At 44.0% G+C, this 57,671-nt stretch carries 48 protein-coding genes (1 of these 48 running past the window's edge); 15 read left to right on the top strand and 33 right to left on the bottom strand.

Features of this window, described 5'->3' with window-relative positions:
• From KOD92_RS12895 to KOD92_RS12885, 3 genes are all read right to left on the bottom strand, one after another.
• On the bottom strand, positions 1-543 hold the start of the coding sequence (locus KOD92_RS12895) for a glycoside hydrolase family protein (RefSeq protein WP_215233981.1). 1,653 nt of this gene lie to the left of the window's left edge; 543 of the gene's 2,196 nt are visible here — the first part of the coding sequence; its start codon is at positions 541-543; its stop codon lies beyond the left edge, outside the window.
• A 304-nt stretch (positions 544-847) separates the two neighbouring features.
• On the bottom strand, positions 848-1,954 hold the full coding sequence (locus KOD92_RS12890) for a glycosyltransferase family 4 protein (protein ID WP_215233980.1): 1,107 nt from the start codon (positions 1,952-1,954) through the stop codon (positions 848-850).
• Positions 1,954-3,162 carry a hypothetical protein gene (locus tag KOD92_RS12885; RefSeq protein ID WP_215233979.1) on the bottom strand — a complete coding sequence of 403 codons (1,209 nt, stop codon included), beginning with the start codon at positions 3,160-3,162 and terminating at the stop codon, positions 1,954-1,956. The genes KOD92_RS12890 and KOD92_RS12885 overlap by 1 nt, the downstream gene beginning before the upstream one ends.
• 144 nt (positions 3,163-3,306) lie before the next feature.
• On the opposite strand from KOD92_RS12885, the gene KOD92_RS12880 reads away from it, so the two are divergent.
• Together KOD92_RS12880 and KOD92_RS12875 are read left to right on the top strand one after the other, a co-directional pair.
• On the top strand, positions 3,307-4,440 hold the full coding sequence (locus KOD92_RS12880; protein ID WP_215233978.1) for a glycosyltransferase family 4 protein: 1,134 nt from the start codon (positions 3,307-3,309) through the stop codon (positions 4,438-4,440).
• 32 nt (positions 4,441-4,472) lie between these two features.
• Positions 4,473-5,252: an FkbM family methyltransferase gene (locus KOD92_RS12875; RefSeq protein ID WP_215233977.1), complete on the top strand. Its 780-nt coding sequence runs from the start codon at positions 4,473-4,475 to the stop codon at positions 5,250-5,252.
• On the opposite strand, the gene KOD92_RS12870 is transcribed toward KOD92_RS12875, so the two are convergent.
• From KOD92_RS12870 to aspS, 13 genes are all read right to left on the bottom strand, one after another.
• A complete protein-coding gene (locus tag KOD92_RS12870) occupies positions 5,245-6,384 on the bottom strand; it encodes a hypothetical protein (RefSeq protein WP_215233976.1) in 1,140 nt (379 codons plus the stop codon). The genes KOD92_RS12875 and KOD92_RS12870 overlap by 8 nt on opposite strands.
• Positions 6,385-6,390: 6 nt before the next feature.
• On the bottom strand, positions 6,391-7,464 hold the full coding sequence (locus tag KOD92_RS12865) for an EpsG family protein (RefSeq protein WP_215233975.1): 1,074 nt from the start codon (positions 7,462-7,464) through the stop codon (positions 6,391-6,393).
• A 46-nt stretch (positions 7,465-7,510) separates the two neighbouring features.
• The gene (locus KOD92_RS12860; RefSeq protein ID WP_215233974.1) at positions 7,511-8,317 is read right to left on the bottom strand and encodes a glycosyltransferase family 2 protein; all 807 of its coding nucleotides are present in this window, start codon (positions 8,315-8,317) and stop codon (positions 7,511-7,513) included.
• Complete coding sequence (locus tag KOD92_RS12855; protein ID WP_229254676.1) at positions 8,318-9,487, bottom strand: glycosyltransferase family 4 protein; 1,170 nt, start codon at positions 9,485-9,487, stop codon at positions 8,318-8,320.
• Between the two features lie 15 nt (positions 9,488-9,502).
• Complete coding sequence (locus tag KOD92_RS12850) at positions 9,503-10,213, bottom strand: class I SAM-dependent methyltransferase (protein ID WP_215233972.1); 711 nt, start codon at positions 10,211-10,213, stop codon at positions 9,503-9,505.
• 41 nt (positions 10,214-10,254) lie between these two features.
• Positions 10,255-11,700: a lipopolysaccharide biosynthesis protein gene (locus KOD92_RS12845; RefSeq protein ID WP_215233971.1), complete on the bottom strand. Its 1,446-nt coding sequence runs from the start codon at positions 11,698-11,700 to the stop codon at positions 10,255-10,257.
• Positions 11,700-12,629, bottom strand: a complete 930-nt coding sequence (locus KOD92_RS12840; protein ID WP_215233970.1) for a glycosyltransferase family 2 protein — start codon at positions 12,627-12,629, stop codon at positions 11,700-11,702. The genes KOD92_RS12845 and KOD92_RS12840 overlap by 1 nt, the downstream gene beginning before the upstream one ends.
• 52 nt (positions 12,630-12,681) lie before the next feature.
• Positions 12,682-13,572, bottom strand: coding sequence for an NAD-dependent epimerase/dehydratase family protein (locus KOD92_RS12835; RefSeq protein WP_215233969.1), 891 nt, complete (start codon positions 13,570-13,572; stop codon positions 12,682-12,684).
• The gene (gene rfbG / locus KOD92_RS12830) at positions 13,562-14,641 is read right to left on the bottom strand and encodes a CDP-glucose 4,6-dehydratase (RefSeq protein ID WP_215233968.1); all 1,080 of its coding nucleotides are present in this window, start codon (positions 14,639-14,641) and stop codon (positions 13,562-13,564) included. Before rfbG ends, KOD92_RS12835 begins: the two co-directional genes overlap by 11 nt.
• 8 nt (positions 14,642-14,649) lie before the next feature.
• Positions 14,650-15,423 carry a glucose-1-phosphate cytidylyltransferase gene (rfbF, locus tag KOD92_RS12825; protein ID WP_215233967.1) on the bottom strand — a complete coding sequence of 258 codons (774 nt, stop codon included), beginning with the start codon at positions 15,421-15,423 and terminating at the stop codon, positions 14,650-14,652.
• Between the two features lie 68 nt (positions 15,424-15,491).
• Positions 15,492-16,541: a Wzz/FepE/Etk N-terminal domain-containing protein gene (locus tag KOD92_RS12820; protein WP_215233966.1), complete on the bottom strand. Its 1,050-nt coding sequence runs from the start codon at positions 16,539-16,541 to the stop codon at positions 15,492-15,494.
• A gap of 2 nt (positions 16,542-16,543) precedes the next feature.
• Positions 16,544-18,946, bottom strand: coding sequence for an SLBB domain-containing protein (locus KOD92_RS12815; protein ID WP_215233965.1), 2,403 nt, complete (start codon positions 18,944-18,946; stop codon positions 16,544-16,546).
• A gap of 126 nt (positions 18,947-19,072) precedes the next feature.
• Entirely contained in the window at positions 19,073-20,833 is a 1,761-nt protein-coding gene (aspS, locus tag KOD92_RS12810) for an aspartate--tRNA ligase (RefSeq protein ID WP_215233964.1), read from the bottom strand.
• A gap of 93 nt (positions 20,834-20,926) precedes the next feature.
• Between aspS and KOD92_RS12805 the strand changes: the two genes are divergently transcribed.
• From KOD92_RS12805 to KOD92_RS12795, 3 genes are read left to right on the top strand one after another with little or no spacing between them, the layout of a single operon-like run.
• Positions 20,927-21,841 carry a PE-PGRS family protein gene (locus KOD92_RS12805; protein WP_215233963.1) on the top strand — a complete coding sequence of 305 codons (915 nt, stop codon included), beginning with the start codon at positions 20,927-20,929 and terminating at the stop codon, positions 21,839-21,841.
• Between the two features lie 10 nt (positions 21,842-21,851).
• A complete protein-coding gene (locus KOD92_RS12800) occupies positions 21,852-23,738 on the top strand; it encodes a CocE/NonD family hydrolase (protein WP_215233962.1) in 1,887 nt (628 codons plus the stop codon).
• Between the two features lie 36 nt (positions 23,739-23,774).
• The gene (locus tag KOD92_RS12795; RefSeq protein WP_229254655.1) at positions 23,775-25,865 is read left to right on the top strand and encodes a prolyl oligopeptidase family serine peptidase; all 2,091 of its coding nucleotides are present in this window, start codon (positions 23,775-23,777) and stop codon (positions 25,863-25,865) included.
• A 2-nt stretch (positions 25,866-25,867) separates the two neighbouring features.
• Here the strand turns inward: KOD92_RS12795 and KOD92_RS12790 are convergent, their stop codons facing one another.
• Together KOD92_RS12790 and KOD92_RS12785 are read right to left on the bottom strand one after the other, a co-directional pair.
• Positions 25,868-26,812, bottom strand: a complete 945-nt coding sequence (locus KOD92_RS12790; protein ID WP_215233960.1) for a hypothetical protein — start codon at positions 26,810-26,812, stop codon at positions 25,868-25,870.
• A gap of 5 nt (positions 26,813-26,817) precedes the next feature.
• Positions 26,818-28,254: an MBOAT family O-acyltransferase gene (locus KOD92_RS12785; RefSeq protein ID WP_215233959.1), complete on the bottom strand. Its 1,437-nt coding sequence runs from the start codon at positions 28,252-28,254 to the stop codon at positions 26,818-26,820.
• Positions 28,255-28,400: 146 nt separating this feature from the next.
• On the opposite strand from KOD92_RS12785, the gene KOD92_RS12780 reads away from it, so the two are divergent.
• The 3 genes from KOD92_RS12780 to KOD92_RS12770 all read left to right on the top strand — a co-directional run bounded on the left by KOD92_RS12780 (position 28,401) and on the right by KOD92_RS12770 (position 33,971).
• The gene (locus KOD92_RS12780) at positions 28,401-30,251 is read left to right on the top strand and encodes a T9SS type A sorting domain-containing protein (protein ID WP_215233958.1); all 1,851 of its coding nucleotides are present in this window, start codon (positions 28,401-28,403) and stop codon (positions 30,249-30,251) included.
• A gap of 243 nt (positions 30,252-30,494) precedes the next feature.
• Positions 30,495-32,618 carry a bifunctional aldolase/short-chain dehydrogenase gene (locus KOD92_RS12775; protein WP_215233957.1) on the top strand — a complete coding sequence of 708 codons (2,124 nt, stop codon included), beginning with the start codon at positions 30,495-30,497 and terminating at the stop codon, positions 32,616-32,618.
• 69 nt (positions 32,619-32,687) lie between these two features.
• A complete protein-coding gene (locus KOD92_RS12770; protein WP_215233956.1) occupies positions 32,688-33,971 on the top strand; it encodes a TIM barrel protein in 1,284 nt (427 codons plus the stop codon).
• Positions 33,972-34,013: 42 nt separating this feature from the next.
• On the opposite strand, the gene KOD92_RS12765 is transcribed toward KOD92_RS12770, so the two are convergent.
• Positions 34,014-35,033, bottom strand: coding sequence for a GntR family transcriptional regulator (locus KOD92_RS12765; RefSeq protein WP_215233955.1), 1,020 nt, complete (start codon positions 35,031-35,033; stop codon positions 34,014-34,016).
• A gap of 110 nt (positions 35,034-35,143) precedes the next feature.
• On the bottom strand, positions 35,144-36,469 hold the full coding sequence (locus KOD92_RS12760) for a DUF6600 domain-containing protein (protein ID WP_215233954.1): 1,326 nt from the start codon (positions 36,467-36,469) through the stop codon (positions 35,144-35,146).
• Between the two features lie 305 nt (positions 36,470-36,774).
• On the opposite strand from KOD92_RS12760, the gene arfB reads away from it, so the two are divergent.
• Together arfB and KOD92_RS12750 are read left to right on the top strand one after the other, a co-directional pair.
• Complete coding sequence (arfB, locus tag KOD92_RS12755) at positions 36,775-37,182, top strand: alternative ribosome rescue aminoacyl-tRNA hydrolase ArfB (RefSeq protein WP_215233953.1); 408 nt, start codon at positions 36,775-36,777, stop codon at positions 37,180-37,182.
• A 24-nt stretch (positions 37,183-37,206) separates the two neighbouring features.
• Complete coding sequence (locus tag KOD92_RS12750; protein ID WP_215233952.1) at positions 37,207-38,448, top strand: MFS transporter; 1,242 nt, start codon at positions 37,207-37,209, stop codon at positions 38,446-38,448.
• A gap of 5 nt (positions 38,449-38,453) precedes the next feature.
• Here the strand turns inward: KOD92_RS12750 and KOD92_RS12745 are convergent, their stop codons facing one another.
• The 4 genes from KOD92_RS12745 to KOD92_RS12730 all read right to left on the bottom strand — a co-directional run bounded on the left by KOD92_RS12745 (position 38,454) and on the right by KOD92_RS12730 (position 44,051).
• A complete protein-coding gene (locus KOD92_RS12745) occupies positions 38,454-38,798 on the bottom strand; it encodes a DUF6984 family protein (protein WP_215233951.1) in 345 nt (114 codons plus the stop codon).
• The gene (locus KOD92_RS12740) at positions 38,795-39,829 is read right to left on the bottom strand and encodes a hypothetical protein (RefSeq protein ID WP_215233950.1); all 1,035 of its coding nucleotides are present in this window, start codon (positions 39,827-39,829) and stop codon (positions 38,795-38,797) included. The genes KOD92_RS12745 and KOD92_RS12740 overlap by 4 nt, the downstream gene beginning before the upstream one ends.
• A 98-nt stretch (positions 39,830-39,927) precedes the next feature.
• Positions 39,928-43,371, bottom strand: a complete 3,444-nt coding sequence (locus KOD92_RS12735) for a DUF7133 domain-containing protein (protein WP_215233949.1) — start codon at positions 43,369-43,371, stop codon at positions 39,928-39,930.
• A 119-nt stretch (positions 43,372-43,490) separates the two neighbouring features.
• Positions 43,491-44,051, bottom strand: coding sequence for a Uma2 family endonuclease (locus tag KOD92_RS12730; RefSeq protein WP_215233948.1), 561 nt, complete (start codon positions 44,049-44,051; stop codon positions 43,491-43,493).
• 193 nt (positions 44,052-44,244) lie between these two features.
• Between KOD92_RS12730 and KOD92_RS12725 the strand changes: the two genes are divergently transcribed.
• Positions 44,245-45,549, top strand: a complete 1,305-nt coding sequence (locus KOD92_RS12725; RefSeq protein WP_215233947.1) for a hemolysin family protein — start codon at positions 44,245-44,247, stop codon at positions 45,547-45,549.
• A gap of 41 nt (positions 45,550-45,590) precedes the next feature.
• On the opposite strand, the gene KOD92_RS12720 is transcribed toward KOD92_RS12725, so the two are convergent.
• From KOD92_RS12720 to atpA, 7 genes are all read right to left on the bottom strand, one after another.
• A complete protein-coding gene (locus tag KOD92_RS12720) occupies positions 45,591-46,280 on the bottom strand; it encodes an SDR family NAD(P)-dependent oxidoreductase (RefSeq protein ID WP_215233946.1) in 690 nt (229 codons plus the stop codon).
• Positions 46,281-46,300: 20 nt separating this feature from the next.
• Entirely contained in the window at positions 46,301-47,164 is an 864-nt protein-coding gene (galU, locus tag KOD92_RS12715; RefSeq protein ID WP_215233945.1) for a UTP--glucose-1-phosphate uridylyltransferase GalU, read from the bottom strand.
• Between the two features lie 182 nt (positions 47,165-47,346).
• Entirely contained in the window at positions 47,347-48,342 is a 996-nt protein-coding gene (locus KOD92_RS12710; protein ID WP_215233944.1) for a mevalonate kinase family protein, read from the bottom strand.
• A gap of 180 nt (positions 48,343-48,522) precedes the next feature.
• Positions 48,523-49,050 (bottom strand): YceI family protein, encoded by a 528-nt coding sequence (locus KOD92_RS12705; protein WP_215233943.1) that lies wholly within the window; start codon positions 49,048-49,050, stop codon positions 48,523-48,525.
• Positions 49,051-49,177: 127 nt separating this feature from the next.
• Positions 49,178-49,909 (bottom strand): outer membrane lipoprotein-sorting protein, encoded by a 732-nt coding sequence (locus KOD92_RS12700; RefSeq protein WP_215233942.1) that lies wholly within the window; start codon positions 49,907-49,909, stop codon positions 49,178-49,180.
• Positions 49,910-50,002: 93 nt separating this feature from the next.
• On the bottom strand, positions 50,003-50,887 hold the full coding sequence (atpG, locus tag KOD92_RS12695; protein WP_215233941.1) for an ATP synthase F1 subunit gamma: 885 nt from the start codon (positions 50,885-50,887) through the stop codon (positions 50,003-50,005).
• A gap of 87 nt (positions 50,888-50,974) precedes the next feature.
• A complete protein-coding gene (atpA, locus tag KOD92_RS12690) occupies positions 50,975-52,552 on the bottom strand; it encodes a F0F1 ATP synthase subunit alpha (protein ID WP_215233940.1) in 1,578 nt (525 codons plus the stop codon).
• A 302-nt stretch (positions 52,553-52,854) separates the two neighbouring features.
• On the opposite strand from atpA, the gene KOD92_RS12685 reads away from it, so the two are divergent.
• Positions 52,855-53,613 (top strand): FKBP-type peptidyl-prolyl cis-trans isomerase, encoded by a 759-nt coding sequence (locus KOD92_RS12685; RefSeq protein WP_215233939.1) that lies wholly within the window; start codon positions 52,855-52,857, stop codon positions 53,611-53,613.
• Positions 53,614-53,626: 13 nt separating this feature from the next.
• Positions 53,627-55,756, top strand: coding sequence for a carboxy terminal-processing peptidase (locus KOD92_RS12680; protein WP_215233938.1), 2,130 nt, complete (start codon positions 53,627-53,629; stop codon positions 55,754-55,756).
• Between the two features lie 52 nt (positions 55,757-55,808).
• On the opposite strand, the gene KOD92_RS12675 is transcribed toward KOD92_RS12680, so the two are convergent.
• Both KOD92_RS12675 and KOD92_RS12670 read right to left on the bottom strand, forming a co-directional pair.
• Positions 55,809-56,201, bottom strand: coding sequence for a hypothetical protein (locus KOD92_RS12675; protein ID WP_215233937.1), 393 nt, complete (start codon positions 56,199-56,201; stop codon positions 55,809-55,811).
• Positions 56,202-56,330: 129 nt separating this feature from the next.
• Entirely contained in the window at positions 56,331-56,555 is a 225-nt protein-coding gene (locus tag KOD92_RS12670; RefSeq protein ID WP_255567388.1) for a helix-turn-helix domain-containing protein, read from the bottom strand.
• Positions 56,556-56,866: 311 nt separating this feature from the next.
• On the opposite strand from KOD92_RS12670, the gene KOD92_RS12665 reads away from it, so the two are divergent.
• Positions 56,867-57,340, top strand: coding sequence for a hypothetical protein (locus KOD92_RS12665; RefSeq protein ID WP_215233935.1), 474 nt, complete (start codon positions 56,867-56,869; stop codon positions 57,338-57,340).
• A complete protein-coding gene (locus KOD92_RS27720; RefSeq protein ID WP_215233934.1) occupies positions 57,291-57,590 on the top strand; it encodes a DsbA family protein in 300 nt (99 codons plus the stop codon). The genes KOD92_RS12665 and KOD92_RS27720 overlap by 50 nt, the downstream gene beginning before the upstream one ends.
• Positions 57,591-57,671 lie beyond the last annotated feature (81 nt).

Raw genomic sequence — 57,671 nt, 5'->3', positions numbered from 1 at the left:
CCGCAGTTGTGCAATCGTAAGGTAAGGAATGTAGCTCAGCGTTGCATTGGTTGCAGCCACCCGTGCAGAAGAATCTTCCATTGCCAACTCCTGACCTTCGTCAGGATGGAATTTCAATTGGGACACTGCAATGTAGGTACTTTGATTGTCCGCCTTCCGATGACTTCTAAGCAGCTGGAATATCCCATCACCTGAATTACGCGTGAACTTCCCTTTCACCGTGTAGGATACATAAGGTTTCGTTGAAGAAAGTTCGGCTCCACTGAAATCAGAGAATGAGCCACCGGTCTGCTCGAAACCATCAGGAAGTATAAGTTTCAAACGGAAGGCATTAGAGCCTTCGAAGACAAACACGGTACTGGCTGGTATGTACATGTAGCTTGCCTGAATATCGATTTGAAATTCTTCGTTTAATCCTACATGTGTAGCTTTTGTACTGATCGTGAACTTGATCGGATCAATTACGTGCTTAGCATGGGTGCTAAATGCAATTGCCAACAGGAGGAGGGTAGAAGCAATTTTACCTATAATAGAATTTCTCACGAGCGTATGTTTAGAATGTTCTTGAAATATAGCTACAAAAATATCAAGAGATTCTACATATACAAAATCGTATACCAAAACTAGTTCTACAATAATCAGTTAAGTGTCAGCAGGTTTACTACGAAATGTGGCAATGAGGGGCTTATTCGCCACTTAAAGCCAACAATTAGTACTACATTTTTTCTTAATAAAATTTACGGTAAATAAAAAATCAATGATACGGTCTGGAAGTCAAGTTTGTAACCATCTGCTATTTTGATGAACTAGCTGGAACTACAATTGCCCGGGAATGGGTGAGAAAGAATTACAACTCAATCTGCTCTATGAGTGAGTCGGAGTATAACCTTTGAGAAAGGAAGTGCGCATGTGCATTCTGCGAAAGCATTTCGAATATTTTTGGGTCAGTGACCACTCGGAGTACTTTTTCAAACTGATCGTCGCGCCTGTCCGCACCATTCGCGTCAACAAAAACGGCAGATTGCATATCGCTAGCGTAATTAGGAATCTCACCTACTGGTGAAACGATGCACACCAACCCATTTTGCATAGCCTCGGTTACGCTCATCGCCATTCCTTCGGCAAAGCTTAGTTGAACGTAAAGATGATATGGCCGGAAAACATTCCATTTGTCGGCACCTGTCACTTCGCCTTTGAAACGGATTATCTGACCGAGGCCATTTGCGGCAACATATTGTTTAAGAATATCTTCGGTGCCATCGTCATTCCGACCGAAAATATCGAGGGTCGCATTGATAGATTTTTTTTGTAAATACTGGATCAGGTCAATGGCGGCAGGTAGATTCTTCACTTTGTTGATCCGCCCTAAAAATATAAATCTTACTTCCTCGCCGGCAATTGGCAAATCTTTGCTACGTTTTATAGGTGTAGGTCTCGTCAAAAAAGACACAACTCTGACGGGTGCTTTTGGAGTGAACTTCGCTTCAACATACACCTTAGTGGCGACGCTATCGGTAAGAACTACGTCCGCTGCCTTGGCTGCTCTTTCGTTGAAGTACCTGGCGGGAAGATGTGGAAAAGCAGTGTTATGGACAAATGCATAAAATCGGATATGACGTCGGACATACTTAGCTAATGTACCAAGTAAAGCGCTGCGCCACAGCGAACAGATCAAGATATCCGGCTTTGATTTTAAGATTTTTCCTACTAAAAAGAAAAGTCTGAAAGGATAAGTTGATAGTGGGAAATCCAGTGACTTGAAAACACTTTTCTCATTATCGTTAAGATGAGCAATCATTCTGGCATCGATCTTTCCAAGTACTATAATAGTCAGTGAATATTGCGCCATCAACGCGGGTATTGCAGAAATCAGTGCGACTTCCACTCCTCCTATTGCAATATCATGAAGCACATAGGTGACCCTTTTCTTGCTATTCAACTCTCCGTGTGTCACTAATTGATTAATACTTTATTGCTTGCGTTGGCCTGATTGATCATATTCTTGATCTTCTCATTACTTGCACGATTCTTAAGCGTAAATTCCTTACCCTGATGTACCAGTTTGAGGTTGGTCAATGTATATTTTACACCGCCTTTTCTGCTTTCATTTGTTCCCTGAAAGAAGTAATAATTAGGCTTTTCAGTGTTTTTGATAATGGTCGGATTGATGATCTTGAAAGTCCCGGAAATGTCTTTGGTATCGTAAGGTGTCATATCGCCACTCCCTATCGCGAAAGATGCGCCGTAAGCCATAGGATGATCAGTATAGTCGGTCCATTTGTTGATCAGGATATCAATCTTGTTAACTCCACAAGTATTTTTCGTAAAAATATTGTAGAAGTTGGTTGTAGCAAGCACCGGACCAAGATTGTTTTTAGTTTGCAGATTGTAAAACTTACAATTCACGTATCGGCTGGTGCAGTCGTTCGGCTCGAAACTTAGCCCGGTTTGAGGTTTTACGACCTTAGCTTTATCTTCCTCGCCAGTTCCATCAATGGTAATATCCCGGAATGTCCCATTGATAATACCTGTTACCAGCATTCCAACGCGGGTTGCGTCTGTAACGGTAAGTTTATTGATGGTAATGTCCCTACTTTGCTTTTTCCATTGAACCCGGACAGTTACACCATCACCAGAGCTTTTAGTGACCGTCGCATTGGAAACCAGCACATTAACTGGTGCATACATCGCAATTCCTGCGCCGTATTCAGATGTTTTGTAATCCGGATTTGCCTTACTACCCACAAGATTGATCCCGTCTATGAATACATTTTTAACATCCCAGGCAATGAAACACATATAACCATTCGTCTTCAAGGTAGTCGGACATACCAGCGAACTGCCTTTTGGAAAGTATAGTCGGTTGCCCGACGAAACCGAAATGTGCCGTTTGTAACCTTCGAAAGAATCGTCTGTTCCAATAGAAATAGGATAAGGAGGAAACTTGACATACTTGTTTTCTTTCAGGAATTTATTAATATAAGGCGAGTAATTGAAGTCCTTCACGATCTTCCCTCCACTGGCTTTTTTGAGATAAGGCTCGATTTCGACACCATATTTCATCGTACTATCCCTAAGCATTTTCTCACGTGTCTGGGCAGAAAGATTTTGTTGACAAACAACAGCGGCAGCGATGAGGATAAAACAAACAGCTTTTTTCATGATATTGTTTTAAGGTGATAGATGTGTGGCACCGTTACTTTGTGTGTTTCTATAAAATCTTGCCACAGATTCGCTTCTAACTTACCGGGCCATTTTTGCAGAAAAGATGTTAGATTTGCGAATTACACACATATTTTCTTTCGAATGAAAATATCTTACGTTACAACTTACAACGCATCTGATATTCACAATTGGTCTGGGTTGGGGTACATGATTGCAAAAGCTCTTGATAACCAGGGTAATAAGCTTGACTTTATCGGAGATCTTCAATCTTCTCCAAGTCTTGAAATGTACTTCAAAAAACTGTACTATAAAATTTTAGGGAAGGATTTTGACTTTGGACGCGAGGTGCATACTGCCAGACAATATGCAAAACAAGTGAAATTCAGGTTGAAGGAAGATACTGATGTAGTCCTATCACCGGGCACGTTACCCATTTCCATGCTTGAAACGTCAAAGCCGAAGGTTTTCTATACAGATGCTACTTTCGCAGGAATGATCGGGTTCTACGAATACTTATCCAATCTTTCTCCTGATACAATAAAAAGCGGCAATATCATTGAACAAAGTGCACTAGATTCCTGTCAACTGGCCATTTATTCCTCAGAATGGGCAGCTGAAACCGCTATTCAGCACTATGGAGCAGACCCTGCTAAAATAAGGATTGTTCCCTTCGGATCAAATATGGAGTCGGGGAGAAGCCTGAATGAGATCAAGAATATCGTTTCATATAGAAGCAAGACTGAATGCCACCTCCTCTTTCTGGGAGTTGACTGGTTAAGAAAAGGAGGCGATCTTGCATTAGAAATAGTGAATCTCCTTAATGAGCGCGGTTTAAAAGCGACATTACATATTGCGGGTGTCAAAAACTTTCCGTTTAAGCAAACTCCGCCGAACGTCATCAATTACGGATTCATTAGCAAGGCGAAGTCCGAAGGCAAGCAGTTGATGGATAAGCTATTGACAGAAAGTCACTTCCTATTATTGCCGACCCGCGCAGATTGCACGCCGGTGGTCTTTTCAGAGGCAAATTCATTCGGCTTGCCATGCATTACGACGCAGGTAGGGGGCATTCCAACGATTTTGAAGAATGATGTGAATGGCAGAACATTTTCACTGGATTCAGATGCAGATTTATATGTATCTTATATAGAGTCAGTATATAGGAATACGACTAGGTATAATGAGTTGTGCCTGTCTTCTTTTAATGAATATGAAAGCAGGCTGAACTGGGATGTGGCTGGTAAAGCTATAACAAAACTGATATCAGACATTTGATGAATTAAATCTTCACTTTATAACTATACACGATGCTGAAAAAAATTCAAAAGCTGCTCCCTTACTTTATCAACTTAGGTGTAATTAAAGGATTTTCGTATTTGATAGGCCGAAAGCTTAAGTCCAACAAGGTTGTTCACCTGCCGAATATTAAAGCGCCTGTTCACCTGCGGCCCGGTACTTCCGATTCAGGAGTTTTCGGACAAATTTTTCTGAAACATGAATATGACCTTAACCTGGGTTTCGAGCCAAAGGTCATCATTGATGGCGGGGCCAATATCGGGTTGTCCAGTGTGTATTTCAAAAATAAATATCCGAATGCCAAAATCATTGCCATTGAGCCTGATGAGGACAATTTTGAAATGCTGAGGAAGAATACTGCTACATACTCAGACATTCATATCAAGAAAGCCGGATTATGGTCAAAGAATCAACGGAGCAGAATGGTGGACAAGTATGGCCTGGGAAAATGGGGAATGGTTGCTGAGGAGATCAGCGACACGAACGAAGTCTCTGGTGAATTCCAGACTATAACTATCAGTGACCTTCTTAATGAGTTCAATATTGAATACATTGATCTTCTTAAACTTGACATTGAAACCGCGGAAAAACAGTTATTCGAAGAAAACTTTGCGGAGTGGCTTCCCAGGGTTAAGGTTATTGTAATAGAACTCCATGATTGGATGCTGGAAGGCTGTTCAAGACCCTTTTTTACAGCAATCAACAGCTCTTTTAATAAATATAGTTTTGGTCAGATGGGTGAAAATACAATTATCGTCAACAGAGATCTGCTTCCTAAACAGGCTAAATAACATTCCCTTTAAGCTGGCGGGATAGCCTGTCCATCGCCATATATTCGTATTTAAGTGACCGGATATTTGCTATAAACTGTTTATAGGAAGATCCGGTCAAAATACTTTTATCAACTTTGTTCAGAATATATTCATTGAGGTCTTCCGGATTCTCGAATGAAATTCCCAGTGGTCCGACCAGTGATGAATAATAGTCGAAATAATCGTTGCGTACATATAGCATCGGAATTTCTGCATTAACGGCATCCCAGAACGAGCCGCTGGAACACAGCGAGTAGTCTGAATTTTCGTAATAAAATACCGTAACGTGTGATTCCGCAGTCTTTTTATCCAACTCTTCCCGCGTTAGTGAGCCAAAGTCCTTTTTGTAACTAACGTAGTTATTCAGAAAACCGTCCATGTTTTTGTAAACTCTGCCGCATATATTAAACCTGTGGTCCAATCCTCGTTTTGTAGCAGCTTCGGCAAGTTGGAAAAAATAGTGTGTATTCTTCGCCTTCGTTGCCACTCCTAATGTTGAAAACACAATAGGAGACAGCTGTTTATCAATATTAGCTTGGTCCGAAAAAGGATACGGGTGATCAAGTACAACTACTTTTTGCGAAAGAAATGAAGGTAATACTTTAATAAGGTTCTGATAAATACTCTTGCCTAATATAATGTAAGAAGTATTCGTGCTTTTAACCGTCAATGCAATTTTTTGAAAGAAGCCCCATATTTTATTGAGGAAATGTTTGTTGAATTTAAGAGATTCAAGTTCTCCATGCATGACGATGGTCACTGGCACCCCCTTTATACCAAAAAGCTTGAAAAGAAAATGGGCAAAAGGATGAATAAGCAGCACATAAAAGCGTACATCATCACCAGTATCAATTGATCGAATGATTTTGTTCAGCTCTTTAAATTGACTGTATGCCCTGACAAACTCTTTAAATCCGCCGCGTTTGCTATAAACAAAAATCTGCTGATAATCGGCATCAGTCGTGTCAGACTTCACGTTTTCTATATGCCTTACTTCACCCATAAACCGGATTTTCTCCGTTGGATATGTAAAGCGCAAAAGCTTCAAAAAGGACTTATTGAATTGCTCGTGCTGTACATCAACGGATGCTATGTCGGCTACGTATATCATCAACTGTTAGTTTGTGTAGATAGTTTTATAAGGAACCAATATTCCGGGATCGTTTCTGATGATTGACTGGAACTTATATATTGAGAATGTAAAAATGATCATAATCAATGCCAGCTTAAAAAATCGGTTCGTAATATAATATGCATACGGAATAGCTAATATCTGAAAGATATCGTACGACCGCGCAATCCTGCTAAATACAGGACTAATAGGGGTAAAGATCGTGTAGAGGATAATTCCAAAAACATATAAATTAAATATTCCGTTAAACTCTTTGCTACCTCCTTCAGAATAATTTACGAAGGGAGCTAGTATAAATAAAAACAGAAGTCTGCCCGATAATCCCTTCATTAATGAGGTATAAGGATCTTCAAGAGCCTCCTGTCCCAATTCCATGTAGAATTCGGTTTTCTGTTCAGATACCATAGTACCCAAAGTTTGGATAAGATAGCTGGACATATAGAAACTCAATGCCAGCACAAATAGAAAGAAGAGTGCAGTCAACACATTCCATTTCAGTTTATATAAATAGTAAGCAGGGAAGAATACAATTGCCGAATTATGGAGTAGCGACGCAATGAAAACAATGGCAGCAAACCGATAAAACGAACGCTTCTCAATAAAAATAAAAGAGAGTAGCGTGAGAGAAATAGATAGGTCTTGTCGCACACCAAAGCTACTTCCTGTAACGCTGTACGATAGTAGCAGGAATAATGAAAATATAGGATAGGGACTTACCTTGTAAACGGTATAATAAGTGAGTGAAATGAGAAAAGTTGCGCAGATAAAAAGAAAGCCAGTGTATTTCGCGCCGAAAAGGAATTTAAATGAACGAACTAAGGATTCGTACCCTATTTCCATGGTGGATCTTCCATAATCCACTTTCTCTACAGTATTGAAATAGCGAAAGTAGTTTGGCCAGTCAGTTCCTGTTTCCCAGCGCAAGCCTGCAAGGACAATCATCGTAACTCCTAAAAGAATTAGCGGTACCAATAGAGGCTTTTTGCGTTCACGCGAGATGAAAAGATCACCAAGTGTGAAAACGAAAAACACAAAATAAAGTACAAAATAAATCGTCATAGATGGGCTTGATAAGCGAAAGTCAGGATTTCTTTATTACATTTAATTACGTGGTTTTATAACCTAACCATTTCTTAACTCTGTCTTTTCCATGAACACCAATTTTTCGGATTACGAAATCAATGACAATAAGTTTTAGTGCAGACTTCATCCACGCAGCGGAAGGAAAGTTTTTATATATTTTATTTTTAAGCTGGGCTTTTCTGGTGTCTTTCAATAGAGCAATCTTACTCACTGAATAGCTCAATCCGCCTGTACGCATTACTGCTATTGTTACCGGGAAATATGTTGCGTCATGATCCTTCAAATGACTGAGCAGAAAGTCATAATCACCTGCTATTTTATAAGAAGTATCAAATAACCGCTCTTGAAACAGACTCTTCGAATGAAAAGTAGCCTGATGCGCCAAATACATAGCCACCTCCCGAAAACGTTTTTTCAATACCGGCCACTCCACGCCGTATTTTTTCTCTCTTCCATCGGGATATCTGTATATAATATCTCCGTAAGCAATTTTATGAGTTGTACTTTGAAGATAGGGCAATGACGTTTCAATGGAAGTTTTGTCGGCTAAAAAGTCGTCTGCATTAACAAATAAGAGCCAGTCACCTGTCGACGCTTTGACACCTTTGTTCATTGCATCGTAGATTCCTGCGTCTTTTTCACTTATCCAAAAATGAAGCTTGTCAGCGTATTTCCTAATGATATCAACCGTCCCGTCCGTGGAATTGCCATCGATAATCACATATTCGATATTGTCATAGGTTTGATCAAGAACACTTGTTATGGTATTCTCTATATACTGTTCGCCGTTTCGAACTACGGTTATGATTGAGATTTTAGGAGAATGCATTCAGCTCAGGTTAAGTGCGATGTTTACTTCTCGGACAAATTTATCAGCATAGTTTTTAATCGTAAAATGTTCCAAAACGTGATCAATTGCGTTTCTTGAAATTGCTTCATATAGCGCCGGATCTGACAACAATTGAATCACTTTATCGGACAAATCTTCTTCTTGCCCCTCATACAGTAAACCTGTTTTTCCATCCTCAATAATTTCACCTGACCCTGCTGATGCAAAAGCAATAACAGGTACCCCATGCATCATACTTTCGATGGTAACCCGACCGAATGCTTCCATTCGGGAACACATTAATGTGATATGTGAATCTGCTAATACCGTACCGATCTCTTTAACGAATCCCAGAAACTCAATGTTAGCATGTAAATTCTCTTTCTGAATGTAAGCCGTCAATTCCTCATAGTATTCCGGATCATTAATATCCCCCACAATCCTGAGGATGACCTTCTTTCCTTGTTTTACCAACAAATTAATCGCCTTGATTGCAGTCAACTGATCCTTCGCACGGTTGATAACTCCTATAATAGCGAAAACAGTTTGGCCCTGGCTGGCTTTTCGAGGTAAGATTGCGATCTGAGCATCAACCAATCCATTGTAAATTAGGACGTTATTAGCTCTGATCCCGCCTTGCGCTATCCTGACTTCCTGAATACTTTTTGAGATACAAATGATCGTTGCTGCTTTTTTCGCCCAGTACCTCAAAAACCCTTTTCCAAGGTTGTACTTTGAATTATAATCTTCGTAGACAAACTCCCTAAAATGCCACAAATGTTTTTTTTTCGAAAACTGAGCTGCCATCGCTCCAATCAGTATAACTGAGGAATTGGAATGCACAATGTCAATTTTTTCCGATGCGATCAGTGAAGATAGCTTTTGAGCAGTAGCAATATTTGAGGATAATTTAAGCAGCCCACGCAGTATCGGGGCTCTATTTGGCCCATTATAGACGTCAACTTTGTATGTGACTATGCGAAAGTTAATATGGTTTGTTCTCAACTCCTCCGCAAAGGGACCATCCTGCCGGCATATTACCAGCCAATCCAATCGCTCACGTGACGCTAGTATTAATGTCAGAAGTGACCTATTTGCGCCGTATAGCTGACCATAGTGGCTGAATGACAGGACTTTTGGTTTTTTGATCTCACCTTGTAACTTATTCATCAAATGTTGCGGCAATTAGGCGACTTTTTTCTTCGCGACTAATATGAAAGTACAGGCGTCGCGGTCCTTCGTTCCCTGCGAAGTTATTTTATCAAACAAAATGATCAAGGGCTGCATAACCAGTGCAAGCACGGGACGTAAAAATTTCGGTATAACGAATGTGATACCGTCCTGAAAGAGTTGTAACCCCATCGCTGAGCGACCGATGATGCCTCTGAAATATACCACCTCAAACCCAGCATCCTCAACAATTTTCCGCAAGCCGGTTGAAGTCCAGCGCCAAAAGTCGGTGGGGTCAGGATGAAACATCCAGTATCCGTGCGTACTCAGAATAAGCTGTCCTGAATTTTTCAAAACACGGTGCGCTTCTGTAAGATAAAACGCCGGATTTACTACGTGCTCTAAAACTTGCGTAGACAATACTACGTCAAGGGTCTCACCTTCTAGTGCAATCGTGCCTTCCGGTTTAATGTGAATGTCTGCAATCTTATTAGCGGGCAAATCCACTCCAATGTATTTTTCAACAAAAGGAGCGACCAGGGATTCGTAAGGCTTATTGCCGCAGCCGTAATCGGCTAAAACGAGTTTCACGGGGCTGTTTGCGACGTAATTTTTGATCACTGTTTCAATAGCCTGTCGCAATTGGCGAAGATAATAATAGCGTGTTGCCATTCTTCCAAATATAGAAGGGTAAAGTCTGTCAATACCGGGCTCTCTTTCGTACATAATTTTTTGTGATGTGTAAATGAATATTTAGTAATCGATTTCTAAGTGGTAGTCTTTCTAAATCTCTTTAAGATAGCTAGGAACTGACTAAAATGAAATAACAAGAATGCGATTCCGACGATGATGACTTTTACTGCCAGTGAAAGGATATTTGGCTGACCTAGATTTGTTATAATGTACCTTTCAGTGATACTCAGCGATACGATTAATACAATAGCCAAAATCAGCTGTGAGGAAATAATTCTTAGGAACGCTCCGAAATTTTCCCTCAGGAGATTGGAAACCAGAATGTAAAAAACAACCAGGAAATTTACCGCAAAGGCAATAGACAGGGAAACAGCCGTTGCATTGAGCGAATTAAAATAAATCACTCCGGTAAAGATAGAAAGCACGATTGTAGCCGCACTGAAAAGGCCTAGCTTAAATAAAATATCTGTTCGTCCTACCGCCTGGAATATGGCGCCTGCGCTGGAAGTAATCATTTGCAGCCAGATAGTCACACTAAATATTCTTAAAATAGGAACCACTCCTGCCCATTTACTGCCAAGCAAAATGTAGATGATCTCATCAGCCGCGAAGAAAATCAATATGGAGATCGGAACACCAAGCATTGACAGTACATTAACTACTTTCAGATATTCCTCAAAAATTACTTTTGGCTGATCTTTAAATTTCGCAAGAACTGGGTGTAAAACCGGGGTAATTACATGTGTCAGGTTTGAAACCGGGTACATCATCAATTGGTAGGACTGATTGTAAATACCCAGGCTTTGATTACCCATGAACTTTCCTATTAATATATTATCGAGATTCCTTGAAAAGTAGTTGATGAAATTGAATGCAAACTGAAAAAAGGAATACCTCGCGATTTTCCGGAAGCCGTCCAAACTGAAACCTTTGAAGACGATCAGCTTCGAAAAATACACATGCAGAAAGAAAATAATGATGCTTGAAAGAATTGAGCGCCAGACAATTGAATAATAACTCCATCCCCGGCTGGCTAAGAAGATAGCGCAGCCGCCAGTGCATACCGCTACAATGACCTCAATAGTTCCAATCAGCCTGAATGAGCGAGATTTTGACAGCAGACTTTTAGGTACAACCGTCATAGAACTAAAAAACACACTGATTGCAAGCAACTGCCCAATCGGAATATAAACATCGCTTTCGTAATACCAGGCAATCGCCGACGATAGCAATGCAAATGAAATGGCGAGTACGAGACTAAGGAAAATGCTGATCTTGAAAATATCAGAAGTGTCTTTCTGTGTCAGAGTTTGATCCTGAATAATTGCAACGCCAATTCCAATATCGCTGAGAATGTAAAAGAATGAAATAAAAACAGTCACAATACCCAGAATGCCGTATTCGCCAGGAGAAAGAAGGCGTGCCAGCACTGAGTTAATTCCCAAACCGATTAGGATATTACTGTACTTCGATATAAAAATCGCAATCGTTCCGCGCCTGATCTCCCCTTGAATATGCATTATGCTTCAAATTTTCTTCTAAGCTTGATCAATACCAGCATGAACGGGAAAAATAAGGTAAACCAGATACTCGCATTTTTCGCAAAAGCAATATTCCACGCTGCTTTCCAAAATGCTTTTTGGCCATGAACGCTATACATAGTCAGGCGCCAGTACTGGGTGAACATTAACGAAGCCTCCGACTTGAAGCGAAGACCTGACGAGATAGGAAGCTTTCTATAATTATCAAAAAGGTCATTAATCAGCCCGTCCTTTCCGTATCCCCAATCTTTCTTCTTTATCGGCTGTACTACCCTAACAGGAAATTCGCTTACCTGATAAGTTGTTCCTCGCAGCGCGCACATTCCTGCGAAAAATACGTATGGATATAGATTATCAACTTTATACTTGTTGTATTCATCGAATAGTCCCTGCGTTTTGAAAATAAGACCACTCATCTGATGCGCTTTCCAGGCATATTTGAGAATCGCTTTTTGACCTGCTGCCATCATTTTTACAGGTCCGACAGGCTCCCGTGAATCAGAAACAATTTTGTCTTCGATCGATACCGGAACGTAGTTTGGGACTATATATGATGTTTCGGGATCGTTCCTCAAAATGAGCATACATGCTGCGAGGTATTCGTAGCTAATGTAATCGTCATCGCCAAGGAACATGACATATTCAGCCTTTGCTTTACCAAGAACAAACAATACATTCGCTTTCAAGCCAATATTTTCAGTTTGGCGAAACAACTCTATTTGCAGTTGAGAGTGTCCCTTGTACGCAGTTACGAGTTTAAAAGTGTCATCCGGCGAACAATTTTCTGAAACGATGATTGAGATTTCATCCGTAAACTTCCCGCGAACTATTATTTCCTCGAGTATTTCAAGATTCCTGATTAAAAAATCTGCTCGGTTATATGTTGGTATAACGATATTGAGTTTCATATTCCTGTAGTGAGTGACAATGCTTGACATGCCATTCACATTATTTAAGTACTCAGTCGAGGTATTCCTCGATACTGTCTAAAATGGAAATGGTTGGTTGCCACGCCGGAAACTGGTTTTTCATTTTGGTAAAATCTAGTTCCAGGTATTTCATGGTTTCATCATACCGCTGCAAGCTTTCAGGTGCCAGCGATTCATCTGCGCTGAGCGCCGAATAAATGCTTGCGACAATATCCTTGACAAACCGCGTTTCATAACTTGGCACATTATAGATTCCTGCTGGCACATTAACCGATTGCAGCAGCGCCTTTAAAAGCGACGCTATATCCTTAGAATGAATATATTGTCTTTTCTGATGCCCTCCGGTAAGCTTTGGTCTTTGTTTACTTGTTAACGAAGAAACGAGGTAGGGAATAAGCCGCATCGAATTTTCACCTTTTCCGTAAATGGTCGGCAGAATGAGGTGAAAAAACCGGATAGATAAATTTGCACTGTCAAAAAACCGGGATAACAGGCGCTTTGAAACACAGTAATTATTAGGCACCGGGAGTTTCGAAAGCAACAAATCATCCTCAGTATAGGAACGGTCCTCCGAGTTATTCCCGATCTCGGCATAAGACCCAAAAGTGATATATTTCCCTTCGAAGTTATGCTTGTTTAGGAACAATGCGATTTCAATCGGAAGATAGGTATTGAGTTCATACAAATAGTCTTCACCTTTGCCCGCTTGAATGCCACTTCCCGCACAATAGACAATATGATCGAAACTCAGTAGCGATTGAAGATCAATTTTTCTATCCGGAAAAGCGAAGACAATGTGCTCTCCGAGCTGCTGGTTGTTGTTTCGGCTGAACCCAGTAATATCATATTCAGGTAGGAGTGACTTCACCAGATCAATGGAAAGAAAAGAGTCGCTACCGATAACTGCAACTTTATTTCGCATAAGCTAGAATTGTCTCCTTCGTTTGCGCCGCTATTTCAGTGGGTGCATTTGTAAAGGTTTTATACCATTCCAAAGTTTTCGCAATTGCAGTTCGCGCATCGTATTTTGGTTTCCAATGCAACTCATTCATTGCGAGACTGATGTCTAGTTTAAGAAGGCCGGCCTCATGTGGCTGCTCGGTCAGCACGGGTGTTTCGTACCTGCCGCTTCCCCAATAAGCAATCGCCTGTTCAGCTAGTTCTTGCACAGTCAGGTTATCTTCTGCAAAAGGTCCGAAATTATAACTCCTGCTATATTTGACCGGATTATCAATAAGCTTTGCACCTAAATGCAGATAGCCGCTCAGCGGTTCAAGTACATGCTGCCACGGTCTTACCGACTTAGGATTTCGGACTGTGATCACATCGTCGCTTTGCAATGCTCTCACAATATCAGGTATGATCCTATCCTTCGCCCAATCACCACCGCCAATTACATTTCCGGCTCTCGCACTTGCTATTGCTTTTTGGTGGGAATCATAAGCTGCCGGATTAAAGAAAGAATTCCTGTATGAACCAATTAGTAGCTCGGCGCAAGCTTTACTGGCACTATAAGGGTCATAACCCCCCAGCTGATCAACTTCCCGGTAGGGAAAATGCCACTCTTTGTTCTCGTAAACTTTGTCGGTTGTAATCAGTACCGTAGCACATGGATTTGGCAAAAGTCTGACTGCATCAAGTACATGCGCCGTTCCAACCGCATTGACTGCAAAGGTCTCAGAAGGGATCTCGTAAGAAAGCCTAACGAGTGGCTGGGCTGCAAGATGGAAAATGAAGTCTGGTTGAAAAGATGTTATCTCCTTCGCAAGGCGTTCCCGGTCCATGATATTGGCGATAACGGAGGAGCAAAGCGAACCGCCGTTTATGCAATTATATAGGTCGTTTTCATGAACTGGGGCCAGCGCGTAACCTTTTACCTCCGCACCCAGTAAATGGAGCCAGTAGAGAAGCCAGCTACCCTTGAAGCCCGTATGTCCAGTAAGAAATACTTTTTTCCCTCTGTAGTATTGAGACAGATGTTCGTAATTCATAAGAGAACTTACCAATTTTTCCACGGCGCCTGCCCAGAATTCCACAAATTTTCCAATTCTTGTTTGTCGCGGAGGGTATCCATAGGTTTCCAAAAACCATTGTGCCTATGAGCAACCATTTGACCGTCGGCAGCAATGTTTTCAAGCGGATCTTTTTCAAAGACTGTACTGTCAGCAGATATATAATTCAATACCTCCGGTTCGCAAACAAAAAAGCCTCCGTTGATCCATGCGCCATCACCTTTTGGTTTTTCCATAAATGATAAAACGCTGTCGTCGTTCTCGGAAATATTCAGTGCTCCGAATCGGCCAGATGGCTGTACGGCGGTAACTGTCAGCAGCTTCTTATTTTTTTGATGAAAATTTACAAGTTGCTTAATATCGACACTTCCCACTCCATCACCATACGTTAATAGAAATGGCTGGTTATCGAGATATTTCTGCACTCTTTTTACTCGGCCGCCTGTCATTGTTTCCAGCCCGGTGTCTACTAGTGTAACACGCCAGGGTTCTGCCTGCGAATTATGAATTTCCATCCGGTTCTCCTTCATATCGAAAGTGACATCGGATTGGTGAAGGAAGTAGTTTGCGAAATACTCTTTGATTACATATCCCTTGTAGCCCAGACAAACAACGAAGTCGTTGAAGCCATGTGAAGCATATATCTTCATGATATGCCACAAAATAGGGCTTCCACCTATTTCAACCATTGGTTTAGGTCTTGATACTGTTTCTTCGGATAAGCGAGTGCCTAATCCACCTGCAAGCAATACTACCTTCATGGAATCGGGGTTAATAGTGTGATTAATGAATAACGTTGACTTGTAATATTTTTTAGGGTGTAGTTAAATCAAAGGAGCTTTTCATGAAGCTTTTCTTTGAAGAAAATCACGTAAATCATTGTAAGAATGGCGCCTGCAACAGCAAAAACTATTGCTATCATCAGCCTCTTTGGACTGCTTTTATTGATCGGGACTTTTGCCGGTTCGAGGATCTTAAATACCGGTTTCTCTTCTTTCACCTTAATTTTGGACTGTTCTAGTTTAACAACAAGGTCGGAATAAATGGATTGCGCAAGTACATATTCCGCTTGAAGACGTTGCTCTTCAATTCTTGCAACATTAAGAAAAGCATTCCTATTTCGATCCCTGTAACTTTGTAAAGCATATTCCGCCCTGTCTTGTCTTGACCTGGATTCCCGGACTCTCTCTTCCAGAAATGCAGCCTGGTCGCTTGTTCTTGACGTTCTATAATCTTCGACGTACTGAATCAGGTATTTTTTAGAACTCTCGACTATGACAGCCGCGACAACAGGATCGGTCATTTCACTTTCGATTGTGATGATACCATTTTTATCGTCAACAGAAATCGTAACTAATCCCATAGCTCGGGAAATCTTTGCTTGCTCTTCCGCAGAAATAGATAAGATGTCGGATTTTGGAAGAGCCGGTTGAGACTTTGCAGGAGCAGGTTTGGATTTGAAGATTGACATCGCACGTGATACGAAGCTCTGCGTTGTATCGCGTGCAAAGTATTCCCTCAAATTGTTATACTTTTTGCCCGATGCATCAATAACTGGCTGTTGCAGCAAATACTGACCAAAAGGCGTACTTCTTAAAATATTAGGATAGAGCTCTGGTACCAATTTTTCTGCGCCTCCCCGCTCAGCTGTCACTGCCATACTAAAAAACGAGCTTCTTCCTGACATACTATATTCAGGCAGCAGTATCGTTTGTGCAGTAAACATTTTGGGTAAAAGAAAGCTGTACAAGATTCCGATTACACCAAAACAGGCGGACACGATCAACAGAATAAAAAGATACTTTCTGACAAAATTCAGCAAATCCGCAACGCTGACTTCAAGAGTTTCTCTCTTAGTTATAATCTTGTTTTCCAGCATACTTAGAGAATACGTATCATCGCAATAGCGAGAGTTGTGAATAGTGAGATAATCGCAAGGCGCTCGCCACGGGACATTGGCTGCTCGTTTCTAGGTTCTTTCATCGGAACCGTGATCACCGAACCAGGTTCAACCCGAGGGTAGGACCGGAAAAACAGAAATTTATTGGTTCTGTACGTTCTTCCGTTTGGATAGGAAACATAGGTCCTGTTTTTGCGTGCTCTTTCCGTGTAGCCTCCCGCCTGAGAAATATATTCTTTAAAATTAAATCCTCTATCAAAATTCATTACCGAAGGATTATACACGCCTCCCTGAATTCGGATCATCTCAGATTTTTTCGGAATGTATAATGTATCCCCGTCTACCAGAAGGAGGTTCGCCGGAATATTTGGCTTTTCAACAATTGCTTTCAAATCAAGTGCCACAAGTTCTCTGTTCCGGTAAAAACGGGCGCCTTCAATGTATGCTTCCTTTTTCATGCCGCCAACTTTCGGGAACAAATCGGAAATGCGTTCGAAGTTATTAAGAATGGTATAGGTACCTGGGTAAGTTACCTCGCCTGCAACCGTAACGATTTTCTGACTTTCGTAGCGAGGCGATTTTCTTACCAATACAATGTCGTAGGGAAGCAGCTTGAATTTTTGATCTTCCTCATTCAATACCAGGTTATCAGTCACATTCAGTGTGAAGATCCGCACATTCTGTGATTCGGGAAGGCCGATCGTATCGTTTTTCACCCGGCGCGATACTTCAATGCGATAGGGAACCCCACCTTCTGTGTAGCCGCCGGCTTGGAAAATAAGGTCGGCAATCGTGATATCTTTATAATAGTAATAGGCTCCCGGATTGATTATCGATCCGTCGATTGACAGATAAGTAAATTCTTTCAGATCTTCTACCGACTTGATTGTCAGGACATCTCCTGGCAAAAGTTGAATGTCGGGTATTTCGTTATTAATTAATTTCCTAAGATCGATCGCAACAAGCCCGGTTTGTGTATCTCCGCTGGCTCTTTCTAATAGTGCACGGTTTAAGAATGCCCGCTGTCCGATTCCCTGCGCAATATTGATCAGCTCTTTAACCGTTTTTGTTTTCTCATCCAAAGGATAAAAACCCGGCCTGGTTACAGCCCCGCGGATTTCAACCTGGTTGGCGATTACATCCAGAATTCTCTTGACAGTATAAATGTCACCGTTTTTGGGCGTAAAAGAGGAAATCTGAGTGGAGTCAATCGTACCGATCACGAAATTGTTACCGGTATTGCGTTGGTACTGGATCATATCAGTGTAAGCCTCAGGCGCATAGCCACCAGAATACCGGATCATATCTTTCAAAGTTTCCCCAGCCTTCGCTTCGAAAATGCCGCTCTTCTTCACCTGACCAGCCAATTCGATCCTGACTTCATAAGGACGAATTAATATAATGTCCTGATCCTGCAGCGCGACATTGTCCTGCAAATCTCCGTCGATCAGAAACCGGTAAAGATCTATTTTGCGAATAACTTTATTGGCACGGATAATCTCAATATTACGGTAAGATCCATTGCGGTTCGGGCCACCAGATACATAAAGCGCATTAAATGCAGTGGCAAGTGAGGAAACCGTATAAGTACCTGGTTGAACCGCTTCGCCGATGATCATCACCCGGATACTCCTGACGTTACCAAGTGTAATAGTGGAATACGTTCCTGATCCGGGTCTGTTTAATGTTGAATATGCTTGTCTGAGCCTGTTAACAATCCGTTCGTTGGCTTGCTCTATGGTCATTCCATTTACATAAACCGGCGCCAGATTCAGCATTTTCACAGTTCCTTCCGGACTGATCTTCATGCGGAAGTTATCAACCGAATTGCCGTAAATATCAACGATCAGCTCGTCGTCTGGGCCAAGAATATAGTTTTTAGGAGTTGGTATTCTAAGATTTGGTTCAAAAGTAGCTGCCGACCTGCCAAAAAACGCTGATCCGAAAGTCCGGCTGAGCCTGCGCATCTGCGCCCGACCTGCTGCTGTGGAATCTCTTTCATTATTAGTTTCGTCATCCAGCTCGTCCCGGTCATCTTGTTCACGGGTTTCATCAATCTGATCCCGGTTTGGATCGTTTTGTGCATTATTACTTTTGGATGTTTGCTGCAATCGTCTCCGGATCGTCGAAATATCATCCAGAGAGTAGCCTCGCTGTAATGCTGCCCGCTCAATATCCATATCCGACATGCCGGCGCCTTTGGCCTGATTGTAAAATTCAACAGCCTGTGTATTAGTGACCTGCGAAGGATCTACTGTCGGCTGGCCAGCTGGCTGCGTAGTTTGTGGTGCTGTATTCTGTGCAAAAACGGAGAGGCTCGAAATGATCAGGAAAAATAAAGAAATACTTTTCCAGTATTTCTTTTGAGAGGATTGATAATGCATGCAGTGTTTTATATTTCGTCCGGTACCTGCGTTTTACAAGTACCGGCGTGATTTGAATATCCTAAGTTGCGGTAAAACTACAAAATCTTATCATAATATAGTTCTTCCCAAGCCAGCTGCTGAATACTAGAATTCAACACGAATTGAAAGCTCTTTTAACTGACTATCAGCTATTACTGATGGCGAGTCGATCATAACGTCGCGGCCTGAGTTGTTTTTCGGGAAAGCAATGAAATCGCGGATCGATTCGGCACCTCCAAAAATTGAACATAACCTGTCAAAGCCGAATGCGATACCTGCGTGTGGCGGCGCGCCAAATTCAAATGCATTCATCAAAAAGCCAAACTGATCCTGCGCTTCCTCAGGTGAAAACCCAAGGATCCCGAACATTTTCTGTTGGAGCTCTTTTTCGAAAATACGAACTGAACCTCCGCCCACTTCAACGCCGTTGATAACCATATCGTATGCATTCGCACGCACAGATCCCAGATTCCCGTCGAGTAACCCAATATCCTCCGGCTTCGGGCTGGTGAACGGATGGTGCATTGCAAACCACCTGTTTTCCGTTTCTCCAAATTCCAATAAAGGAAAATCCAGAACCCATAGCACTCTGTATTCATCCGGATTTCTCAATCCAAGGCGCGTACCCATTTCCAGACGAAGTTCGTTCAGTTGCTTGCGCGCCCTATCTGCCTGCCCCGAAACTATCAATATTAAATCGCCGGGCTTAGCATTGAACGCAATGATCCATTTCTTAATGTCTTCTTCCGAATAGAATTTGTCAACGGAGGATTTGATTGAACCATCGGCATTGTAACGCACGTAAATCAATCCTTTTGCTCCGATCTGCGGGCGCTTCATCCAGTCTGTCAGTTCGTCGATTTGCTTACGAGTATATTCAGCGCAACCGGGAGCGGCAATACCAACCACGAGTCCGGCATCGTCAAATACACCAAAGCCTTTTCCTGACGTAAGATCTTGATCTTCACCTTTCAATTCAGTAAATTTCATTTCAAAACGAATATCAGGCTTGTCGGAACCGTATTGGCGCATAGCTTCCGCATAAGTCATACGCGGCACCTCCGGCAAATCAATACCTTTTACATTCTGGAAAAGGTTACGGATCATTCCTTCGAATGTATTGAGCACATCTTCCTGCGTCACAAAAGACATTTCACAGTCTATTTGCGTAAACTCAGGCTGACGGTCTGCACGAAGGTCTTCATCCCGGAAACACTTCACTATCTGATAGTAACGATCAAAACCGGCTACCATTAACAGTTGCTTGAAAGTTTGCGGGGACTGCGGCAATGCATAAAATTCACCAGGGTTCATTCTGCTCGGCACAACAAAATCCCTGGCGCCTTCCGGTGTGGATTTAATAAGCACCGGCGTTTCTACCTCTATAAAATCAAGGTTGTCCAGATAGGTGCGTGTGTACCGGGCAACCTGGTGTCTCAATTGTAAATTTTTGCGAACGATATTTCTTCTCAGGTCAAGATATCTGTATTTCATTCTGATATCGTCACCACCGTCGGTTTCGTCTTCGATCAGGAATGGGGGAAGTTTCGCAGGATTCAGAACGCTCAGCTCAGTCACCCGTATTTCAATGTTACCGGTAGCGATTTTATCGTTCTTAGAAAGGCGCTCTATGACCGTTCCTTTGGTAGAAACCACAAATTCGCGGCCCAGTGAGCGGGCGGTTTCAAGCACATTCGCAGGCGTTTTACCCTCTTCAAAAAGCAGTTGGGTAATGCCATAGCGATCACGAAGATCAAGCCAGATCATGCCTCCCTTATCGCGAACCCGCTGAACCCAGCCGCACAATACAACCTCCTGATTAACATGTTCTAAGCTTAATTCCCCACAGGTATGTGTACGTAACATATAACTATTTTAATACTGATATATAGAAAGCGCCTGATAATAAATGGCGCAAAAGTACGTATTTTTAGCAAATCTAACATGCAAACGTTTTTTATGAGTGTATATAAAAGTATTGGAGGTCAGCTCGGAATGGCTGCGGCGTCATTATTATTTTGTTTGACCACTGCCTGCCACCCGGAACCTGAACCACCACTCGGAAGCTCAGACGAGTTTGAAACAGTACCTGAACAATTCCCGATCGCGCCGGGAATTATCGACGAAGCTTCGGGTCTGGCGCAAAGCAATACGATGGCTGGCTTTCTGTGGAGCAACCAGGATGCGCAGGCGCCCAACTCGATCTATCTGATCAATAAAGACGGGAAATCGATTAAAGAATTTACAGTACCAGGCACTGCTAACAGGGATTGGGAGGAAATCGCATCCGGGCCCGGGCCTGTTGATGGTGTCAGCTACCTTTATATTGGTGACATTGGAAATAACAATGCGCCGACTGCTCCCACAAGTACCATTTACCGTGTGCGCGAGATCGCTGATCAAAATGCTTCTTTCAATGAGTCAATGGTTGAGAAGATCAGCTTTACCTATCCCGATGGTCCGAGAGATGCCGAGTCGCTGATCGTTGATCCGGTGACAAAGGATATTTTTGTGATATCAAAAGGCCTGACCTCAGGTGTATACCGACTTCCGTTTCCTCAGTCGACCGGCGAAACTATGACAGCAGAAAAGATAGGCGATGTGCCGTCAGTGTCAATTGCAACGGGCGCGACGATTTCGAGGGATGGAAAGGAAATTATGGTCCGAACTTACCTGGGAGTCTACTATTGGAGAAGAGAGGAGGGGCAGACCGTAGCGCAGACGATCACCAAGCCTGCGACGAAGCAGCTGACCGTTGCATTGGAGCCACAAGGCGAAGCTATTTGTTTTGATATTACAGGAAGTGGTTTTTATACGCTTAGTGAAAGGTCCAGTGCGACCAGTGTTTCTTTGAATTTTTACAAAAGAAAATAAAAAATAGGGTATGCTAAAAAATCTATTGACGGCAGCACTGGTACTATTTGCTTTTGCAGCAAATGCCCAAACTGAATCTTACGAAAAGTGGATCCGGGACAATTATTCGAAAGCAGAATATGATATTCCTGTGCGGGACGGGATAAAGCTGCACACGATCGTTTATTCACCCAAAGATGCTGCCGGAGATAAGAAATACCCTTTTTTAATGCAGCGAACGTGTTACAGCGTCGCGCCCTATGGAGTAGACAATTATCCTCCAAGACTGGGATCAAGCCCGGCGCTAATGCGGGACAAGTTTATTTTTGTGTACCAGGATGTGCGTGGCCGCTATATGAGCGAGGGACAATGGACGAATATGACCCCGCATATTGATCAGAAAAAGAAAAAGACAGATGTGGACGAAGCTTCCGACACTTACGATACTATCGAGTGGCTTCTCAAAAACATCCCAAATAACAATGGTCGGGTAGGGCAGTGGGGCATTTCCTATCCCGGTTTTTACACAACTGCCAGCGCACTTTCAGGGCACCCTGCATTGAAAGCATCGTCGCCGCAAGCGCCTATCGCAGATTTCTTTTTCGATGATTTTCACCATAACGGCGCTTTTACGCAAGGATATTACCTCACATTTCCTGTTTTCGGGATCACGCCGCCAAAGCCTACAACCACTTCCTGGTTTGCCGGAGAAATGATCAAGCCGGAGCCTGACGGCTATACTTTTAACCTGAAAATGGGTTCGCTTAAAAATTTCGATAAGTACTATGCTAAAAACTGGTACTGGCAGGAAACGGTTGACCATCCTAATAAGGATGAATTTTGGAAGAAGAGGGATATTCTGCCGCATTTGAAGGATATTAAGCCTGCATTTATGACGGTAGGCGGCTGGTTTGATGCAGAAGATCTGTACGGTCCGCTGAATACTTACAAGACGATCGAGAAGAACAATCCGTCTGCTTATAACACGCTGGTAGTCGGTCCTTTCGGGCATGGGCGGTGGAGCCGTGAAACCGGCCATACGCTGCACAATGACATTTATTTCGGGGATAGTATTGCCACTTTTTATCAAAATAACATCGAAGCTAAATTCTTTAAACATTTCCTGAAAGAAGCGGGCGACGGGAAAACCGGCTTACCGGAGGCTTATTTATTTGATACCGGTAAAAAGGAATGGAAGACGTTTGATAAATGGCCGGTAGCGGCAGTTGAGAAGAGGAAATTGTATTTCCATGAAAAAGGCAAGCTGGATTTCAATGCTCCAAAAGAAGGTAAATCGGTCAGCGAATATGTGAGTGATCCTTTGAAACCTGTTCCTTACACAGCTAATTACAAGCAAATGTCGGGTTTTACTCCTTTTGAGTATATGTCGGAAGATCAGCGTTTCGCCGCTGCAAGGCCGGATGTGCTCGTTTTTGAAACCGATGTGCTCGATCAGGATATTACTCTGGGCGGCGAGATCTCTGCATTGCTTAAAATTAGTACTACCGGAACCGACGCGGATTTCTTCGTGAAACTGATCGACGTTTACCCGGGCGACGAGAAAAACCACGCTTACCTCGCAGACCCCAAAACGGTGCTGGCGGGTTATCAGCAAATGGTCAGGAGCGAAATTATGCGGGCGAGGTTCCGTAACAGTTTCGAGAAGCCGGAGCCGCTGGTTGCAGGGAAGTTGACGGACATTCAGTTTCGTTTGCAGGATGTGTTGCATACTTTCAAAAAAGGCCACAAAATCATGGTGCAGGTTCAGAGCACTGCATTCCCGCTATTTGATCGAAATCCACAGAAGTATGTGGATAACATTTACAAAGCGGCGGATTCGGACTTTACCGCAGCCAAGCAAACAGTATATCACCAGGCTGACGCTGCCAGTGCGCTTGAAGTGGACGTGATCAAATAATGCCAGAGATTTTTTATGAAATTTAAATCAATAGTAATGAGCATTACCGCTGCCAGCTTGCACGGAGCGACCGTTTTTGCGCAGGAAATTAAATATCCTCAAACAAATAAAATTGAGCACACGGACGAATACCATGGCGTCAAAGTTTCGGACCCTTACCGCTGGCTCGAAGATGACAGGTCGGAGGAAACGGCGGCGTGGGTGAAGGCGCAGAACGAGGTGACTTTCGGTTATCTGGACAAAATTCCATTTAAAGGAAAGATTTTCACTGACCTTGAAAAAGCTTACAACTACCCTAAATATTCAGCGCCCAGCAAAAAGGGTGAATACTTTTATTTCTACAAAAACGACGGACTGCAAAACCAGGCGGTACTTTATCGTCAAAAAGGGCTAAAAGGCGCTCCTGAGGTAGTTTTGGATCCAAATAAGCTCTCCACAGACGGTACTACCCGTTTATCTGCATTCAGCTTGTCGAAAGACGGTGCGCACGCAGTGGTCGGACTTTCCAGGGGAGGCTCCGACTGGCAGGAATATGGCGTAATGGATATGAAAACGCTCTCCATGTTGCCGGACAAGATCGAGTGGGTGAAAATTTCCGGCGCGGCCTGGCAGGGAAATGGATTTTATTACAGCCGCTACCCGAAGCCCGACGGCAGTGCATTGGCGGCTAAAAACGAGAATCACCAGGTGTATTTTCACACGGTCGGAACGGAGCAGAAAGATGATAAGCTCATCTTCGAAGACGCTGCAAATCCGCAACGTTTCCATATTGTAAGTACGACCGAAGACGAGCAATATGCCGTGCTGAGCGTGAGTGACAGGGGTAAAGGGAAAGACGGAAATAGTATTTGGGTCCTGAAAAGAGGCGAAAAGGATTTCAAAGCGATCAAAGAAGAGATCACAGATTTTAGCTACGGAATTATTGATAATCTGGGTGAAAACTTTCTGGTAGAAACCAACGAAAACGCGCCAAATAGCAAGGTAATGCTGTTTGAAACCAAAAACGGAACCTGGAAAACGGTACTGGCTGAAAAGCCGGAACCTTTGCAGGGGGCGGGCACGGCGGGTGGCAAACTTTTCGCCACTTATTCCAAAGACGTTACCACGCGGGCTTACGTATATAAACTTACGGGCGACCTTGAAAAAGAAGTGAAATTGCCCGCTTTGGGTTCTGCGAGTGGTTTTGGCGGGGAAAAGGGTGATAGTTTTGTTTTTTACACATTCACCTCATTCAATTATCCTCCGACTATTTTCAGGTACGAGATCGGTTCTGGAAAAAGCGAAGTTTTCCGGGAGCCTGAGGTGGCATTCAAGCCGGCGGAATATGAAACCAGGCAGGTTTTTTACCCGAGTAAAGACGGTACCAAAATCCCTGCATTCATCACTTTCAAAAAGGGACTAAAACTGGACGGTACCAATCCGACGATATTATATGGATACGGTGGCTTTAATGTAAGTCTGCCGCCTTCTTTCAGCCCCACGCGCATTCCTTTCCTGGATCAAGGCGGCGTGTATGTGCAGGCCAACCTGCGCGGCGGAAGTGAATACGGCGAAAAGTGGCACGAACAAGGTATGAAGCTGAAAAAGCAGAATGTATTTGACGATTTCATTGCGGCAGCCGAATATCTGATCAAGGAAAAATATACTTCACCGGAGCGGCTGGCGATACAAGGCGGCTCGAATGGCGGCTTATTGGTCGGCGCGGTAATGAACCAGCGACCTGAGTTGTTCAAAGTGGCATTTCCGGCTGTGGGAGTGATGGACATGCTTCGTTTTCACAAGTTTACCATCGGCTGGAACTGGATTGCGGATTACGGAAGTAGCGATAATGCAGAGGAATTCAAGGTATTGCGTGCCTATTCGCCGCTTCATAATATCAAAGAAGGCGGACAATATCCTGCAACCATGATCACCACCGCCGATCACGACGACCGCGTAGTTCCCGCGCATTCGTTTAAATATGCAGCAGAGTTACAGGCTAAGGCAGGTGCGTCCTCCCAAAACCCGTTGCTGATCCGCATTGACACCAATTCCGGTCACGGTGCCAGCAATACCAAAAAAGCATTGGAAACGCAGGCTGATATTTACGCGTTTTTGTTTGCGAATATGGGGTTGGTCTGGAAGTAAGTTTACCTTCTGCTAACAAGCTGAGGCAATGCAGCTTTAAGATCGCCTATTACCATTTTTGTGCGGAGATCGACACCAGTTTTAGTTAAATGATAATTGGTGTCGAAAAAGAGTGAATCGTGGAAATTGTAGTCTTTGGGAGGCGCCAGCAAAGAAATCCCATTATTTAGTAATCCATGATGAATTTTCTGAATCAGATTTTTTTGATTTTTAAAAGAGCTCGATTGATAAGCAGGTGGAATGATAAACAGGCTTGCCGATTTTGATTTCACCAGCTTATCAAAGTCTTTTAGAAGCGCAATGCACTCATTATTAATCTCCTCTTCACCCGTTTCCGGTTTGGTGACCTCTACTTTCTTGGCTGGCAAGTCCCAATGGATAAAAGCGTCACCATTCTCATTGAATGCAGCTCTGTGATAAACACCTATTTTCCCTTGGCTAACCGATGAGCTTTCGAATTTGAGTTTAGAGGCTGCATATTGAGGAATTTGAGGAAATAAACGGTACCAATGTGCTAAACTCACCAGTTTTCTTCCATCAGGAAAAATATCAAAGAGAACTGATAGTAACTCCGCCTTACCATAAAAAGAATCAGTATAGAACTGGCTGTATTCTGGTGATATAATCACAATATCACTTTTGTTAACAAACCGTTCAATATCACGTATCTGGTATTTTAAGCCTATACTGGCGTGTACTCCAGCATTAATAACCGGCATTTTTAAACTTCTCTGAATAGTCCGGCTGTCCAATCCGAATGCCAGATTTGATCCTCCTACAAAAATGATCTTTGGTGATTGCGCGCCTGAAAGCATTTTATGCTTGTCAGGTACCGCGCCTAAAATGCTTTCCCGGGCTTTATAGCTATGTATATTAAATAACGAAAAGCCAAGAATACCAGTTGTTATAGTTATGAAAATGGCTATCCTGGATACAAACTGTTTCATTTGAATTAGAATTGAAAATAAATGAATTCCTGATTTTGCTTGAAATGCGCCAGGCAGATCAGGAAAATGGATATATAAGCAACCCATTTTACTGAGGTAGTCCAGGTCGGTTTCATGGCGAGCCCGTGTGGTCTGTCTCTTTGCAGCCATTCAATAGTAACTAAGGCGCCCATTGCAGCAAGTTGAAACAGATAAATACCGGGAGCTGGTTTAGTTAGCAGTGTTTTGTCAAAAAGTCCGTCGAGGTAGTGAAATGCAGTTGTAAGGTTCGGTGCTCGGAAGAATATCCACCCGATCAGTACCAATGCGAATGTGAAGGTGATTTGCAACAGTTCGGCAATCGAGGGAAGTAATTTATCTTTTGCTGCGGTGTCGGTATGCTGTCTGTTTTTGCCAAAAATCAGCAAAGGGAGAAACAGTAAACCGTGATAAACTCCCCAGATCAGAAAGTTCCAGCTTGCCCCGTGCCAAAGTCCGCTTACAGCGAATATGATCAGTGTATTGCGTATACTTTGAAGCTTGCCGTTCCGGCTTCCGCCCAATGGAAAATAGAGGTAATCCTTAAACCACGATGAAAGTGAAATGTGCCACCTCCGCCAAAACTCGGCGATATCTCTTGAAAAATAGGGATAGTTGAAGTTTCGAAGCAGCTCAAACCCGAATAGCCTGGCAGTACCCAAGGCAATGTCCGAATAGCCAGAAAAGTCACCGTAAATCTGAAAAGCAAAGAAAACAGCTCCCACCAGCAAGGTACTTCCCGAATGGTTCGAGGGATCTGAAAACGCCAGATTCGCATATTCGGCACAACCATCGGCAATCACGATTTTCTTGAAAAAACCCCAGAGCATCTGCCTCATTCCGTCTACCGCCTGAATGTAAACGAATCGCCGGGGCCTTTCAATTTGCGGCAGCAAATGCGTAGCTCTCTCAATGGGACCAGCCACGAGCAGCGGGAAAAAGCTTACAAATAAAGAATACTCGACAATGTTGACGGAAGGCTCTATTTTCCGGTTATAAATATCAAATACATAGGAAAGTCCGTGAAAGGTATAAAAGGAGATTCCAATCGGAAGAATGATACTCAGCATTTGTGTATTTGAGCCCAGGCCTCCAAGCCGCAGCAACTCTGCAAACGAACCAATGAAGAAATTGTAATATTTGAAAAAGCCCAGAAACCCTAGATTGATTGCTACACTGATGATAAGCCAGGTTTTTCGAAGTTTGTCAGATTTAGAATGATGGATTTTGAGGCCGCTGTAAAAATCGAGGGCCGTGGAAAACATTAACAGAAACAGAAATCTCCAATCCCAGCACCCATAGAAGAAATAGCTGCCAGTCAAAAGCAGGATGTTCTGAAACCGCAGAGAGTTCTTTGTGACAAACCAATAGAGGATAAATACTGTCGGCAGGAACAGTGTAAAGCCGATCGAGTTAAAAAGCATATGCGGGTTGTTAGAGTCAGTAAGATTCAGATCTGAGCTAAATCTTTTGTCTTCCCTTTATTTCCCGGCAGATACTAATTAGTAACAGTAGATATGTAACTGGTTTTTATTTAGAGTCTTGATACCTCTAACTCTATCATGACTTTATGAAAAAACTTCTAGTTGCTGTTCTCCTATTAATTTGTGCCAACGGTTATTCCCAGACATTGGAGGATGACCGGCTTGCGATGATTGCCTTTTATAATGCAGCAGACGGCGAAAGTTGGCATACTTCCACACGACCCGATGATTATCCCATATGGCAGGTCCCAGGGCAGCCGGGTGATAGCCCATGCAACTGGAATGGCGTGACATGCGAAGGAAACAGGGTTGTAGGGCTGGCTCTCTCAGGAGAAGATGTGTCAGGGACGATACCGAAGGAAATAGGAAATCTTACCGCCTTAAAAACACTTGTGCTACCTGGTGGTGGCTTTTTTCAGTTTCAACGTCCTACGCTGTATGGAAGCTTACCACTCGAATTTGCGAATCTTGTTAATCTGGAAACACTTGACCTGTCCGCTAATTTTTTTGACGAAGAAAATTCTCACGTCCTTTTCAGCCTTCCCAAATTAAAATCACTTTCTTTTTCCGCTAGCTGGCAAATTCCTGCGGCCATTGGAAATTTATCTAATCTTGAAACGCTCGTTATCGATAATAGTGGTACAATAAATCCGGTTGAGAACCTAGGTGCATTTCCTGTTGAAATCAGTAAATTAACTAAGCTAACCAGCCTGCGTATTCACAATACGCGCTTTCGTAGTGGGATTCCCACTGAAATTGGAAATTTGATTAATCTAAAGTCACTCTACATGTCTGCCGCTGTCCAGGTAGGATCAATACCTGCTTCAATAGGGAACCTGGCGGAACTCACCTCACTCTATTATTCTGAAATGCCAAATTCGGGTACCGTTCCGTCTGAGATTGGGAATCTTGTTAAACTGACGCGCCTTGAAGTTACAGGATTAGGTAACGCAGGTCCAATACCAACGACAATAGGAAATTTGATCAATCTGGACGTCCTGGATTTGCATGGTAATGGCCACACAGGCACAATCCCTGCATCTTTTAACAAATTGACCAAAATCAATTATTTGGCTCTGTTTGACAATTATCTCAATGGACCGCTCCCCACGCTGTCCTCATTGCGATCGCGGAAAATAGACATAAGAATTAATAATTTTACTTTTGATGTCCTTGAGACATACGAGAATAGATTTAGCCAATATAGTGATCAGCGAAAAATACCTGTGATGAGGGAAAACGGCGTGTTGTCTGTTAACGCAGGCGGAACGATGTCGAGAAACACATACAGATGGTATTACGATAATCTTTTAGTTGCTACAAAAACGGGTGACAACACTTTTACTCCCACAGATCTGAGAGATTATCGCGTAGAGGTTACCAACACAATTGCAGTGGGAGCCAGATTAGTAAGCGAAACGGTCAGAAGTCCCCTTCCCGTAACCCTTATCAATTTCGAAGCTACGCCGCAGGATGGCCGCAATCAGCTAACTTGGAAAACTACTTCAGAGACTAATAACAAAGGTTTCGAAATCGAGAAAAGCAGGGACGCGAGGACGTTTGAGAAAATTGGTTTTGTGGAAGGAGCGGGGGATGCACAGCAAACCGAATCATACCGGTTTTCAGATTTAAATCCCTTCAACATCACCTATTACAGGTTGAAACAGCTCGAACACAACGGAGCTTTTGAGCACTCAAAAATTATTATAGTAAAGAACGAGCGGGAAGTGATCATTTATCCAAATCCGGCCCGTGGCTTTTTGACTGTTTCAGGAATTGATAGTGAAAAGGATATGTCTGTATTAAATCAAATGGGTGATGTTGTTTTGAAACAAAAAGTGGAACCTTTAAAACCAGTCCATATCGGAACGTTGCCAAATGGTATTTATACAATAAAGATCGGCGGCACAACGAAACGCGTGGCTATTTCAAAATAGTAACTAAGGTAATTTCTCGTGTAAATGGTCTGTTCTTAAAGGAGCAGACCATTTTGCTGAAAAACTATCAATTCTCACATTAATTCTCAATTTATTTCTACGTGCAGGATACAACAGGACGGTGCGTATAGCTAAGTTTTCTATTCTTGTGAGCTGTTTCCAGAGTAGTATTTGTTCCCGCAAGCCCTTTCTGCAAACTAAGGTCCTTTACCACAAAACGATTAAATATTTAACTAAAAGAATATGAGCAGTTCTAAAGTAAGCCAGTATAGGTATGTAAGCTATTTGTGGGATGATGAAAAAGCGGCTTCGCTCGGAGACGATCAGGTAGCACTTCTTCTTTACCGTTCCAATCTGTTAGGGGCCGACCTCCGACTGACCAATTATGCAGGTGGAAACACCAGCTGTAAAACGATCGAAAAAGACCCTTTGACAGGAAATCCTGTGGAGGTAATGTGGATCAAAGGCTCAGGAGGCGATATCGGTACGCTAACCAGAAGCGGACTGGCTGGTTTATATGTTGACAGACTACATAGTTTAAAAAGTATCTATCGCGGGCTGGAATTCGAAGATGAAATGGTGGAGCTTTTCAACCATTGCATTTACGATCTTAAATCAAAAGCACCTTCTATTGATACGCCGCTGCACGGTTTGCTGCCTTTCAAACATATTGATCACCTGCATCCTGACGCACTGATCGCTATTGCAGCTTCAAAAGAAGGGGAGGCTATTACAAAGGAATTATTTAACGGTGAACTGGCGTGGGTGCCCTGGCAACGTCCCGGCTTCGATCTTGGATTGCAGCTGGAACAGGCGCTCGCGGATAATCCCGGCATTCGTGGCATCGTGTTAGGCGGTCACGGGTTGTTTACCTGGGGTGATACTGCTTACGAATCTTACATCAATACATTAGATACTATTGAAAAGGCTTCGGAATACCTGAATGCAAACTACGGCAAAAATCGTCCGGTTTTCGGAGGAGCAAAGCTGCAAAGCGAGCCGCAGGAACGTCGCACGGAAATTGCCGGAAAACTGGCACCCTACCTCCGCGGGCTGGCGTCCGACAAACAGGCGATGATCGGTCATTTTACCGACGACGAGCGCGTTTTGGAATACATCGCAAGTAACGATCTGGAAAAACTGGCGCCACTCGGTACCAGCTGCCCTGACCACTTTTTGAGAACGAAGATCCGCCCGTTGGTACTCGACCTTCCATTTGAAAAACTGGCTGCTACGGATCAGGAGATATTAGACCACATTCGGCCTCAGTTTGAAGCCTATCGTGCAGATTATCAGGCATATTATGACCGCAGTAAGCACGATAACAGCCCCGCAGTACGTGACCCGAACCCGGTTATCATTTTGCTGCCCGGCGTTGGGATGTTCTCATTTGCAAAAGACAAGCAGACTGCGCGTGTTGCAGCTGAATTCTATATCAATGCAATCAATGTAATGAAAGGCGCGGAGGCGATCTCTTCTTACGTTTCGTTGCCGGAACAAGAGGCTTTCGATATTGAATACTGGTTGCTGGAAGAAGCGAAATTGCAGCGTATGCCGAAGGAAAAGTCGGTTTCGCGTAAGGTTGCGTTTGTTACCGGCGGTTCTGGCGGTATTGGAAAAGCGATCGCGCAAAAATTGTTGCAGGAAGGCGCTTGCGTTGTGATTTCTGATATTGACGAAAAGGCGCTTGCAGAAACAAAAGCTGAGTTTGACGGAAAATTTGGAAAGGATTTTTCAGATACAACGATTGCAAACGTGCTGGATGCAGACCAGATTAAAGCTGCATTGCACGCCACCAAATTGAAGTACGGCGGACTGGATATCGTAGTGAACTGCGCGGGTCTTTCTATCTCGAAACCAATAGCGGAAACGACGATTAAGGATTACGATATTTTGCAGGATGTTTTGGTTAAAGGTCAGTTCCTGGTTTCTCAGGAATCGGTTGCGATCATGCGTCAGCAAGGTTTGGGTGGTGATATCATCAATATTGCGAGCAAAAACGGTATTGTTTCCGGCCCGAACAATGTGGCTTACGGAACTGCAAAAGCCGCTCAGCAACATATGTCGAGGCTTTTGGCTGCTGAACTAGGTCCTGACAGGATCCGCGTAAATGTGGTCAATCCGGATGCAGTAATTGCTGGAAGCAAGATATGGGAAAGTGGCTGGGCTGCCGGCCGCGCCAAAGCTTACGGTATTAAAGTTGAAGAACTGCCTGCTTACTATGCAAAAAGAACTGTTCTGAATGCGGAGATCCACACGGAAGATATCGCAAACGGAGTTTACATTTTTGTGAGTGGCTTGCTGAACAAAAGCACAGGAAACGTGATCAACGTGGATGGTGGAGTTCCTGCGGCATTCCTGAGATAAAATCATTGAGTGAAATACGCCGGGGCCGAGAAGCCCCGGTTTTTTTGTTCCATTTAAAACCATTTACCGATGAGAATTGAACAATATCAGATTGACCAGCACAACGATAGTCTGCTGTCAAGACATAACAATCATTTTATTTTTGCCAAGGAACAACTGGCGGAGCAGGGGATCAATGCAGACGATGTTGTAAAAGCATTGGCAGATTTTCAGGTAGCTATTCCAAGCTGGGCTTTGGGAACCGGCGGGACCCGTTTCGGGAGATTTTCGGGTGTGGGCGAGCCACGTTCGTTGGAAGAGAAAATAGAAGATGTAGGCTTGCTGCACGCATTAAACCGTTCAAGCGGCTCTATTTCACTGCACATTCCGTGGGATATTCCCGGTCAGGCGCAGTCGATCATGGATCTGGCTTCGTCGGTGAATCTGAAATTCGACGCGGTTAACTCCAACACTTTCCAGGATCAGAAAGACCAGGAGCAATCCTACAAATTCGGCTCACTTTCGCACGTTGATCCAAAAGTCAGGAAACAGGCTGTGGAGCATAATATTGAAGTGATCAAATACGGAAAAGAGCTGGGTTCAAAAGCATTATCGATCTGGTTGTCAGACGGTTCCTGCTTTCCGGGACAATCTAATTTTGTAAAATCTTTCCAGAATACACTTGAATCTTTACAGGAAATATATGCTGCGCTGCCGGAAGATTGGAAGGTGTATGTGGAATACAAAGCTTACGAGCCTAATTTCTATTCGACGGTAATTCAGGACTGGGGCAGCTCGCTGTTGTTTTGTCAAAAATTAGGGCCAAAAGCTGATGTGCTTGTTGATCTGGGCCACCATTTGCCCAATGCGAATATCGAGCAGATCGTCGCTACGTTGATGATGGAAGGTCGCCTTGCCGGTTTCCATTTCAACGATTCCAAGTACGGAGACGATGATCTGACAGTTGGCAGCATTCGTCCGTATATGTTGTTTTTGATTTTTGTAGAGCTTGTAGAAGGTATGAAACGTGCCGGCCGCGCAAGCGACACGTACGCTTGGATGATCGATGCAAGCCACAATGTGAAAGATCCTTTGGAAGATTTGCTGCAATCGGTAGAAGCCATTTTGCTGGCTTACGCACAATCGCTGATCGTAGATCGCAAAAAACTGGAACAGGCGCGCAATGAAAACGACGTGGTACTTGCCCAGCAGATATTACAAAATGCATTCAGAACGGATGTACGCCCACTGGTTCGCGAGTCAATGCGTTTGGCCGGCGGCGCGCTGGATCCTATTGCATTGTTCAGAAACCTGAGCGTGAGAACAGAATTAATGAACGAACGCGGCGGACTAACAGTAGCGACGGGGTTATAAAAATATCAGGCTGAGCCAACCTTCCCGGCTCAGCCTGATATTTTAAAGCGATTTTCTCCGGATCAGTGTAAACGGGTTTTTGATCAGTGCCCTTTTGTTTTCATTTATCAGCTCCGCGGCTGTTCTTCCCATTTGCTCGTGATCTGTTGAGATAGTAGTAATCCCGTCCAGCAAAATTTCTTTCAGCGGCGTTTCATTGTACGATATAATACCAATATCCTTGCCGATCACCAGCTGCTGCTCGCGGCATTTTTTGATCAGATTTACCAGGTCATTCTCCTCAATAACCACATAAGCAGTATCCTTCACAGCCACACTGTTTTCATGAAAATCGTACATGATCTCATGCTGAAACTCGTGTTGGATGCAAAAAATTCGGAATCCTTTGATGATCTCTTTTGGGTAGCGGATAATAGTCGGGAAAATAAGGACAAGCCGCTTATACACTTTCAGCAGATCAGTCGCTTCATTGAGTGCAAAAACAATATCCTTTTCGAAGTTCTGGTAAACGGAAGAATGCTTTTTACTCGGTAACTCTACGTCTTTATCCAGTAATATCAGCTTCTCGGCCGGGATCAGTTTCAGCGTCTCAATTGCGTCTTCGGCCTTTTCGTAGAAATGCGGCATGATCACATAGTAATCATATTCGCCCAGGCTATTCTTAATGAGGTTCTTGAAAATGTTGGTATTGGAATGGTGAATATGCAGATCGACATTTACATTCCTGCCGATATTCTCTACAAATGCATTATAGATTTGCTTTTTGTAGTTACTTATTTTGTTGAAAACGAGCAGAATACGAAGCGAGGTTTCAATATCTACGCGATTTATAAAATAACCCTTTCCGCGCACTGATATCAACACACCATCCTTGATCAGATGTTTGTATGCTTTTTCAACGGTATCACGCGACAGGAGGTATTCTTCACTTAGTTGATTGATAGAAGGAATTTTGTCGCCCCTTTTCAGCTTTCCTTTGCTGATAGCCTGTAAGAGCGATTTAATGATCTGAATGTACTTGGGGGCACTTTCTTTGAACTCAATATCAAACTGTATTTCCATTAATAAGTGGGTTTAGAATAGCCTAAAAATAACACTTTTATCCTGCATATAATAGCAAAAAACCCGCTGCAACTTGCGTTTACAGCGGTTTTAACTGATAGAATATATTATTATCGGGGACTGCGGCTGCTTCGTTCGCTGGCCCCGCGACCCGGGCTTTCCTGAGACGATCTTCCATTGCTGCGTGGTTCCGGCGCGCTTCTTTCCTGGCGGGTTTCACGCTGCGGCGCTTCATAAGATCCCCGAGACGGACTTGGATTCGCAGGCGCATTATTGGAACGATTCGATCGCTCACTTCTCGGCGCGCTGTATTCCGGACTGCTCGGCTGACGGTTGCCACGTTCTGACTGGCGCGGCGATTCATATCTGTTCTCCACTGGTGCAGAAGGCTCCAAACCACCGCGGTTCCGGCTGTTTCTCATATTCTCGCGGTCTTCCGACGGAATTCTCGGAGTACTTTCAATGCGCGAATTTTCACGTCGTTCATTGGAATTCTCGTTTATTCTGCCATTCCGCTCGCCCCGCTCGAAACCTCCGTTATTGCGTTCGGTATTTCCGTTTATACGCTCGTTCCTGTTAGAATTTCCAGTCCGGTCACTACGATCGACATCGCCACCAATTCGCTCGTTTCGGTTGTAGGCATTATTGTCACGACTTCCCCGGCCTGCACGGTCGGCGTCGATCACCGATCCTGTACGATCCGATCTGCTTCGTGCACCTCTGTCGTCATTATTATTTCCAGCTACGATCACCCGACCGCGGCCACTTGGCGTTGCATCGATCGTACGCACCGGGACACTTCTTCTCGTAACACGCTCAATCTCATCGCGTCTCGGTCCGTAAACGTAGGTCCGGTTGTTGCTGCGGTAATAGTTATTGATGATCACGGTCTGATTATAAACGTGCGTCACTCTCCTTCTGGGCGGGCAGTAGCTATGCCAGTTCCGGTAGCTAACGTATTGTTGTGGTACAAAAACCCACCAGAACGAAGGGATATTGATAGACACATTCACATTCATGCCCGGACCCAACGGAGCCCAGCCATAATAGCCGCCGCCCGAGCGCCAGTTGACCCACGCAGGTCCCCACTCATAATCCGGTATCCAGAACCAGCCATTGAAATCGTCAAACGACCAGCGACCATAGTGAAAAGGTGCCCAGCCCCAGTCGTAATCTGAAACCCAGGTATTACCATATTCAGTTACTTCCCAGTATCCATTGGTTGAATAGGGTTGGAATTCCCTGGACACATCAGGAACCCAGACAGATCCGAATTGCGGGTTGCGTACCCACCTTCCGTAAGGCGATAATTCATTGTAAAACGTTTGGAATGAAACACTTACCCCTGGTTGTGCCTGAGTTTCGTTTGAAACCGAAACACCGCCTGATAAGATAACGAACAGGCCGAGGATCCGAAAAATGCGCATGGTGTTCATGGCTATGTGTTTAAATTGTTTTCTGTTTTTAAAAATCGTTTATTGGACTTAAACTTTTACGATGGGTTTAATTCTCTCTCAGGATGCAGGAATGTATGTTTAGGTTGCCTGAAAGCATTTTGCAAAGGCGTTATTTCTAGTAAGCGAGATATTATTTCAGCAATCAATTGTAAAACAGTCATTTAAGTTGTGTATAGGTAGGGTAGTTGCTGAAAAATGCTTTCCTTAAAGACAACTGAGCTCTATTAAAGCCCTATTTTTGCAGAAAAAATTAACAAGCGTTAACAATATCTCTTACCCGAATAATGATAAATCCCGAGACCCTACATGGAGAACTGACGTTTCAGACTGCACGCAGCGGCGGAGCGGGAGGGCAGAATGTGAATAAAGTTGAAACCAAGGTGGAGTTGCGGTTCGATGTGAAAAACTCGGTAGTACTTACTGAAAGTGAAAAGGAATTGCTGGTAGAAAAGCTTTCGTCCAAATTAACGAATGATCAGGTATTGGTATTATACCACCAAACCGAGCGGTCGCAGCTCGCGAACAAGGAGAAAGTGGTCGAGAAGTTCAACCAGATTATCAAACAAGGCAGTTTTATCCCAAAAAAGCGAAGACCAACCCGCCCGACGACCGCCTCCAAAATAGACCGGTTAAAAACCAAACAGCGCAATGCGACTGTCAAGGCAATGCGCAGGAGGCCCTCCGAAGACTAATTCAGTTTTTCAAATAATCTTAAAATGCACTCCGTTACTTCTCCCGAACCAAAATTCAGCGCGGTATTGACAATACCGGTTATCGTGGTTTCACTCGGCTACTTTGTCGACGTTTATGACCTGCTACTTTTCAATATTGTAAGAGTTCCGAGTCTGAAAGATCTTGGATTGAGTGAAGAAGAGATTTCAAGAATAGGCGCCAATATCTACAACTGGCAGCAAGCCGGGCTACTGATCGGCGGGTTTCTGTGGGGTATCCTGGGTGATAAGCTGGGCCGGCGCTCGGTACTTTTCGGGTCGATACTAACCTATTCAATAGCCAATATCGCTTGCGGTTTTACACACAATATCGAATTTTATTCGCTGCTCCGATTCATTGCCGGGCTTGGCCTCGCGGGTGAACTAGGTGCGGGCATTACGCTCATTGCTGAGATATTGCCCAAGGAACTGCGGGGTTATGGCGCGTCGGTGGTAGCGAGTGTGGGACTTGCAGGAGCAGTAGCAGCATTCTTTGCAGTGAAGCTAACTGACTGGCGGACAGCTTATTTTATAGGAGGTGGAATGGGATTGGTACTTTTGGTATTGCGGGTAAATGTGCTGGAATCCATAGTATTTAATAAAAGTCTCGAAAACCGCGGTAACAAACCGGTTCCCTGGTGGACGATCTTTACCAACTGGTCGCGCTTCGTGCGTTACATTCGCTGCATGGGGATCGGGCTTCCTACGTATATGGTGATCGGTATCTACTCCACTTTCGGGAACGAGTTTGCCAAAGCGCTCGGGATCGCCGAAGAAGTGCCCGCAGGAACTTGCGTGCTGTACACTTACATTGGCGTAGTGACGGGAGATTTTTTCAGCGGAATATTGAGTCAATGGCTGCGTTCACGCAAGAAAGCGATTTTATTAATGATGGGAATGACGTTAGCCGGCGTGATCTGGTTGATCTTCGGTGGAATTTCCTCGGCCTCCACACTTTACATTTGTTATGCGTGGCTCGGGTTTTCAATAGGCTATATTGCGATGTTCCTGACCACCACAGCCGAGCAGTTCGGTACCAATCTGCGCGCAACCGTTACAACTTCTGTCGCTAATAATGTCCGCGCGACTGTTTTACTTACATTACCTCTGTTCCAGTTCTTAAAACCTGATCTCGGTGTATTGCAGGCCGGTGCATTGGTCGGGTTTCTGTGTTTTGCACTCGCATTAATTTCTTTATTAAAAATGGAAGAGACTTATGGAAAAGAGCTCGACTATGAAGAAGTTTAAGTGACCTACTGACCTGATTCTCCGGCGAATATCAGCTTGTCGGGGGTAGGATATTCAATGAGTTTTGAGAAATCCGTTTTCCAGAAATCCAGGTCGAGTAGCTGGCCGTTTTCATCTTTGGTAAGTGTGATCACAACTGGCACATCGTCCTGGTCGACATATTCCGCCTGGATCAGATCGCCTGCATAAGCGTCCACATTTCCGCCCAGACTAATGCTGCCCATTTTACCACCCTCATATTCATCTACGTTTTCGTTGATCTGAAAATCATTGATATTGAGGTTCACCTGCTTTAATAGCCTGTCGATCAGTTCTTTTTCGTTTTGTCTGATAGGTCTTATATTGTTCATTGAGAAACTGTTTTGTTCCGCCACTGCTCTGCTTTTCTTCCCACAAACCAGAATGAAAGCGCAAGAATGGCGAAGAATATTCCTTTATTGGTGCGATCCCAGAAGTATTCGAAATACCGGGTATATATATTGACGAGGAAGAAAATGAGGCAAAGATCACGCAGCGTATCCAGCCTGTTTTTGAAAGCATAATAGAGTAACCCGGCGAGCAAAATGGTAAATGCGACTGCCCAATACCAAAAATGTCCCTGCTTTAAAATTTTCCAGCCTTCCCAGTCGGCATAGTTGCCAAAAATTGATAATGTCCACGCTGCGAGCAGAAACAGAAACAGCCCGATGGAATAGGTAATTTCTCTGACGAATTTCAACGAATTAATGCGCTGCACGATCCAGGAAGAGGCCCAGATCGCTAACCCGAAAACGGTCATGCGCAGCGGGTAATTCATTCCAAGAAAGCGAAAACCGCCGTCTGACCAGAAGTAAGTCTGCGCGCCCCACCAGCCGGCCAGGGAAAGGATCATTACCGTCCAAAGCAATGTGGAATGCAGCAAAACTGCGATTCCTCCGTACACTACCGCGGTAATAAACAGCGGCACGGCATAGTTGCTGTTTTCATCAGAAAAGCTTCTTGTCCAGTAAGTTACCGCAATGGCGACAGTGAGGATAATCGTGATATTGTAAGCCTCATTGCTGGCACGGGCCTGCGGATATTTGATTTGCCTTCTTTTTGCAAGAAATACAAAAAAGGCGGAGAGCAGCGAGAATGCGATTCCGAATATATTTTCCGAAATACCCCACTTCGTGCGCAGCGTTTCAATCCATTTCTCATCAATAACCAGCGCTCCGAATGCAAGTAAGCCGCAGGAAATCGCAGAGATCAGTGCATAGATCGCGACAGCATCCACATTGGAGTTTCTGAGCTGGTAGCTGCTCCGCAGATCGGCTGCCTGTTCCTTCGAGAGCTTATTGGTTTCTTCCCAAAACTGAATGGCTTTGCTGACGGTTTCTGCCTCTTTTTTATCTAATTCCATTACAATTTTTAGCGTTGATGAATATAATTTCTATGCCTGCTAATCGCACGGAAAAGGCAAAATAAAGCCCGGATTTTCATCCGGGCTAAAACTATCAATTATTTTTTCAATCCTGATAAAAACTCGACTACATCTCTGATTTCCCTCTTCGACATGATCGAGCCCATCGGCGGCATGCTGGAAGGAACGTTTTCGCGTTTCGCAATCCGCGCCGTCGCAATTTTCAGCGGCTCGGCTTCCGAGGTTTTCAGTACCAGCTCGTGTTCGTTTTCCTGCGCCAGGATTCCCGCCGCGCTGGTTCCGTCTTTAAGCGTCAGCACGACCATTCCGTAACCCGGCGACAACCGCGCGCTTGGTTCTACGAGTGCCTGCAAAATTTGTTCACGGGTAAGTACATTGCCAATGTTCGAAAGTGAAGGTCCAACTTCTCCGCCTTGTCCGCCGATCGAGTGACACCTGGAGCATTCGGCTGCCGAGCTGGTCAGAAAGTAACGGCGACCCAGCTGGGCATTCCCGCCGTACAATGCATCCTGGTAGTCAGCCACAGAAGCGCCACTTGTGCGCAGGGGAGCCAGTTTCGCGATCAGTGAAGTTGACTTAGTTGAATCAATCGCTTCTCCCAAATCCAGCGCAAGGCTTGGCGGTAGTTTTTTATCGGTCATCCTTCCGATCAGATCGGTCAGGATAGTTTCCGTTTTTGCTACCGGCAAACTTCCCAGCACTTTCAGCATTTGCTGTTGTTCTCTCACACTGCCTTTTTCAAAAATCGCGTTTGAAATATCAGTAAGTGTTTCTTTTGACATAGTTACACTTCCAACCATACCCAGGGCAGCAGTACGCACGTCGGCGTCGGGATCCGTCATACCCTTTTTCATAACAGTTTCCATTCCTGAATATTTCAGGTTGTTGAGCGCCACAAGCATTGCCGCACGCACTTTCGGATCCTTGTTGTCATTCAGGATTTTAGCAAGAGATTCATTGCTGTCGGTTATACCCAGATTCGTCAACATTTGCGCAGTAGCGATCAAAACAGTCGGGTCACTATCCTGCAAAAGGTCAGCAACAATCGGTTGAACTTTACCTTTGATCGTAGCGGCATTTCTTTCCACCACACCCCGGTAGCGTCCATCCACACGGTCCATTACAGACGGGCTCGCCCACGTTCCGAGGGTAGCAAGTGCCTCAGCCCTGATCTCCTTTTCCACGTCCGTGCGTTTTGCAAAAGCAATCAGATCGTTCAATTGCGCGTCGCCGCCTACTCTTAATGCAGCATTGATCGCGCGACGAAGTAACGGTTCGGATTTGAAGTTCTTATTGTTTAAAGTAGCCGCAAGTGCAGGTAATGCATTTGGGATTGAAAGGTCGTCATTGATCGCACGAGCCGTTTCTGCTACGATATATTCGTCTTTGTCTTTCAGGAAAACGCTGATCTTGTCATTTTTCATTCTGCGCAAAACCAATACAGCCGCTGTACGAAGCGATTTTTCGGGACTGTTTGAAAGTGCCAGAATTGGTTCGGCGTCTCCGATACGTGACAGTGCCAAAACGCCCGCATGACGAATATAAACGTCCTGGTCATTATTCGCTTTGAGCATATTCAATATCGGCGTAACTGCCTCTTTCGACTTGATACGACCTAGTGCCTGCGCCGCAAAGAACTGTGCACGTGGGTTTTTACTTGAAAGCATCGGGATCAGCATCGGGCCAGCTTCCGCAATGCGCGCATCGCCCAGAACTTTGGCAGCTTGAACTGCAATTTCTTCATCCGAATCTTTCAGTAATGTCATTAAAACATTCGCGTAAGACTTATCTATGCTTGCCAGTTGGCCCATTCCCCATATTCCGTGGATCCGGCCGAATTGGTTTGCAGTTTGTGCGATCGCCTTGCTCAATACCGGAGCGCCTTTTGCGCCGCGTGAAGCCAGCTCAAACTGCGCTTTCTGCCGGATACGCATATCTTGGTTAGATAACAATTTCAGCAGCATATCGTCATTTTGCTCGGGATAGTTAAGCTGCATTAGTTTTTTAGTCTCCGCACGCAGCGCTTTCAGGTCATTTTTTTCTTCGGTAACATCCAGTTTCCAAACGCGGCCGTAGTTTTTAGTATCCCAGCCATTGATCCAGTCGGCTACATATAATGCACCGTCCGGGCCGAAGCGAATGCCGGTTGGCAGAATGCCGGAGAGGATATTTTTTTCACCATTTAAAACAAAAGAAGCGCCTTTCGGTTTCAGTCCAAATGCCCAGATCGGCGAGCGGGCGGGGTTACCTACGAATTCAACGAGGAAGAATTTATTTTTCCATTCCGAACCCAGCGCGGTACCCGGGTTGTATTGCATTCCGGTCGGGCCATTTTTGAAATTCTGGATCGGCGGGATAATATATGCAGCCTGACCTTCCCAGCGGGGTTTGAACAGCTGTTCGTCCATCCACACTTTATAATTGTTGTTCTTTGGATCTGTATATTTTCCATACTGCCAGTTCGACCGCCAGCCTGCATCAGAACCTTCCACCACGTGTACCAGACGCTCGCTTTCTCCCGGATGATCCCCATCGTTATCGGAGCTGATCAGGTTTCCATATTCATCAAAAACAAACTCGTGCGTATTGCGTAGTCCGTGTGCAAAAACCTCGAAATCGCTTCCATCTGGATTGGAACGCGCGATGATACCCGAATTAGGATGTTCATGTTTCACACCTTCGGCTGTTGTGATATTGGCACCGATATCACCGATGTTCCAGTAGATCTTTCCGTCCGGACCTTCGATCGGGTTCGACATACCGTGTCCGCCGAAGCCAATATGTACGCCATAACCGTGGCTGATCGACGTTTTTTCGTCAAGCACACCGTCGCCATTTGTATCTCTAAGTCTCCACAAGTCCGGCGCGATCGCAACAAATGCATCTTTCGCGCGTATCAGCAGCCCACCGGCTACGTCACTTACTTCTTCAAAGAAATCGTCCAATATTCTTGTCGAAACATCGGCAATACCGTCATTGTCCGTATCCTGAATTTTCCAAACCTCGTCTTTTTCCACTGCAAGGTCTTTCCAATCGTGCGAGCCGTCGCCGTTGAGGTCTTTCAGCCAGTTATTTTCCTTGCTTTTTTCTGGTGCAAAAGTGCTGCGCAGGAATGCACGGCGCTCCTCCACAGTTTGCAGGCCGATAGAAGCTGTCATCCAGTTCTGGTGACCGCGAATGTCGAATTCCGAGTTTTTCTGACGGTTGGTCCGGTTCAGATACACATTACCCCAGTCATCCATCGCTATTGCAACGGGATCGGGTGCAAGTGAATCCGACGCCCAAAGGTCGAGTTTCAGCCCGTCAGCCAGTTTAATCGAAGTTTTTTCACGAATTTCTTTCGCCCTCGCTTTTCCGGTCGCCGCATCTTCCTTGATAACAAGTGCGGTGCTATTCGTTTTAGAAGTCTTGCCCGCCTTGTAAGTTGAGCCGGTCGGCGCCATTTTCATACAAGACACCACAACCACCGTGGTCGCAGCAAGAAGTAGTAAAGGTTTTTTAAGTTGGATTTTGGGGATCATTGAGATAATTGCTTATGCGGAATAATGTGTTTTCATTGAGAAAACGCATACAAAGTAATCAAAAAGCTCGAAAAATTGAGCTTTTTCTAAGATAGAACTGGCAGGGCGGGGGATTTTATTTAAACGGAAGTTGAAAGGAGTTCTCTGGCTGAGATCGCAAAGTCCGGCATAACCGGCGCGGCAGAGCATATATCCAAATCGGTACAAATGAAGACGTTTTTGCGGGAGGTATAAACGTACACCACCTCATTTTCAGGGTAAATGTGCCAGACGACTTTCACATTTGCATTGAAATATTCGACTAATTTTTCTTCAACGTTTTCAGCGTCATCGGTAGGGGAGATCACCTCAATCAGAAATTCAGGTATAGGTTCTTTCTCCGAGGTTAAAGAAGCATCAATTTGGGTTCCGCTGAAATAGGCAAGGTCCGGGCGCCGCATTTGAATGCCGCTAAGCATTACATCCTGCTCCATAATTAGCGCAGACCCTTTTTGAAAAGCGACAGTCCTGTAAAATAACTGCTGCAGACGCCTGATGATAAACAAATGCTTCTTTTTCAATTTCCCGAATCGAATAATTTTACCGTCGTTCCATTCATATTTAAAGCCATCGACGGATTCCCACTCCTGAAATTCATCCAGGGTGCGCGGTAAAACTGATGATGGGGAACGAAGTATCATAACTGACTGAGTTGTTATAGTTACTTTGCAAATGATCAAATAGGCTAGCATAAATTTACTAAGCCGTACATTACTATCAAAGTCATCTTGGCGGCACACTGAAATCCCCCGGTTAGCAGAAGGATTTCTCAATGGTATAATTTTTTGTTAGAATGCAGCTCAGTGCGCATTTCGTTACTCATAAACTTTTTGAATGGCTATCCAGGTCTTAATTACATTAGTGCTCGTTCTGCTGAACGGTTTTTTCGTTGCTGCCGAGTTTGCCATCGTGAAAATCCGGGCATCCCAATTGGAGCAAAAGGCGCAGGAGGGTAATAAGATGGCCATTTTATCTAAAAAAATTGTCGCCAATCTCGACGGATATCTCGCTGCGACGCAGTTTGGAATTACGCTGGCGAGCCTTGGACTTGGGTGGATCGGGGAGCCGGTTGTTTCCAAGATATTGATTGGTGCGATGGAATTAGTCGGGATTTCCCTGGATCCGGAACTCGCACACCAGATCGCATTACCCACTGCATTTGCGATTATCACCGTTTTGCATATTGTTTTTGGCGAATTGGCGCCGAAATCAATCGCTATTCAACGGCCGGAAGCCACGACGCTGGTATTGTCTTACCCACTCCATATTTTCTTCCTGGTTTTCAGACCAATTGTTTGGATTCTCAATGGGATAGCCAACTTCATATTGAAAGCTGTCGGTATCAGTCCGTCGCACGGAAGTGAAGTGCACAGCAGCGACGAGCTTCGGTATCTGGTTCAGCAGCAAAAGGATAGTGGAATGATTGAAGCTGCTGATTATGATTTGATTAAAAATGCATTCAACTTCTCCGAGCGTCTCGCCAGACAGGTTATGATCCCGCGACCGCAGGTGGTAGGTGTGGATATCAACGATTTCAATGAGGTTAAACTGGAAAAAATAATAGAGGAAGGATATTCAAGAATCCCGGTTTATGAAGATACCCTCGACCAGATCGTCGGTGTGCTGCATTTGAAGGATCTGCTATTAAAAATGCGGCAAGGAAAGGATATCGTATTGCAGGAGCTCGTCAGGCCGATTTCGACTGTTCACGGGTCAAAACCTATTGGTGCCTTGTTGCGAGATTTTCAGGTTAACCGTCAGCAAATGGCCGCAATTGTGGATGAATATGGCGGTTTTGATGGCATTATTACAATGGAAGATATTTTGGAAGAACTGGTTGGGGAGATCCAGGATGAATATGACAACGAAGCGCCGGTTCTTAAAAATGAAGGCGATAACAGCTTTACGGTACAAGGATCGATCTCAATTCAGGATTTGAACGATCGGTTGCCGCACGACCTGAGCAAGCACGCCGACTATGAAACACTGGCTGGATATCTGATCTGGAAATTCGGCCGCATTCCGGCTGTCGGTGAAAAAATCAAGACTAAACATTTTGAATTTACCGTGCTTAAAAAGCAGCGTAGCATGATAAGCCAGGTGAAGATTACGGTTCTGGAGAGCCAGGAATTATTTTAACCAAACTTTCCAGTCAACGAAAAAGATCGGGAACAATTAGCCTACGCCTGATTGTAAAGCTTCAAGACAGTTTCTCTCATTTTGCCGCCTGTTTCACTGAGGATAAATGCAATACCCTCGGCCATATCGGCAGTCGAAATCCACTTGCTAAAATCAGAATCCGGCATTGCTTCCCGGTTGTCGGGCGTGTCGATAATGCTCGGAACAACAACCGAGGCAGTGATATTGCTGGCTTTCCCTTCTGCATTGATCATCTCAGCCATTTGAAACAGCAGCGATTTCGATAGGGTATAAGCAAAACTTCCAGCGCCCTGAGCGGCTACAAGCGCCGGGCGTGCGCCGATAAATATGAGCTGGCCACCCCCATTTGCTTCAAAATGCGCTTTTAAAGGTTTTACCAGATTGAATGCCGTCGAGAAGTTCATTGTGATCATCTTCTCAATATCGGCGGGCGTTGTGTCGGCTAACTTTCCTGGTGCAAAACCTCCGGCCAGGAAAATACCCGCATTGATCCTGCCCGCTTTTTTAATAGCATCTTCAACAAAACCCAAAGCCTGCGTTTCGTCTGAAAGGTCGGCAGGGTAGGTGGAAATTGTTTTTTGGTCAAAGTCTTTCGCTTTTCCGGAATCTCTGATATTAATATGTAAACCATAACCAAGCCCCGACAGTTTTTTCAAAACCTCTCCGCCCAGATTACCGGTCGCCCCGCTGATAATGATCTGTTTTTGCATGGTTATGGTTACTATTAAAGCTATTTATCCAGAATTTCAATCAGGAATTTGCGGAAAGGCTCTGCAAACTCTTTTCTTTTCAATGCAAATTCCACGGTAGTTTTAAGATAATCCAGCTTGTCGCCAATATCGTGGCGCTTGCCTTCGATATGGTGCGCGTAAATGTTCTCGCGTTTCAAAAGCAGCAACAGCGAATCTGTCAGCTGGATCTCGTTATTTTTTCCTTTTGGCGTTTGCTCGATGGTATTAAAAATTTCCGGTGTAAGAATATATCTTCCTGCAATCGCCAGATTCGAAGGTGCAGATTCTATCGAAGGTTTCTCGACGAGTGTCGAAAGCTCCATAATGAAGTCACTAAGCGTTTTGCCACCCACAATACCATATCTGTTGACCTTGTTGGCGGGCACTTCCTCCACCGCGATCACCGATCCGCCATATTGCTCGTAAGTGTCCATTAATTGCTGCGTTACCGGGATCACCGAATCCATAATGGTATCGCCCAGTAAAACTGCAAACGGTTCATTTCCAACGTGATGACGTGCGTAATAAATTGCATCACCCAGTCCGTTTGCTTCTTTCTGGCGAACAAAATGAACATTTGCCATATCTGCAAGTCGGCGCATTTCATTGAACCAAAGCAGATCTTCTTTCTCTTCCAGGCGGCTTTCCAGCTCCACATTCCGGTCAAAATGGTCTTCAATAGCTCTTTTTCCTTTACCCGAAATGATCAGAATATCTTCAATACCCGAGTCAACTGCCTCTTGTACAACATATTGGATAGTAGGAATGTCGATAATCGGAAGCATTTCCTTCGGCATCGATTTGGTAGCTGGTAAAAACCGGGTTCCAAGTCCGGCAGCAGGTATTACGGCTTTGCGAATCATATTGAAGTTGTATTTTTTGGCTGTTGGCTATTAGCTTTTAGCGGTTAGCTTTTTATAAATAAAATGTATTAGTATTGAACTATCGGTTCGTTTTAAGTTTTCTCGCTAAAAGCTAAAAGCTAAAAGCTAAAAGCTAAAAGCTAAAAGCTAAAAGCTAAAAGCTAAAAGCTAAAAGCTAAAACTCAAACCACAAACGGCTTAATAACCCTTGCATTGTGCTTTTTCAGCTGCACGAAAAGTTGGTTAAGCATATCGTCGTCGCGGTAAATACCGATGATCGTACCGCCGGAACCTGCGAATTTGGCTGAGGCACCGCACGCGCGCGCTGCGTTGATCAGCCTTTTGTTTGAGTCGGGTACATTATAAATCTGACAGCGTAGGTCGAAATTTTCATTCATAAGCTGATGCAGATCGTCCGCCCGGCCTTCCATCAGTGCTTTTTTCCCGTCTTCCGCTTTTTGTGCGATCTTGCCAAGTACGTCGATCACGTGCGCCTCGCCCCGGTCGAATCTCGTTCGCACGTCGCTGTGAACCTTTCCGGAAACTTTACTCAGATTGGTATTATAAGCGACATATAGCTTCGGAAGCAGCTCAGGATTAATGCGTTCGTACAATCCGTGACCTTTTTGCTCGATCATATCCTTGTCAAAATCCATGTACACGCAGCCTTCGTAGCATTGAATCACGCGATCCTGCAAGCCGGCTGTAATACCAAGCTCTTCCGTTTCGGTGACCATCACAAGCTGCGGGAGGATTTCCAGCGGGATCTCAACTTTGTAAAACTGCATTAATGCGCGAAAAAGGGCGACTACGATCGCACTTGATCCTGACATACCCACCTGCCGGGGAATGGACGAGCGATAGCGGACAGTGAAGTTTTTGTTTGGCAGACGGATACCCTGATCCTCACAATAATCGCCAAACTTCTTGATACCGGCTTTGATCAGCGGAATTCCGCCGTTATAACCCAGCATACTAACCGTATCGCGCAAATGGAAAATGCTCCGGAAGGTGCTTAAATCTTGTGGCTGAGCCTCAATATGTAGCTCCGGGGACTCGTAAAGTGAAATGGAAGCGCCGAAGTTCCTGACGGAAATCGATATGGTTTTCCCAAAAAATCCGTCAGAAGGATTGCCTAGTAACCCTGCGCGGGCGTAGGCGCGTGTTTCAATGATCAAGGTAAAGTCTTTTTTTGCTAAAAGTAATAACTTATTGACGATACAAAGCCATTTCTACCCCCGCCTGCAAGCAGGACAGCATTTAAATTCTCGAAAGAATGCAAGCCAACCCTTGCTAAACAAAAAAAGCGGGACAATTGCTTGCCCGCGCTTTCTGGAAGAGTCTGGTTTACTTTAATATTATTGCTTCGCTACCTGAATGTTAGCGATCAGTTTTACGTCGTCTCCAACTACTACGCCGCCCGCTTCAGTTACAGCGCTCCATTCAAGACCGAATTCTTTCCGGTTGATTTTGCCCACAACTTCAAAGCCAGACTTGTTATTTCCATAGAAATCGGTCATGTTGCCACCGTATTCCACTGCAAATTCGAATGGTTTTGTAGTGCTTTTAATAGTCAGATCGCCCTTTAATGTATAGCTGTCACTGCCTGATTTTGCCAGTTTACCAGTGAATGAAATTTTCGGATATTTTTCTGATTCAAAGAAGTCACCTGATTTAAGGTGTTCGTCGCGTTGTGCCTGATTGGTATCAATGCTGTTTGTATCAGCTGAAAACGAAACAGTCGCGCCGTCGAAATCTTCTGTTTCGGTCACTACCGATCCTTCGAAAGTCTTGAATGCACCTGTAACTGTTGAGATTACAAGGTGTTTCACTTTGAATTGAATTTCTGAATGTGTCGGGTCAATAACCCAGGTTGAAGTAGCCATAGCAAGTATTGTTTATGTATGTAATAACATTTAATGTATATACATGTAAATTTGAGGAATAGTTTCCTAACAACAAAAAAATCCCGCACAAAATGTACGGGATCTATCGAATAAACTTCCTTGATTATCAGTTCGGCATTGCGAAAATGGCGGGATCAATCTTCGGATTGACTTCAAGCGTTTTAATATGAAGCGCCATTTTGGTGCCGGGCATAGCAGAAGTAGATACTTCGGAAGTAAAAGGATAATAGATGCCGTCAACCTGGCGAAAATCTGACTGCACATTTTCAGATTCAATATCCTGTCCGTTTACATTGGTTTTGGCAATTATTTTAAGGATATAAAAAGTGTCTTTTGAAATGTAGTTCACGCGTTTCACACCGTTTTTCAGTGTCATAGTAACCTTGTAAACTTTGGCGCCAGCTAAATCTTCTTCACCGTCGAGCGTCAGCTGATATCCTTTTTGCTTGTAGTTATATAATCCCGTCAAATCCGTCTCCGATGCCATCGACTTCACAGCTTCTTCTGGAAGAGCAGTAGCTTTGTTGTTTCCGGTCATCGGGTTGATCGACCAGCCGGTATTGCCATTAATCGCCTGCACGATTGTTGCTCCCTGCACAGTGGTCTCACTTCTGAAACCCTGATTTTGAACGATCGTAGTATTAATAGGTACCTGCATATTCATCACATCCATTTCGGCAGTGATTTTCATGCTTTGCAGTTTGGAAAGTTTGTCTTCCCCACCCATTGCCTTAATATGCTTCGCCACAATTTCATCGACATTCTGCGCAGAAATCGTCTGAAAAACTCCGGCCGAAAGTAGCAGGAAGAATATGTTTAAATAGGTTGTTTTTCTCATTGTTGAAATGGTTGTTATGAACCAAATATAGCAACAAAAAAACGAGCGAACATTTATGTCCGCTCGTTTTGTATTGGATCAGTTTCCTGATTTCTAGTTTTTCAGCGCCTCGGCTCCACCTACAATTTCAAGGATTTCCTTGGTAATTGCGGCCTGACGGGTACGGTTATAAACCAGTTTCAAATCTTTCAAAAGCTCCTGGGCATTTTCAGTCGCCTTGTCCATTGCGGTCATCCGCGCACCTTGTTCTGATGCGTTCGAATCCAGAACCGCTCTGTACAATTGAATTTTAAGTGATTTTGGAATCAATTCAGTCAGAATTTCTTCCTCAGAGGGTTCGAAAATATAGTTAACCTCTGCTTTCTTGCTGTTCGCTGGTCTTGCTTCAGTCGGGATCGGCAAATACCGGTCTGCGTGGATGATCTGCGTTGCTACGTTTTTAAATTCGTTATAAACCAGATCCACAGCATCATAGCGACCGTCTGTAAATGCTTTCATGATTTCCTCGGCAGCAAGTTTCACATTAACGAAACTTAATCTTCCGAACAAATCGGTATAACCGATATTCACGAGCATTCCGCGACGGGTGAGTGACTCAGCGCCTTTTTTACCGATTGCAAATATCTCAACATTCCCCTTGCGAGCCTGTTCAGCATATTTTTGATCGATCAGTGCTAATGTCGCTTTAATGATATTGGTATTAAAAGCACCGCACAACCCACGGTCAGAAGTGATCACTACGATCAGAACTTTCTCAACCGGGCGTATCGCCTTTAATGGACTGTCACCAGAAGTTTCTGCTCCGGCAGAGACAGTCGCAAGCATTTCACTCAATTTCTGGGCGTAGGGGCGCATTTGCATGATACCGTCCTGAGCCCTGCGCAGTTTCGCAGCAGCGACCATTTTCATCGCCTTTGTGATCTGCTGCGTAGAGTTTACCGAAACAATTCGGCTACGTACTTCTTTTAAGCTTGCCATTATTTGGAAGTTTAAAACATATCCGGTGCCCACACCGGTGGATATAAATGGGAAAGGAGCCAGACGAAAAATCTGACTCCTCAATAATTATTGATATTTAGCAGCAACTTCTCTGGCAACCTTTTCGATAACGTCTGTAACGCTGTTATCCAGCTTACCAGCACGCAATGCAACAAGTGCCTCTTTGTATTGTCCGCTCAAAACGGTCAGGAAGTCTTTTTCGAATTCCTTCACACGGTTCACATCTACTTTATCAAGCAAACCTTTTGTAGAAGCATATACCGTAGCAACCTGCTGTTCAACAGGAACTGGTGCATATTGAGGTTGTTTCAAAACTTCCTGATTACGACGACCACGGTCGATAGCAAGCTTGGTAGCCGCATCCAGGTCAGAACCGAATTTCGCGAAAGCTTCTAGCTCGCGGAATTGCGCCTGATCCAGTTTAAGTGTACCAGATACTTTTTTCATCGATTTGATCTGCGCATTACCACCCACACGGGATACCGAGATACCTACGTTGATCGCAGGACGGATACCTGAGTTAAAGAGGTTGGATTCAAGGAAGATCTGTCCGTCGGTAATAGAAATTACGTTCGTTGGAATATATGCCGAAACGTCACCAGCCTGGGTTTCAATGATCGGGAGTGCAGTTAATGAACCACCACCTTTCACGATACCTTTCAATGATGGGGGAAGGTCATTCATATTCCTTGCAATACTATCATCCGCGATGATTTTTGCAGCACGTTCCAAAAGGCGGCTGTGCAGATAAAATACGTCACCTGGGTAAGCTTCGCGGCCCGGAGGACGACGCAGCAGCAGAGAGACTTCGCGATAAGCTACCGCCTGTTTTGAAAGGTCATCATAGATAACCAATGCAGGGCGGCCGGTATCACGGAAAAATTCTCCGATCGCAGCACCTGTAAACGGCGCGTAAAATTGCATTGGAGAAGGATCAGAAGCACCTGCAGCTACGATCACAGTGTAATCCATTGCACCGTACTTGCGAAGTGTTGCTTCAATTCCTTTAATAGTCGACGCTTTCTGGCCGCAGGCTACATAAATACAGTAAACCGGCTCGCCTTTGTCGAAATATTCTTTCTGATTGATGATCGTATCGATCGCCACAGCTGTTTTACCAGTCTGGCGGTCACCAATGATCAACTCGCGCTGACCACGGCCGATAGGAATCATCGCATCGATTGCTTTAATACCTGTCTGAAGAGGCTCTGTTACCGGCTGGCGGTAAATAACACCAGGAGCTTTACGCTCGATAGGCATCTCGTAAAGGTCCCCAAGAATAGGGCCGTTACCGTCAATGGGTTCAGCAAGGGTATTGACAACACGTCCGATCACTCCATCACCTACCTTTACAGAGGCAATTTCTTTCGTACGCTTTACTGTCGCGCCTTCCTTAATGTCACTGAAATCTCCAAGCAAAACGGCTCCGACATTGTCTTCTTCCAGGTTGAGAGCCAAGGCTTTAAGGCCTGTCTCGAAAACAAGCAGCTCACCTGCCTGTACCTGGGAGAGTCCGTAAATGCGGGCTACACCGTCACCAATCTGGAGAACTGTGCCTACTTCTTCGAGCTCTGCTTCTGATCTGGCGCCTGCGAGTTGTTCGCGCAGGATAGCCGAAACTTCATCCGGTCTAACAGATACCATAGTATAATTGACTTATTTAGAGTATAGTAGTAAGTTTTTGAAAACTGCCGCAAAGGTAGTGTTTAATTCTGGTAAAAACAGAATGTTTTGGATACTATAATTAGGAATAAACGCCCTTAAATAAATTAGATTTTTCCAAGTGTGCTGCTCGCAAAGGCTTGTGCAACGTTGTTTACCGTTTGTCAGTCTTTGGGAACATTTTTAAAACTTTTTTAGGTACTATTTGTGTTTTTGTTGTAATTGAATTCGTTAATGTCACTTATATCTAGAAAATATTATTTTATCGTCCACCAGTCAGTATAATGTACAAATTAGAAAAAACCATTTTAGCAGCGTTGGTACTAGGATTTTTTGTAACGGCGGAAAGCAATGCACAGACTATCAAGAAAACAACTAAACCTACCACCCCGGTAAAGAAAGCGCCGGCAGCAACCACAAAAGCAGCAGCAACTCCATTAGTACTCAAAAATCAGATGGATTCTTTGTCAGCCGCGATCGGAGTAAGCTTTTCAGGTTCGCTGGCCTCACAGGGTGTGGAAAATATTAATACAGAAGTGCTTACAAAAACGATCAACGCAGCGTTGAAAGGTGGCAAGACGGTATTCACGGCAGACGAAGCCAATGCATTTATAGGTAGCTATTTTCAGAAAATCATGGAAGAAAAAGGAGCAGGAGTTCGTACCGAAGGACAAAAATTTTTGGAAGAAAATAAAAAGCGCACTGGCGTAACCACCACTGAAAGCGGCTTGCAATATGAGGTTATCAAAACCGGCGACGGGCCCAAACCTGCGGCGACCGACAAGGTGAAAACGCATTACCACGGCACGCTTACAAATGGAACGATTTTTGACAGTTCTGTTGACCGTGGAGAGCCGGTTGAGTTTCCTGTAAATGGTGTAATTAAAGGATGGACAGAAGCGCTTCAGTTAATGCCCGTAGGTTCGAAATGGAAACTGTTTATACCCTACGACCTTGCTTACGGCGAACGCGCCGCAGGACCTCAGATACCCGCTTATTCCGCATTGGTGTTCGAGGTCGAATTATTAGAAATTGTTAAATAGGAAAACATCAACAATGAGAAAGTACCTAATCACTCTTATTCCGGTTGTGTTGCTCGGATGGCAATGGGGCCCTGTTCAGGATCATGCGACGACAGTGCCTGCTGTTGGTACCTCCATGGAGGACGATATCAAGCCAATCCCTGCTCAATACAAAGCGGAGGAGTTGACTACGCGTATTTTGTCAAGTTATCATTATAGAAAGACCAAATTAAACGACTCGCTGTCAGCTGCGATTTTTGATAAGTATATTGATGGAATAGATCACGGAAAGCTGTATTATCTGGCAGAGGATCTTAATAATTTTGAGCAATACAAAAATTCCTTCGATGACTATTTGCAGAAACGCGAACTGGACGTACCCTTTCAGATCTACAACGTTTTCAGAAAACGCTACAAAGAAAGAAGTGATTACATTCAAAATCTCCTGGGGCAGCCGAAACCATTTGATTTCACAGCTGACGAATCTATGGACACGGATAGGGAAAAAGCTGCCTGGGCCAAAAATACCGATGAGCTGAATGATACCTGGCGCAAATACCTAAAAAGTGAAGCGCTGGATCTGAAACTTTCAGGAAAAGCAGATACAGCAGTAATTTCAACACTTCGTGATCGCTACAAAAACCGCGATCGTGCATTGGGCCGTATTCGTACTGAACAAGTTTTTCAAATGTTTATGAATGCTTATGCAGAGTCTATGGACCCGCATACCAGCTACATGGCGCCTACTTCCGCAGACCGTTTCAAGCAGGAAATGAGCCAGTCTCTGGAAGGTATTGGTGCATTGCTTCGGGAAGAAGATAATTATATAAAGATCGTTGAAGTAATTCCGGGCGGACCTGCATTTAAGGGAAAGCAACTCAAAAAGGAAGATAAGATCGTAGCAGTTGCGCAAGGCGACGAGGGTAAAATGGTTGATATCATAGGCTGGTTTGTTGACGATGCTGTAAAGCTGATCAAAGGCCCGAAATCGACCGTAGTACGTTTGCAGGTAATATCAGCAGATGCATTGCCCGGATCTACGCCGAAGGAATATCGTCTGGTTCGTGAAAAGATCAAGCTGGAAGAGCAGCGTGCGAAAAGCGAGATTGTTTCTGTAAATAATTCAAACAAAACCTTTAAGATAGGAGTGATTGATATTCCATTGTTCTACCGCGACTTCGAAGGCGCGCAGCACAAGGAAAAGGAATTTTCAAGCACAACTCGTGACGTTCAAAAGTTGATAACTGAATTACAGGCTTCAAATGTCGATGGTATTGTGATCGACCTGAGAAATAATGGCGGTGGTTCGTTGACTGAGGCGGTTTCTTTGACAGGATTATTTATCAACAGAGGCCCGGTTGTTCAGGTGAAAGAGGGTCAGGGTGAAATTGAAGTTCAATCTGATAATGATCCTGCAATTGCTTATGATGGTCCTATGGCTGTTATGGTTAATAGGTTCAGTGCTTCTGCATCGGAGATTTTCGCAGCGGCGATCCAGGATTATAAGCGTGGTATCATCGTCGGCGAGCAGACCTACGGAAAAGGTACCGTACAAACCCTGATTGATCTCAACCAGTGGGTGCCGAAAGAAACGGATCAGCTTGGACAGGTGAAGTTGACAGTAGCGAAATTTTACCGGATCAACGGAAGCAGCACGCAATTGAAAGGTGTGATGCCGGATCTGGAATTACCTACTGCATTTAAGGAAAATGAATACGGTGAAGGTTCTCAGCCAAGTGCATTGCCTTGGGATCAGATTCCGTCATCAAGATATGACCTGGCGAATAACATCAATCCAAAAGTGATCGACCAGCTTCGCGACAAATACAAGCAACGGTTGAAGTCGGACGAAGAATTGAAAACATTGGCTAAGACGCTGGAAGAATTCAAAGTAGCCCGCGAAAATAAGATTGTCTCTTTGCAAGAATCCAAAAGGAAGATCGAAAGGGATGAAGCTGAGAAGAAAAGAGCTGCCATGAAGCAACTTGGTGAAGATACTACCGATGGAGAAGAGGACGAAGATGCTGATCCAAAAGCAGCAGAAGCGCCAAAGGAGGCCAAAAAGAAAAAGGATATTTACCTGACAGAAACCGGCAGAATGCTAGCCGACCTGATCGTAATTTCCAAAGAGCCAAGCTTCGCCGGGAACAAGAAGAAACAATAATTAAATAAAGCAGTCAATATGAAAGCAGCTCGTTTCGGGCTGCTTTTTTTGTTTATTCAGGGATTCTGTCCAGCTTCTCGTCCACATACTTGATTTCTAGCAACAAGAGTTGAATTGTCCGCTTATTCTTATACGCAATGGGAAGCTGTTTTACCAATGAATCGAGCTTATGAAGGCTATCTGGCGGAAAGTAATCGAAAGCATTCTGTTTGAATTCCAGTTGAGTAGGCCATTCTAGCCTAATATCCATCATCGTATTATCAGCCTGATCCAATCTGCCCGACAGACACTCTGACCGTAAATTATTTATCAGTAAATGCAAACGGGCTCGACGACTTGATTCGATTTTACCAGCTGCCGCACGTTCTTTTTCAGTGTGATGAATGGCAAGAGCCAGTAGCAAAATGATAAATGCGAGATACATGGTTCTTGCTTTTAAAAGCATAGGCGGGTCTTTAAGGCCGGACGGTTTTATCTGTTTTTGGGAGTTCCAAATGTGATGGAAATTGAGAGGAACTTGTTAACTATTGATTATACGCTTACAACGCGTTATCCAAAGGAGTGGAAAGCTTCGTTATTTGCGGTCAATATGCTTTTCGTAGAATAGCGCCATTTCTTCGGGCGACTCGAAGCCTAGATAATTGGCAATTTTAAGTGCAACGCAATCGGCTATGTGAATCTTGCCATTTTCAAGCTTACTGATTGATTGCTGGCGAACATTTAGCAATTGTGCGATCTCAATCTGCTTGATTCCTTTCATCATTCTAATTGCCCTAATTTTTTCACTAAAGTCAGGCATAGATCTATTCATAGAGTTAGTGTGCGTGTTAAAGTCTGCAAAATATAATAAAACGATCCTGCGATCAAGTTGTAAAATACAACTCATCAAAGTGTTTACTACAACCATTTTATTTTTGTCGTGGCTGTCAGAATATTTCTCTTTGCTGATGTAAATCAACTATATTCTGTGGACTGGCTTACGAGCGTGGCAACCAATGCAGACCATATTCAAGGATATGGTGTAAATCGCACAAATGACCCTGGAAACACAACTTTTAATATCAGAAGAGCACGGTAGCCTGATTCATTATGGTATTGAAAAAGTGCTTAATGCTTCTGCTGAAATGTACGTTGCTAATCTTCTTTGTGCCTGGTTGTGAAAATGCTGGGGAAGTTGCAGCAGAAGTTGAGGGAAATAAAATCTATTTAAGAGAGGTTGACAACCTGATCAGCAATTCGCTGCATGAATACCTTTCTGCGATTTATGACGCGCGGTCGATAGCGACTACCGAGATTATCGCCAGGAAATTGATTGAAATTGACGCAAAAGCGCGAAATATTTCGTTTGATTCTGCATTAGCCGCTGGGACTATGAGGATAGGAGAGAAGATTAGTTTAAAAGAATATATCAAGGTAAACGGATTACAGAACGGAGTATTCGACGAAGCAAATCCATTGAATCTCGTCGATTTGAAAACTGATGAAGGTGCGAAAATTCTAGAATCAAGTTATCAAAAGCATTTAAAGATCCGTTATGATAGCAGAATGTGCGGCGCAACACGGGAGGTTTTGGGAGGCGCATGATCTACTGTACGAAAGCGTGCCTGTTGACCCTATTGATTTCTCACAGATTTATGATAAACTGGGATTAAGAAATGTGGCCTGTAAGGATTCTCTAAAGCTAGTTTCTCGAATTTCGTTAAGCATGAATAACTTGCGCTCATTAGGAATCACTTCAACGCCCACAATGCTGATCAACGATCGTGTTTATTACGGCCCGTTAACTTTTGACGCTATTGAGCGTTTTATGAATGACCTTTTCATAAAACCTTAGCCCCATGAAAAACATATTCCTATTTACTTTTTTTGCTGGTCTTGCACTGCTTTTGGCATGTTCTGATCCTATCGATCGAAC

Origin of the sequence: Dyadobacter linearis (assembly GCF_907165045.1) — a bacterium.
GTDB classification, from domain to species: Bacteria; Bacteroidota; Bacteroidia; order Cytophagales; family Spirosomataceae; genus Dyadobacter; species Dyadobacter linearis.
Note: the sequence above shows the minus strand (reverse complement) of the source record. Positions and strands in the feature narration are given on the sequence as shown.

Coding starts and splice junctions, on each gene's coding strand:
- KOD92_RS12885 (WP_215233979.1), bottom strand. CDS start 3,162: ATGAAAAAAGCTGTTTGTTTTATCCTCATCGCTGCCGCTGTTGTTTGT.
- KOD92_RS12880 (WP_215233978.1), top strand. CDS start 3,307: ATGAAAATATCTTACGTTACAACTTACAACGCATCTGATATTCACAAT.
- KOD92_RS12875 (WP_215233977.1), top strand. CDS start 4,473: ATGCTGAAAAAAATTCAAAAGCTGCTCCCTTACTTTATCAACTTAGGT.
- KOD92_RS12870 (WP_215233976.1), bottom strand. CDS start 6,384: ATGATATACGTAGCCGACATAGCATCCGTTGATGTACAGCACGAGCAA.
- KOD92_RS12865 (WP_215233975.1), bottom strand. CDS start 7,464: ATGACGATTTATTTTGTACTTTATTTTGTGTTTTTCGTTTTCACACTT.
- KOD92_RS12860 (WP_215233974.1), bottom strand. CDS start 8,317: ATGCATTCTCCTAAAATCTCAATCATAACCGTAGTTCGAAACGGCGAA.
- KOD92_RS12855 (WP_229254676.1), bottom strand. CDS start 9,487: ATGAATAAGTTACAAGGTGAGATCAAAAAACCAAAAGTCCTGTCATTC.
- KOD92_RS12850 (WP_215233972.1), bottom strand. CDS start 10,213: ATGTACGAAAGAGAGCCCGGTATTGACAGACTTTACCCTTCTATATTT.
- KOD92_RS12845 (WP_215233971.1), bottom strand. CDS start 11,700: ATGCATATTCAAGGGGAGATCAGGCGCGGAACGATTGCGATTTTTATA.
- KOD92_RS12840 (WP_215233970.1), bottom strand. CDS start 12,629: ATGAAACTCAATATCGTTATACCAACATATAACCGAGCAGATTTTTTA.
- KOD92_RS12835 (WP_215233969.1), bottom strand. CDS start 13,572: ATGCGAAATAAAGTTGCAGTTATCGGTAGCGACTCTTTTCTTTCCATT.
- rfbG (WP_215233968.1), bottom strand. CDS start 14,641: ATGAATTACGAACATCTGTCTCAATACTACAGAGGGAAAAAAGTATTT.
- rfbF (WP_215233967.1), bottom strand. CDS start 15,423: ATGAAGGTAGTATTGCTTGCAGGTGGATTAGGCACTCGCTTATCCGAA.
- KOD92_RS12820 (WP_215233966.1), bottom strand. CDS start 16,541: ATGCTGGAAAACAAGATTATAACTAAGAGAGAAACTCTTGAAGTCAGC.
- KOD92_RS12815 (WP_215233965.1), bottom strand. CDS start 18,946: ATGCATTATCAATCCTCTCAAAAGAAATACTGGAAAAGTATTTCTTTA.
- aspS (WP_215233964.1), bottom strand. CDS start 20,833: ATGTTACGTACACATACCTGTGGGGAATTAAGCTTAGAACATGTTAAT.
- KOD92_RS12805 (WP_215233963.1), top strand. CDS start 20,927: ATGAGTGTATATAAAAGTATTGGAGGTCAGCTCGGAATGGCTGCGGCG.
- KOD92_RS12800 (WP_215233962.1), top strand. CDS start 21,852: ATGCTAAAAAATCTATTGACGGCAGCACTGGTACTATTTGCTTTTGCA.
- KOD92_RS12795 (WP_229254655.1), top strand. CDS start 23,775: ATGAGCATTACCGCTGCCAGCTTGCACGGAGCGACCGTTTTTGCGCAG.
- KOD92_RS12790 (WP_215233960.1), bottom strand. CDS start 26,812: ATGAAACAGTTTGTATCCAGGATAGCCATTTTCATAACTATAACAACT.
- KOD92_RS12785 (WP_215233959.1), bottom strand. CDS start 28,254: ATGCTTTTTAACTCGATCGGCTTTACACTGTTCCTGCCGACAGTATTT.
- KOD92_RS12780 (WP_215233958.1), top strand. CDS start 28,401: ATGAAAAAACTTCTAGTTGCTGTTCTCCTATTAATTTGTGCCAACGGT.
- KOD92_RS12775 (WP_215233957.1), top strand. CDS start 30,495: ATGAGCAGTTCTAAAGTAAGCCAGTATAGGTATGTAAGCTATTTGTGG.
- KOD92_RS12770 (WP_215233956.1), top strand. CDS start 32,688: ATGAGAATTGAACAATATCAGATTGACCAGCACAACGATAGTCTGCTG.
- KOD92_RS12765 (WP_215233955.1), bottom strand. CDS start 35,033: ATGGAAATACAGTTTGATATTGAGTTCAAAGAAAGTGCCCCCAAGTAC.
- KOD92_RS12760 (WP_215233954.1), bottom strand. CDS start 36,469: ATGAACACCATGCGCATTTTTCGGATCCTCGGCCTGTTCGTTATCTTA.
- arfB (WP_215233953.1), top strand. CDS start 36,775: ATGATAAATCCCGAGACCCTACATGGAGAACTGACGTTTCAGACTGCA.
- KOD92_RS12750 (WP_215233952.1), top strand. CDS start 37,207: ATGCACTCCGTTACTTCTCCCGAACCAAAATTCAGCGCGGTATTGACA.
- KOD92_RS12745 (WP_215233951.1), bottom strand. CDS start 38,798: ATGAACAATATAAGACCTATCAGACAAAACGAAAAAGAACTGATCGAC.
- KOD92_RS12740 (WP_215233950.1), bottom strand. CDS start 39,829: ATGGAATTAGATAAAAAAGAGGCAGAAACCGTCAGCAAAGCCATTCAG.
- KOD92_RS12735 (WP_215233949.1), bottom strand. CDS start 43,371: ATGATCCCCAAAATCCAACTTAAAAAACCTTTACTACTTCTTGCTGCG.
- KOD92_RS12730 (WP_215233948.1), bottom strand. CDS start 44,051: ATGATACTTCGTTCCCCATCATCAGTTTTACCGCGCACCCTGGATGAA.
- KOD92_RS12725 (WP_215233947.1), top strand. CDS start 44,245: ATGGCTATCCAGGTCTTAATTACATTAGTGCTCGTTCTGCTGAACGGT.
- KOD92_RS12720 (WP_215233946.1), bottom strand. CDS start 46,280: ATGCAAAAACAGATCATTATCAGCGGGGCGACCGGTAATCTGGGCGGA.
- galU (WP_215233945.1), bottom strand. CDS start 47,164: ATGATTCGCAAAGCCGTAATACCTGCTGCCGGACTTGGAACCCGGTTT.
- KOD92_RS12705 (WP_215233943.1), bottom strand. CDS start 49,050: ATGGCTACTTCAACCTGGGTTATTGACCCGACACATTCAGAAATTCAA.
- KOD92_RS12700 (WP_215233942.1), bottom strand. CDS start 49,909: ATGAGAAAAACAACCTATTTAAACATATTCTTCCTGCTACTTTCGGCC.
- atpG (WP_215233941.1), bottom strand. CDS start 50,887: ATGGCAAGCTTAAAAGAAGTACGTAGCCGAATTGTTTCGGTAAACTCT.
- atpA (WP_215233940.1), bottom strand. CDS start 52,552: ATGGTATCTGTTAGACCGGATGAAGTTTCGGCTATCCTGCGCGAACAA.
- KOD92_RS12685 (WP_215233939.1), top strand. CDS start 52,855: ATGTACAAATTAGAAAAAACCATTTTAGCAGCGTTGGTACTAGGATTT.
- KOD92_RS12680 (WP_215233938.1), top strand. CDS start 53,627: ATGAGAAAGTACCTAATCACTCTTATTCCGGTTGTGTTGCTCGGATGG.
- KOD92_RS12675 (WP_215233937.1), bottom strand. CDS start 56,201: ATGCTTTTAAAAGCAAGAACCATGTATCTCGCATTTATCATTTTGCTA.
- KOD92_RS12670 (WP_255567388.1), bottom strand. CDS start 56,555: ATGCCTGACTTTAGTGAAAAAATTAGGGCAATTAGAATGATGAAAGGA.
- KOD92_RS12665 (WP_215233935.1), top strand. CDS start 56,867: ATGCTTCTGCTGAAATGTACGTTGCTAATCTTCTTTGTGCCTGGTTGT.
- KOD92_RS27720 (WP_215233934.1), top strand. CDS start 57,291: ATGATAGCAGAATGTGCGGCGCAACACGGGAGGTTTTGGGAGGCGCAT.